The organism is Zobellella sp. An-6 (assembly GCF_052487945.1).
On the sequence record NZ_CP199259.1, the window covers coordinates 659790 to 717460 of the forward strand.

General features: G+C 63.5%; 49 protein-coding genes (2 of these 49 cut by a window edge). 30 read left to right on the forward strand and 19 right to left on the reverse strand.

From position 1 onward, the window contains the following. Together ACT7DK_RS02990 and ACT7DK_RS02995 are read left to right on the forward strand one after the other, a co-directional pair. Positions 1-687 carry the 3' portion of an aldehyde dehydrogenase family protein gene (locus ACT7DK_RS02990; protein ID WP_445396179.1) on the forward strand. 633 nt of this gene lie to the left of the window's left edge, so only the last 687 of its 1320 coding nucleotides appear in the window; its start codon lies off the left edge, out of view; it ends in the stop codon at positions 685-687. 191 nt (positions 688-878) lie between these two features. After that, on the forward strand, positions 879-1286 hold the full coding sequence (locus ACT7DK_RS02995; RefSeq protein WP_445396181.1) for a DUF3461 family protein: 408 nt from the start codon (positions 879-881) through the stop codon (positions 1284-1286). An 85-nt stretch (positions 1287-1371) separates the two neighbouring features. Here ACT7DK_RS02995 and coaE read toward each other — a convergent pair whose 3' ends face one another. The 7 genes from coaE to ACT7DK_RS03030 form a co-directional block, all read right to left on the reverse strand. After that, positions 1372-1977, reverse strand: coding sequence for a dephospho-CoA kinase (coaE, locus tag ACT7DK_RS03000; RefSeq protein WP_445396183.1), 606 nt, complete (start codon positions 1975-1977; stop codon positions 1372-1374). After that, positions 1974-2828, reverse strand: coding sequence for a prepilin peptidase (locus ACT7DK_RS03005; RefSeq protein WP_445396185.1), 855 nt, complete (start codon positions 2826-2828; stop codon positions 1974-1976). Before ACT7DK_RS03005 ends, coaE begins: the two co-directional genes overlap by 4 nt. A 104-nt stretch (positions 2829-2932) precedes the next feature. Beyond that, complete coding sequence (locus ACT7DK_RS03010; protein WP_445396187.1) at positions 2933-4159, reverse strand: type II secretion system F family protein; 1227 nt, start codon at positions 4157-4159, stop codon at positions 2933-2935. Between the two features lie 57 nt (positions 4160-4216). After that, a complete protein-coding gene (gene pilB / locus ACT7DK_RS03015) occupies positions 4217-5947 on the reverse strand; it encodes a type IV-A pilus assembly ATPase PilB (RefSeq protein ID WP_445396189.1) in 1731 nt (576 codons plus the stop codon). Positions 5948-5954: 7 nt separating this feature from the next. Next, positions 5955-6476, reverse strand: coding sequence for a pilin (locus ACT7DK_RS03020; RefSeq protein ID WP_445396191.1), 522 nt, complete (start codon positions 6474-6476; stop codon positions 5955-5957). A 342-nt stretch (positions 6477-6818) separates the two neighbouring features. Beyond that, positions 6819-7661: a carboxylating nicotinate-nucleotide diphosphorylase gene (gene nadC / locus ACT7DK_RS03025; protein ID WP_445402257.1), complete on the reverse strand. Its 843-nt coding sequence runs from the start codon at positions 7659-7661 to the stop codon at positions 6819-6821. A 58-nt stretch (positions 7662-7719) separates the two neighbouring features. After that, the gene (locus ACT7DK_RS03030) at positions 7720-8229 is read right to left on the reverse strand and encodes a retropepsin-like aspartic protease family protein (RefSeq protein ID WP_445396193.1); all 510 of its coding nucleotides are present in this window, start codon (positions 8227-8229) and stop codon (positions 7720-7722) included. A gap of 84 nt (positions 8230-8313) precedes the next feature. Here ACT7DK_RS03030 and ampD point away from each other — a divergent pair, with 84 nt between their 5' ends. The 6 genes from ampD to ACT7DK_RS03060 all read left to right on the forward strand — a co-directional run bounded on the left by ampD (position 8314) and on the right by ACT7DK_RS03060 (position 18392). Beyond that, entirely contained in the window at positions 8314-8859 is a 546-nt protein-coding gene (ampD, locus tag ACT7DK_RS03035; RefSeq protein WP_445396195.1) for a 1,6-anhydro-N-acetylmuramyl-L-alanine amidase AmpD, read from the forward strand. A gap of 325 nt (positions 8860-9184) precedes the next feature. Further along, positions 9185-9946: a pyruvate dehydrogenase complex transcriptional repressor PdhR gene (gene pdhR / locus ACT7DK_RS03040; RefSeq protein ID WP_445396197.1), complete on the forward strand. Its 762-nt coding sequence runs from the start codon at positions 9185-9187 to the stop codon at positions 9944-9946. 61 nt (positions 9947-10007) lie between these two features. Then, on the forward strand, positions 10008-12668 hold the full coding sequence (gene aceE / locus ACT7DK_RS03045; RefSeq protein ID WP_445396199.1) for a pyruvate dehydrogenase (acetyl-transferring), homodimeric type: 2661 nt from the start codon (positions 10008-10010) through the stop codon (positions 12666-12668). Positions 12669-12678: 10 nt separating this feature from the next. After that, positions 12679-14577 (forward strand): pyruvate dehydrogenase complex dihydrolipoyllysine-residue acetyltransferase, encoded by a 1899-nt coding sequence (gene aceF / locus ACT7DK_RS03050; protein WP_445396201.1) that lies wholly within the window; start codon positions 12679-12681, stop codon positions 14575-14577. A 152-nt stretch (positions 14578-14729) separates the two neighbouring features. Further along, on the forward strand, positions 14730-16157 hold the full coding sequence (lpdA, locus tag ACT7DK_RS03055; RefSeq protein ID WP_445396203.1) for a dihydrolipoyl dehydrogenase: 1428 nt from the start codon (positions 14730-14732) through the stop codon (positions 16155-16157). 360 nt (positions 16158-16517) lie between these two features. Continuing rightward, complete coding sequence (locus tag ACT7DK_RS03060; protein ID WP_445396205.1) at positions 16518-18392, forward strand: methyl-accepting chemotaxis protein; 1875 nt, start codon at positions 16518-16520, stop codon at positions 18390-18392. A 56-nt stretch (positions 18393-18448) separates the two neighbouring features. On the opposite strand, the gene ACT7DK_RS03065 is transcribed toward ACT7DK_RS03060, so the two are convergent. Beyond that, positions 18449-18628 carry a hypothetical protein gene (locus tag ACT7DK_RS03065; protein ID WP_445396207.1) on the reverse strand — a complete coding sequence of 60 codons (180 nt, stop codon included), beginning with the start codon at positions 18626-18628 and terminating at the stop codon, positions 18449-18451. Positions 18629-18796: 168 nt separating this feature from the next. On the opposite strand from ACT7DK_RS03065, the gene ACT7DK_RS03070 reads away from it, so the two are divergent. From ACT7DK_RS03070 to ACT7DK_RS03085, 4 genes are all read left to right on the forward strand, one after another. Continuing rightward, on the forward strand, positions 18797-21076 hold the full coding sequence (locus ACT7DK_RS03070) for a patatin-like phospholipase family protein (protein ID WP_445396209.1): 2280 nt from the start codon (positions 18797-18799) through the stop codon (positions 21074-21076). 211 nt (positions 21077-21287) lie between these two features. Next, entirely contained in the window at positions 21288-23885 is a 2598-nt protein-coding gene (acnB, locus tag ACT7DK_RS03075) for a bifunctional aconitate hydratase 2/2-methylisocitrate dehydratase (protein ID WP_445396211.1), read from the forward strand. Between the two features lie 223 nt (positions 23886-24108). Next, positions 24109-25149, forward strand: a complete 1041-nt coding sequence (locus ACT7DK_RS03080) for a sterol desaturase family protein (protein ID WP_445396213.1) — start codon at positions 24109-24111, stop codon at positions 25147-25149. Between the two features lie 23 nt (positions 25150-25172). Further along, positions 25173-25529, forward strand: a complete 357-nt coding sequence (locus ACT7DK_RS03085; protein WP_445396215.1) for a YacL family protein — start codon at positions 25173-25175, stop codon at positions 25527-25529. Between the two features lie 141 nt (positions 25530-25670). On the opposite strand, the gene arfB is transcribed toward ACT7DK_RS03085, so the two are convergent. Then, positions 25671-26087, reverse strand: coding sequence for an alternative ribosome rescue aminoacyl-tRNA hydrolase ArfB (gene arfB, locus ACT7DK_RS03090; protein WP_445396217.1), 417 nt, complete (start codon positions 26085-26087; stop codon positions 25671-25673). 177 nt (positions 26088-26264) lie between these two features. Here arfB and ACT7DK_RS03095 point away from each other — a divergent pair, with 177 nt between their 5' ends. The 6 genes from ACT7DK_RS03095 to ACT7DK_RS03120 all read left to right on the forward strand — a co-directional run bounded on the left by ACT7DK_RS03095 (position 26265) and on the right by ACT7DK_RS03120 (position 32822). Beyond that, on the forward strand, positions 26265-26603 hold the full coding sequence (locus ACT7DK_RS03095; protein WP_094040211.1) for a P-II family nitrogen regulator: 339 nt from the start codon (positions 26265-26267) through the stop codon (positions 26601-26603). A gap of 15 nt (positions 26604-26618) precedes the next feature. Continuing rightward, positions 26619-27845, forward strand: coding sequence for an ammonium transporter (locus ACT7DK_RS03100; RefSeq protein ID WP_445402259.1), 1227 nt, complete (start codon positions 26619-26621; stop codon positions 27843-27845). Positions 27846-28072: 227 nt separating this feature from the next. Beyond that, the gene (locus ACT7DK_RS03105; RefSeq protein WP_445396220.1) at positions 28073-29086 is read left to right on the forward strand and encodes a Fe(3+) ABC transporter substrate-binding protein; all 1014 of its coding nucleotides are present in this window, start codon (positions 28073-28075) and stop codon (positions 29084-29086) included. A gap of 35 nt (positions 29087-29121) precedes the next feature. Continuing rightward, on the forward strand, positions 29122-30744 hold the full coding sequence (locus tag ACT7DK_RS03110) for an ABC transporter permease (RefSeq protein ID WP_445396222.1): 1623 nt from the start codon (positions 29122-29124) through the stop codon (positions 30742-30744). After that, a complete protein-coding gene (locus ACT7DK_RS03115) occupies positions 30744-31805 on the forward strand; it encodes an ABC transporter ATP-binding protein (protein WP_445396224.1) in 1062 nt (353 codons plus the stop codon). The genes ACT7DK_RS03110 and ACT7DK_RS03115 overlap by 1 nt, the downstream gene beginning before the upstream one ends. 105 nt (positions 31806-31910) lie before the next feature. Then, positions 31911-32822: a Dyp-type peroxidase gene (locus ACT7DK_RS03120; protein ID WP_445396226.1), complete on the forward strand. Its 912-nt coding sequence runs from the start codon at positions 31911-31913 to the stop codon at positions 32820-32822. Between the two features lie 152 nt (positions 32823-32974). Here ACT7DK_RS03120 and argR read toward each other — a convergent pair whose 3' ends face one another. Continuing rightward, positions 32975-33475, reverse strand: a complete 501-nt coding sequence (gene argR / locus ACT7DK_RS03125) for a transcriptional regulator ArgR (protein ID WP_445396228.1) — start codon at positions 33473-33475, stop codon at positions 32975-32977. Positions 33476-33608: 133 nt separating this feature from the next. On the opposite strand from argR, the gene ACT7DK_RS03130 reads away from it, so the two are divergent. The 7 genes from ACT7DK_RS03130 (at position 33609) to gntR (ending at position 40516) form a co-directional block, all read left to right on the forward strand. Beyond that, positions 33609-34346 (forward strand): ATP-binding cassette domain-containing protein, encoded by a 738-nt coding sequence (locus ACT7DK_RS03130; RefSeq protein ID WP_445396230.1) that lies wholly within the window; start codon positions 33609-33611, stop codon positions 34344-34346. Positions 34347-34366: 20 nt separating this feature from the next. Beyond that, positions 34367-35107, forward strand: coding sequence for a transporter substrate-binding domain-containing protein (locus ACT7DK_RS03135; protein WP_445396232.1), 741 nt, complete (start codon positions 34367-34369; stop codon positions 35105-35107). Between the two features lies 1 nt (position 35108). After that, complete coding sequence (artQ, locus tag ACT7DK_RS03140; protein ID WP_445396234.1) at positions 35109-35756, forward strand: arginine ABC transporter permease ArtQ; 648 nt, start codon at positions 35109-35111, stop codon at positions 35754-35756. Further along, positions 35749-36426 (forward strand): arginine ABC transporter permease ArtM, encoded by a 678-nt coding sequence (gene artM / locus ACT7DK_RS03145; protein WP_445396236.1) that lies wholly within the window; start codon positions 35749-35751, stop codon positions 36424-36426. The genes artQ and artM overlap by 8 nt, the downstream gene beginning before the upstream one ends. A 124-nt stretch (positions 36427-36550) precedes the next feature. Then, entirely contained in the window at positions 36551-37489 is a 939-nt protein-coding gene (gene mdh / locus ACT7DK_RS03150; RefSeq protein ID WP_445396238.1) for a malate dehydrogenase, read from the forward strand. A 290-nt stretch (positions 37490-37779) separates the two neighbouring features. Continuing rightward, positions 37780-39399 (forward strand): glucose-6-phosphate isomerase, encoded by a 1620-nt coding sequence (gene pgi / locus ACT7DK_RS03155; protein ID WP_445396240.1) that lies wholly within the window; start codon positions 37780-37782, stop codon positions 39397-39399. A gap of 118 nt (positions 39400-39517) precedes the next feature. Beyond that, positions 39518-40516 carry a gluconate operon transcriptional repressor GntR gene (gene gntR, locus ACT7DK_RS03160; protein WP_445396242.1) on the forward strand — a complete coding sequence of 333 codons (999 nt, stop codon included), beginning with the start codon at positions 39518-39520 and terminating at the stop codon, positions 40514-40516. 9 nt (positions 40517-40525) lie between these two features. Here gntR and lpxL read toward each other — a convergent pair whose 3' ends face one another. Beyond that, complete coding sequence (lpxL, locus tag ACT7DK_RS03165; protein WP_445396244.1) at positions 40526-41449, reverse strand: LpxL/LpxP family Kdo(2)-lipid IV(A) lauroyl/palmitoleoyl acyltransferase; 924 nt, start codon at positions 41447-41449, stop codon at positions 40526-40528. Between the two features lie 139 nt (positions 41450-41588). On the opposite strand from lpxL, the gene hldE reads away from it, so the two are divergent. Continuing rightward, positions 41589-43013 carry a bifunctional D-glycero-beta-D-manno-heptose-7-phosphate kinase/D-glycero-beta-D-manno-heptose 1-phosphate adenylyltransferase HldE gene (hldE, locus tag ACT7DK_RS03170; protein WP_445396246.1) on the forward strand — a complete coding sequence of 475 codons (1425 nt, stop codon included), beginning with the start codon at positions 41589-41591 and terminating at the stop codon, positions 43011-43013. A gap of 180 nt (positions 43014-43193) precedes the next feature. Here hldE and nirD read toward each other — a convergent pair whose 3' ends face one another. The 6 genes from nirD to tolC form a co-directional block, all read right to left on the reverse strand. Continuing rightward, the gene (nirD, locus tag ACT7DK_RS03175) at positions 43194-43514 is read right to left on the reverse strand and encodes a nitrite reductase small subunit NirD (protein WP_106731147.1); all 321 of its coding nucleotides are present in this window, start codon (positions 43512-43514) and stop codon (positions 43194-43196) included. After that, a complete protein-coding gene (gene nirB, locus ACT7DK_RS03180; protein ID WP_445396248.1) occupies positions 43511-46024 on the reverse strand; it encodes a nitrite reductase large subunit NirB in 2514 nt (837 codons plus the stop codon). Before nirB ends, nirD begins: the two co-directional genes overlap by 4 nt. 372 nt (positions 46025-46396) lie before the next feature. After that, complete coding sequence (gene cobA, locus ACT7DK_RS03185) at positions 46397-47158, reverse strand: uroporphyrinogen-III C-methyltransferase (RefSeq protein WP_445396250.1); 762 nt, start codon at positions 47156-47158, stop codon at positions 46397-46399. 195 nt (positions 47159-47353) lie between these two features. Continuing rightward, positions 47354-48160, reverse strand: coding sequence for a hypothetical protein (locus tag ACT7DK_RS03190; protein ID WP_445396252.1), 807 nt, complete (start codon positions 48158-48160; stop codon positions 47354-47356). 284 nt (positions 48161-48444) lie between these two features. Further along, complete coding sequence (locus tag ACT7DK_RS03195; RefSeq protein WP_445396254.1) at positions 48445-51057, reverse strand: nitrate reductase; 2613 nt, start codon at positions 51055-51057, stop codon at positions 48445-48447. A 197-nt stretch (positions 51058-51254) separates the two neighbouring features. Then, the gene (gene tolC / locus ACT7DK_RS03200; RefSeq protein WP_445396256.1) at positions 51255-52559 is read right to left on the reverse strand and encodes an outer membrane channel protein TolC; all 1305 of its coding nucleotides are present in this window, start codon (positions 52557-52559) and stop codon (positions 51255-51257) included. 214 nt (positions 52560-52773) lie between these two features. Here tolC and nudF point away from each other — a divergent pair, with 214 nt between their 5' ends. The 4 genes from nudF to ACT7DK_RS03220 are packed head-to-tail and all read left to right on the forward strand — an operon-like array spanning position 52774 to position 56045. Continuing rightward, positions 52774-53394, forward strand: coding sequence for an ADP-ribose diphosphatase (gene nudF / locus ACT7DK_RS03205; RefSeq protein ID WP_445396258.1), 621 nt, complete (start codon positions 52774-52776; stop codon positions 53392-53394). Between the two features lie 21 nt (positions 53395-53415). Beyond that, the gene (locus ACT7DK_RS03210; RefSeq protein WP_445396260.1) at positions 53416-53859 is read left to right on the forward strand and encodes a DUF1249 domain-containing protein; all 444 of its coding nucleotides are present in this window, start codon (positions 53416-53418) and stop codon (positions 53857-53859) included. A gap of 56 nt (positions 53860-53915) precedes the next feature. After that, positions 53916-54701 carry a 3',5'-cyclic-AMP phosphodiesterase gene (gene cpdA / locus ACT7DK_RS03215; RefSeq protein WP_445396262.1) on the forward strand — a complete coding sequence of 262 codons (786 nt, stop codon included), beginning with the start codon at positions 53916-53918 and terminating at the stop codon, positions 54699-54701. 60 nt (positions 54702-54761) lie between these two features. Beyond that, positions 54762-56045, forward strand: coding sequence for a nitrate- and nitrite sensing domain-containing protein (locus ACT7DK_RS03220; protein ID WP_445396264.1), 1284 nt, complete (start codon positions 54762-54764; stop codon positions 56043-56045). 1 nt (position 56046) lies between these two features. Here the strand turns inward: ACT7DK_RS03220 and ACT7DK_RS03225 are convergent, their stop codons facing one another. Together ACT7DK_RS03225 and ntrB are read right to left on the reverse strand one after the other, a co-directional pair. After that, positions 56047-56892, reverse strand: a complete 846-nt coding sequence (locus ACT7DK_RS03225) for an ABC transporter ATP-binding protein (RefSeq protein ID WP_445396266.1) — start codon at positions 56890-56892, stop codon at positions 56047-56049. Positions 56893-56903: 11 nt separating this feature from the next. Further along, positions 56904-57671, reverse strand: the 3' portion of a protein-coding gene (gene ntrB, locus ACT7DK_RS03230; RefSeq protein ID WP_445396268.1) for a nitrate ABC transporter permease. 90 nt of this gene lie beyond the right edge of the window; the window shows 768 of its 858 coding nt (coding positions 91-858); the start codon falls outside the window, past its right edge; the stop codon is at positions 56904-56906.

The window sequence follows — 57671 nt, forward strand, 5'->3', positions numbered from 1 at the left end:
GGGCAACAACTGAAGAAGGTGGAGCTGGAGTTGGACGAGCCCGAGTTGCACCTGGTGCTGGATGATGCGGATCTGGAGCTGGCGGTGGACGCGGTGCTGCAGGCACGGCTGTGCAATGCCGGTCAACAGGGGCTGGGGGCGCGGGGTCTGGTGGTGACGCCGGCCATCGCCGACGACTTCGTGGCCCTGCTGGCGGCGCGCCTGGCCGAGTGGCGGCCCGGTCATCCGGAAGAGCTGGACAGCCGGCTGGCGCCCCTGGCCTGCGGGTGGCAGCGGGAGGCACTGCACCGGCAACTGGCGGCGGCGGTGGACGGGGGCGCCCGCCTGGTGGCGGGCGGCGAACTGCCGGACAGCGAAGGGTGGTACTACCCGGCCTCGCTGCTGGACGGGGTGACCCCGGCCATGGCGGTATTCCGCCGTCCGTCGCCCGGCCCCCTGGCCGCGGTGGTGCGGGTGCGGAATGAGGAGGACATCGCTTCCCTGTGCCGGGCGCTGGGACCGGACGGCTCGGCCCGGATCTGGACCCGGGAACTGGCCCGGGGCGAGCAGCTGGCGCGCCGGCTGCCCTTCGATCGCTGCCTGGTGAACCCGGGTCCGGGGCGTGCCTATCCGCCGGGGACGGCGATGGAGGAGCATTTCAACATCAAGGCGTTCTGCCGGATGAAGTCGCTCAGGATCTCGGTATAACCCCTGGATCCAGCCGGTGGCCGGATCTGGCCCTGTCCGGTGGTGGCGGCGGCCGGCTATACTGCACCCACGCATTGCCTGGTTTGCCCGGAGTGGTAGCTCGACGGTCAGGGAACCGACGCCCTAGTGCAATCGCCGGCCTTCCGGGCCGGCCCCGGTTACCGCAGCATGAGAGTTTTGGGCGCATACAGATGACAGCACAGTACCCCACCCTGGAACAGATGGGCATCACCTCCTTCGACAACATCAGCACATACAGCCTGCGCCGCGAGGTCCGGGCCGACGTGCTCAAGGTTTATTACCACCGGCCAACCGGCTCCCTGTTGTCACGCAGCAAGAAATTCACCTTTGCCCGCCCCAAGTCCGGGGTGCCGGTCGAGTTCCAGAAAACCGCCCAGTGGCACGAGCTGGAGGATACCAGCCCGGTACTACGCCAGGCGCTGGTGGAATTGCACCGGTTGCTGAAACCCGCAGAGCCGGCCGAAGAGGACGGCACCCGGGACAGCCAGCAACAACTGCTCGCGGATCTGGAACATATGGAGCGGGTCATGAAGGCCAAGCTGGAAGAGCTGCGCCGGCAGATAGCCGCCCTGAAGTGAGCGGCCCGGGTTCCGCGGCCAGAACCTTGACCGGGTGGTGCCGGGGCAACCATGGCCGTCGGCCCCGGGGTATCCGCCGAGGTCCTTATCCTTGCATGGCCAGGGCCAGGTACTTTTGATGCAGGGCGGTGACCGCCGCCTTGATGCCGGCCAGGTCGGGGTCGTTGTTGTCCACCACGTCGTCGGCGGCGGCCAGGCGCTGTTCCCGGCTGGCCTGGGCGGCCATGATGGCGCGGATCTGTTGTTCGTCGGACCGGTCGCGTTTCATGGTCCGGGCCAGCTGTTGCTCGGGGCTGACGTCCACCACCAGCACCCGGTCGGTCAGGGTGGTGAGCCGGTTTTCCACCAGCAGCGGCACCACCAGCAGGCAGTAGGGAGAACGGGCGGCGGTGCAGGCGGCGATCATGCGTTCCCGGATCAGGGGATGCAACAGGGCGTTGAGCCAGTCTTTCTGCGCGGGGGCGGCGAAGACCCGCTCACGCAGGGCGCGGCGGTCGAGGCGGCCGCCGCCATCGATGACGTCAGGCCCGAAGTGCTCGGCAATGGCCGCCAGGGCCGGCTCTCCGGGTTCGACCACCTCTCGGGCGATGAGATCCGCGTCTATCACCTCCACCCCCAGCTCGGCAAAGAGATTGGCTACCGTGCTCTTACCGCTGCCGATACCGCCGGTCAGTCCTACCACATAGCTCACAGCACCACCTCCCAGTAAATCGTCATCAGCTGTTGTCCCCACAGCAAATAGAGCCAGCCGCCCAATGCCAGTGCCGGTCCGAAGGGAAGTACCCTGTCTTCGCCCAGGCGGCGCAGCGCCATCAGGCTGAGCCCCAGGACGGCGCCGGTAAAGGAAGCGAGCAGCAGTACCGGCAGCAGGCTCTGCCAGCCGAACCAGGCGCCGATGGCCGCCAGCAGCTTGAAATCGCCATAGCCCATGCCTTCCTTGCCGGTGGCGAGCCGGAACAGCCAGTACAGGCTCCACAATATGCCGTAGCCGAAGGCCGCCCCCAGCACGGCGCTGCTCAGGGGGATGAACAGGGCGTTGATATTGAACAGCAGCCCCAGCCACAGCAGCGGCAGGGTCAGGTTGTCGGGCAGCAGCAGGTGATCCATGTCTATCAGGGTCATGCACAGCAGGGTCCAGCTGAACAGCAGGGCCGCCAGCAGTTGCGGGCTGGCGCCGAAGCGCCACAGCGCCAATCCGGCCAGGACCGCCGAAGCCAGTTCCACCAGCGGATAGCGTTTGGCGATGGGCGCGCGGCAATAGCGGCAACGGCCCCTGAGCCAGAGCCAACTGAGTAGGGGAATATTGTCGAGCGCCCCCAACTGGTGGTGGCAGTGGGGGCAGCGGGAGCGGGGCCGGCACAGGTTGAAGGGGGCCTCTTCCGCTACCGGCTGGCCCTGGAGTTCGGCACATTCCCGCCGCCATTCCCGCTTCAGCATCAATGGCAGACGGTGGATCACCACGTTGAGGAAACTGCCGAGCAGCAGGCCCAGCAGCAGGAGCAGGGGATACAGCAAAACGGGATTGTCGAGCAGTTGTACCATCGTTATTCCTAAGGGGATTGAGCTTGATGCCGGAAGCCGTGCATTCATCATTTTGCCCAGCTTCCAGCTTCCAGCTTCCAGCTTCCAGCTTCCAGCTTCCAGCTTTAGCGGATAACAGTACCCAAATTAAAGATGGGAAGATACATGGCAATGACCAGGCCGCCAACCAGTATCCCCAGTACCACCATGAGGATGGGTTCGATCAGGCTGGCAAGGCCGTCCACGGCGTCGTCGACTTCCCGCTCGTAGATGGCGGCCACCTTGTTCATCATGTCGTCGATGGCGCCCGACTCCTCGCCTATCATCACCATTTGTACCACCATGTCGGGGAACAGCCGGGTGGCGCGCATGGCCAGGTTCATCTGCACGCCGGCGACCACCTCGTTGCGCATCTGCATGATGGCCCTGCGATAGACCTCGTTGCCGGCGGCGCCGGCCGAGGAGAGCAGGCCTTCCACCAGGGGAAGACCTGCGGAAAAGGTGGTGGCGAGGGTGCGGGAGAAGCGGGCCAGGGCCGCCTTGTGCAGGATGGCGCCCACCACCGGGATATGAAGAATAATGCGGTCGGTGGCGGCGCGGACCTTCCGGGACAGGCGCCAGGCGCGCACGTAGATAAGCACCGAGGCGGCCAGGCCGGCCAGCAGGTAGAGCCAGGTATCCTGCAGCCAGCGCGACAGCTTGATCACCAGTTGGGTAAAGGCCGGCAGGGGGGCGCCGAAACCGGCAAAGATATCCTCGAACTGGGGGATCACGAACAGCAGCAGTATGGCGGTGACCACCATGGCTACCAGTATCACCATCGCCGGGTAGAACATGGCTTTTTTGATCTTGGATTTGAGTGCCTCGGCTTTTTCCCGGTAGCCGGCTATTTGGTCAAAAATATGCGCCAGCGCCCCTGTTTGTTCACCCGAGTGCACGAGATCACAGTAGAGCTCGCCAAACTGGCGGGGGAACTTTCTCAGGGCAGCGGAGAGGAGGGTGCCGCTCTCCACATCGGCCGCAAGCTGTCCCGCCAGCTCGCGGATGTGATGCTTGTCGTAGGAGCGGGAAATGATTTGCAGGCTTTTCACCAGAGGGACGCCGGCTCCCAGCATGGTCGCGAGCTGACGGGTGATCACGGCAATATCCATCGGCTTGATGGCATCTCGGTGGCGAGCAAACATACCCGGGTCCCGGCGGCGTATGCTGGTGGCGCTGATCCCCTGGCGTAGCAATTCGCGCCTTACCGCCTGGCTATTCACCGCCTGGAGCAGGCCGGAGATCTTCTGTCCGCGTCGGTTTATCCCCGTCCAGCGGTAGGGGGAAAGCCTGCTACTCTTTGCCGTCGTCATGGCGCCTCCTTCCCTTTCGGGTGTCGCTCCTAATCCCCGGGCGTGGTGGTGGGATGGTTATCGTCGGCAGGGGCCGCGGCCGCGGGGGGCGCTGCTGACGCGATGTACCTCGGCCAGGCTGATGATGCCGAGCCGGGCCTTTTCCAGGGCGGCGCGGTGCAGGCTGATCATGCCGTCTTCTTCCGCTGCCTTGGCCAGGGCCAGGGAGTTGGCCCCTGCCATGATCAGGTTTGCCAGCCGCTCGCTCATCGGCAGTACCTCGTAAATGCCGGTGCGGCCCTTATAACCAGCATTGCAGTGGGAGCAGCCAACCGCCTTGTACAGGGTCATCCCCCGGGCCAACTGTCCGCTACTGAAGCCGAGCGCCGGCAGTTGGGCTTCCGGCACCTGTTCCGGAACCTTGCAGTGCGGACACAGCCGTCGTGCCAGCCGCTGAGCGACGATGAGGATGACCGAGGAGGCGATATTGTAGGGAGCGAGGCCCATGTGGCCGAGCCGGGTCAGGGTTTCGGCGGCGGAGTTGGTGTGCAGGGTGGACAGCACCAGGTGGCCGGTTTGTGCCGCCTTGGTCGCGATTTCGGCGGTCTCCTGGTCGCGTATTTCTCCCACCATGATGATGTCCGGATCCTGGCGCAGGAAGGCGCGCAGCGCCTGGGCGAAGGTCAGCCCGGCCCTGGGATTGATCTGCACCTGATTGATGCCGGGCAGGTTGATTTCTATCGGATCCTCTGCGGTGGAGATATTGGTGGTGACCTCGTTCAGGATGCTCAAGCCCGTGTAGAGCGACACCGTCTTGCCCGAGCCGGTGGGGCCGGTGACCAGTATCATGCCCTGGGGTTGGTGCAGGGCCTCCAGGTATTGCTGCTTTTGCCGTTCGTCATAGCCGAGCTGATCGATATTGAGTTTGGCATCGGAGCCGTTCAGGATACGGAGAACGATTTTCTCCCCCCATTGGGTGGGCAGGCTGTTCACCCTTATGTCTACCGCTGCGCTCTGAGCCCGCCTGAGCTTGATGCGACCATCTTGGGGCAGCCTGCGCTCGGCAATGTCCAGATTGGCCATCACCTTGAGCCGGGCGGCAAAGCGGGCTGCCAGCTTGACCGGTGGCGAAGCGATTTCATGCAGTATGCCGTCGATGCGAAAGCGGATCCGGTAAAAGTGCTCGTATGGCTCGAAGTGCAGGTCGGAGGCCTCCCTGTGTACCGCGTCCAGAATGATCTTGTCGATATAGCGTACTACAGGGGTATCATCTTCCAGGTTACTGGATGCCTGATGCCGCTCCCCGGCGGGCTCGTCCAGTTCCAGTCCGGCGATGTCCGACTCCTCGATATGTTCCAATTCGGGGACATCGATGCCGCCGCTCTGTTGCAACCGGGCCAGCAGCTGTTGCAATTGCTCCTCTTCAACCAGCCGGGCATCGGTTGCCAGGTTGAATCGAAAGCCGAAATCTTCCAGCGCCGCCATGTTGGTCGGATCGGACATGGCCAGGTAGAGCACCCTGTCTTTAACCTCGACGGGAATGGCATGGTGGCGCTCGATCAAATCCATGCTCAGGTATTGTGGCGGTATTTGCGCCAGTTCGATCGCGTTCAGATCCACCAGGGGCAGGCCATACTGACGCTCGCAAAAACGTGCTAACTCGCGACTGGAAAGCAGCCGTTGTTCCACCAGCAAGGTGCTGAGTGGCCTGTTTTCTTGTCGGGCAAGCCCCTGGAGCCGTGCCAGGTCGCCGGGCGACAGCAACGAGTGGGTGATCAGGTTTGTGAGCAATCCATTTGGGATGGCCATGTCTGACTCAACACATGCTCGCAGCCAGGCAGGAGCCGGTGTCTCTGGTCCAGGTGACTTGCTTGTTCGCCAGTACGGTTCCCACCATGACGAAAGTCGGGTGGGTCGGGTTCAGGTTGGCAAAGTCATCGCCGCTGGTGAGTGTGATGGCGACGGCCCGGGCATCGAGGGCTGCTACCCCGACAGGATTGGTCTCATCGAACATATTCGGGTTCAGCAGGGTATCCACGGTGCCATCCGCGGTGATACCGGCAAGAATGGCGTTGCGTGTCGCCGTGACGCAGCCTGCGTTGGGCTCGCCATCGGTAATGTCTATGTTGGCACCCGTCGCCGGCGCGGTTTGGATACAGACTTCGAACGCTGTCTTACCTGGGCCACTGGCGGCAATGACCTCGCTATATTGAGCCCTCAGGGTATAGGTTTGATAAGCCGGTAAGGCCACCGTTGCCAAGATGGCCACTATCGCCACCACAATCATTAATTCGATCAGGGTGAAACCGCCCTGGCGGTGAAGGAAAGGGGTTTTCATTTCATCATCCTTGATTTGAAAGCCCTCGAAGGGGGGCGGAGAAACCACCTAAAGATTTATAGCCAAGGCGTGGGGGTTTTGCACTGTTAGCGGGTGGTAAACAGGCCCCGCCACCAGGCAGCGCCACTGTATCGAGCGGGCTCCCGACCCGGGCGGGAAGGGGGGAATGTCGGCGCGGCCAGGCGTGGAGAGGTGGCACCCGGCGGCGATGTTAATCGCGGGAGCCCGCCGGAGAAACGACACCGGGTTGAACGGGAGGTGATGAGAGAGCAGATCCCGAGTCGCTGATGAGGGATTGCCCTGAAGAGCCGGCGGCCGGCTCAGGCCGCCCGAGTACCCTGTTCAGCTTTCGACCCGCATGGACAGATCCAGGGCGTGGATATGCTTGGTCAGGGCGCCCACCGAGATATAGTCCACGCCGGTGGCGGCGAAGTCGGCGATGGTGTCCAGGGTGACGTTGCCGGAGACTTCCAGTTTGGCACGGCCGGCGGTGGTACCGACGGCGGCGCGCATGTCGGCCACACTGAAGTTGTCCAGCATGACGATATCGGCGCCGGCCGTCAGGGCCTGCTCCAGCTCGGTCAGGGATTCCACTTCCACTTCCACCGGTTTTTCCGGCTGCAGCCGGCGGGCTTCTGCGATGGCCGGGGCGATACCGCCGCAGGCGAAGATATGGTTTTCCTTGATCAGGTAGGCGTCATAGAGGCCCATGCGGTGGTTGTGGCCGCCCCCGCAGGTCACCGCGTACTTGAGGGCATGGCGCAGGCCGGGAAGGGTCTTGCGGGTGTCCAGCAGGCGGCAGCGGGTGCCGGCGAGGCGGTCCACGTAGCGGCGGGTGACGGTGGCCACGCCCGACAGCGTCTGGATAAAGTTCAGTGCGGTGCGCTCGCCGGTCATCAGGGCCCGGGCCGGACCGGTGAGGGTCAGCAGGCGCTGGCCGGCCTTGACCGCGTCGCCGTCCGCCACCTGCCAGTTCAGCCGTACTTCGCCGCCCAGTTGCTGGAAGGTTTCATCGGCAAAGGCCCGGCCGCAGAAAATGCCGTCTTCCCGGGTGATCAGGTGGGCGGTGACCTGCTGTCCCTCGGGCAGCAGCTGGGCGGTGATGTCCTGCCTGGGGTCCAGGGTGCCCCCCAGATCCTCGGTGAGCGCCGCGGTAACATTGAAACGGATTTCTTGAGCCAGCATGGTGTTTTGCATCAGAGCCTTACCTTAAGTTCACGTGGTGTGGCGGAGGCTGCCCGCGTCAGGGCGCCAGATATTTTATGGTTAACTGGGAGCCCCGCTGGATCAGTTCGAACTGGCGCAGGGCGTTCATGCCGAGCAGCACTTCACTGTTCCGGCCGGGCATGACAACGGCGTCCAGATCGTACAGGGTGAGCGGCCCCATCGACAATGTTTTAATGTGGGTGCGGTAGCCGGTCACCTGGCCGGCGGCGGTATTCAACAGCAGTGGCCGCCCCAGGGGCAGGGCCAGGCGGTCGGCCACCGGCCTGGACAGGGCCACCTGGGTGGCGCCGGTATCCAGCAGGAAGACCACCGGTTCGCCGTTGATGGTGCCGCTCAGCAGGTAGTGGCCCTGGCGGTTCTGCTCCAGCACTATGGTGTGGTTGTCGAGCAGTTGTACCTGCTGGTTGGGGTTGTAGTCCTGCTCCAGTTTTTGCTGGAAGAACCAGGTCATCAGTACCAGGACCAGCACCCAGGCCAGCAGCCACATGATGCGTCCGGTTTTACGCGGGCCGTCGTTGTCGCTCATGCGTTCACTCCTCGCAAGCCTGCTGGTCGCACCGGGACGATAAACTGTTAGTATACCCCCGGTGATGTTTGCTTTGGGATCCCTATGCCTTATCAGTTAACGGCCCAGGGCTGGCTCACGCCGGCCCGGCATTGTTCCTCCCCCCACTGGGATGAGCGCCCCGAGGGCGAGGTTTCGCTGCTGGTGGTGCACTGCATCAGCCTACCGCCCGGCCAGTTTGGCGGCCCTTATATCGATGATCTCTTTATGGGACGCTTGGATCCCTCCCGGGATCCCTATTTTGCCGGTATTCATCAGTTGCGGGTGTCGGCCCATTGCCTGATCCGGCGGGACGGCGAACTGGTACAGTATGTACCCTTCGACAAGCGGGCCTGGCACGCGGGCCTGTCCTGCTTCGAGGGCAGGGACAGGTGCAATGATTTTTCGGTGGGCATCGAGCTGGAGGGAACCGATACCGGCACCTATACCGATGCCCAGTATCAAGTGCTGGCCGAACTGAGCCGCCTGCTGATGGCAAGTTACCCGGCCATTACCTCCGGGCGCCTCACCGGACACAGCGACATCGCCCCCGGGCGCAAGACGGATCCCGGCCCTGGTTTCGACTGGGCCAGGTTCAGGGCCATGCTCTAATCGTCAGTCCTGTCACGGCTTCCGGCCCGCTCCGGTGGGGCGGGTGCGCTTTCGTCGACCCGGGACTCGGGTGCCGATAATGCGCCGCAGTATCTGTTTTTACCTCAAAATGCCTATACGTAGGCGCTCGCCTTCTTTGGTCTTACCAATTGTTTCACCTTGTGTTCCCGAGATTTTGGGCTAGCCTAAAGGACCCGCCGCCCTTTTTCGGTATTTTCCGACTTTTTTGTATGCAATCCCGATCAAATAGTTGGACATTTATCCTCCGCTCTGATACCTTTTTTTAACAGTGTTAATTGGTCTTACCAATTTTAAGCCGGACCGAATGTCATATCAGCGCATCAAACAGCCGAAACTCGCCGACACCATCGCCGCCAAACTGGAGCAGATGATAGTGGAAGGCAGCCTGCAACCCGGTCAGCGACTGCCGCCGGAGCGGGAGCTGGCGGAGCAGTTCGCGGTATCTCGACCCTCGGTGCGGGAGGCCATCCAGCAATTGGAAGCCCGGGGGCTGGTATCGCGCCGCCAGGGCGGCGGCACCTATGTGCAGAATGCCCTGAGCAAGGGCCTGGCCGATCCGCTGTTCCAACTGCTGGCCGAGCACCCCGAGTCACAATACGACCTGCTGGAGTTCCGCCACACCATGGAAGGCATTTCCGCCTACTATGCGGCTCTGCGCGGTACAGAAGCGGATTTCGACGCCATCCGCGAGGCCCAGCAGGCCATCGTGAAGGCACAGGAAAAGGGCGATCTGCCGGCCGAGGCCAAGGCCGCCGCCGAGTTCTATCTGGCGGTGGCGGCGGCGGCGCACAACGTGGTGCTGCTGCACCTGTTGCGCGCCATACAACCGATGCTGGAGTCCAGCATCCTGCGCAATATCAAGATTCTTAACCGGCGCGCCGGCATGGTGGAAAAGATCCGCGTTCATCGCGCCAATCTGATCCAGACCATCCTCGCTCGCGAGCCGGAGCAGGCCCGGGATGCTTGTCATGAGCACCTGGCCTTTATCGAAGAAACCCTGCTCGACATCCAGCGCGAGGAAAGCCGCATCCAGCGGTCCCTGCGCCGGACCCGTCAGCAGGAATAACAACGCCTTCGGCAACGACGAAACCCATGGGCAGGAGCCCCAAACGAGATAGGAAACAGCCATGTCTGATATCCTGAAAAATGATGTGGATTCAGTAGAGACTCTTGAGTGGCTCGACGCCCTCGAGTCTTTGATCCGTCAAGAAGGACCTGAGCGCGCGCAGTACATCTACGAGCGTCTCACCACCAAGGCCATCCAGTCCGGTGTGGCCGTGGCCAGAAATGCCCACTCAGACTACGTCAACAGCATCTCCACCGACGAAGAGCCTGAATACCCGGGCAACTGGGATCTGGAGCGGCGGATCCGCGCCATCATCCGTTGGAACTCCGTCATGATAGTACTGCGCGGCTCCAAGAAAGACCTGGATCTGGGCGGCCACATGTCTTCCTTCGCCTCCAGTGCCACCATGTACGAAGTGGCGTTCAACCACTTCTTCCGTGCCCGCAACGAGAAGGACGGCGGCGACCTGGTGTTCTTCCAGGGCCATATCTCCCCCGGTATCTACGCCCGCGCCTTCGCCGAAGGACGCCTGACCGAAGCCCAGCTCGACATGTTCCGCCAGGAAGTGGACGGCAAGGGCATTCCGTCCTATCCGCACCCCAAGCTGATGCCGGACTTCTGGCAGTTCCCCACCGTGTCTATGGGCCTGGGCCCGATCAATGCCATCTACCAGGCGCGCTTCCTCAAGTACCTGACCGACCGTGGCCTGAAGGACTGTTCCGAACAGCGCGTGTACGCCTACCTGGGCGACGGCGAGATGGACGAGCCGGAATCCAAGGGGGCCATCACCATCGCCGCTCGCGAGAAGCTGGACAACCTGTGCTTCATCATCAACTGTAACCTGCAGCGCCTGGACGGCCCCGTGGTGGGCAACGGCAAGATCATCAACGAACTGGACGGCCTGTTCACCGGCGCCGGCTGGAACGTGGTCAAGGTGATCTGGGGCCGCCGCTGGGACGATCTGATCGCCAAGGACAAGACCGGCAAGCTGATCCAACTGATGAACGAAACCCTGGACGGCGACTACCAGACCCTCAAGTCCAAGGACGGCGCCTATGTGCGCGAGCACTTCTTCGGCAAGTACCCGGAGACCCGCGAGCTGGTGAAGGACATGACCGACGAGGAAATCTTCGCCCTCAACCGGGGTGGTCACGATCCGGCCAAGATGTTCGCCGCCTACAAGAACGCCGCCGACACCAAGGGCAAGCCGACCGTCATCCTGGCCAAGACCATCAAGGGCTACGGCATGGGCGAGTCCGCCGAGGGCAAGAACATTGCCCACCAGGTGAAGAAGATGGACATGACCTCGCTCAAGCACATGCGTGACCGCTTCAATATCGAAGTGAGCGACGAAGAGCTGCCCAAGCTGCCCTACCTCAAGATCGAGGAAGGCAGCCGCGAGCACGAGTACCTGCACACCCGCCGCCAGGCGCTGAAGGGCTATGTGCCGACTCGCCTGCCGCAGACCACCGTCAAGCTGGACATCCCGGCCCTGAGCGAGTTCGCGCCCCTGCTGGAAGAGCAGAAGCGGGAAATTTCCACCACCATGGCGTTCGTGCGTTCACTCAATATCATGCTGAAGGACAAGTCCATCGGCGAGCGCATCGTGCCCATCCTGGCCGACGAGGCCCGTACCTTCGGTATGGAAGGCCTGTTCCGCCAGATCGGTATCTACAACCCCTACGGCCAGCAGTACGTGCCCCAGGACCGGGAGCAGGTGGCTTACTACAAGGAAGACAAGAAGGGTCAGATCCTGCAGGAAGGCATCAACGAGCTGGGCGCCATGTCCTCCTGGCTGGCGGCCGCCACTTCCTACAGCACCAACGACTGCCCCATGATCCCCTTCTACATCTACTACTCGATGTTCGGGTTCCAGCGGGTCGGCGACCTGTGCTGGGCGGCGGGCGACCAGCAGGCGCGCGGTTTCCTGATCGGCGGTACCTCCGGCCGGACCACCCTCAACGGCGAGGGGCTGCAGCACGAGGACGGTCACAGCCACATCCAGGCGGGCACCATCCCCAACTGCATCACCTACGATCCGACCTACGCCTATGAAGTGGCGGTGATCGTGCAGGACGGCCTGCGCCGCATGTACGGCGACAACCCGGAAAACGTCTACTACTACATCACCACCCTGAACGAGAACTATCAGCAGCCGGCCATGCCCGAGGGGGTGGAGGACGGTATCCGCAAGGGTATCTACAAGCTCGAAACCGTCGACGGCAGCAAGGGCAAGGTGCAGCTGATGGGCTCCGGCTCCATCCTGGTGGGCGTGCGCGAAGCGGCGCGGATCCTGGCCGAGGAATACGGCATCGGCTCCGACGTGTACAGCGTACCTTCGTTCAACGAAGTGACCCGCGACGGTCAGGACGCCGAGCGTTGGAACATGCTGCACCCCACTGCCGAGCCGCGCGTGCCCTATATCGCCCAGGTGATGGGCAAGGCGCCGGCCATCGCCGCCACCGACTACATGAAGAACTACGCCGAACAGGTCCGTGCCTTCATGCCGTCCGTCAGCTACAAGGTGCTGGGTACCGACGGTTTCGGCCGTTCCGACAGCCGCGAGAACCTGCGTCGTCACTTCGAGGTGAACAAGCACTACGTGGTGGTGGCCGCGCTCAACGAACTGGCCAAGCTGGGCGAACTGGACAAGCAGGTGGTCGCCGACGCCATCGCCAAATACGGCATCGACGCCGACAAGATCAACCCGCTGTACGCATAAGGGGTAACACATGTCTAAAGATATTCTGGTGCCGGATATCGGCGCGGACGAGGTTGAAGTCACCGAGATCCTGGTGGCCGTGGGCGATAAGGTGAGTGAAGAGCAGTCACTGCTGACCGTGGAAGGCGACAAGGCCTCCATGGAAGTACCGGCCCCCGCCGCCGGCGTGGTGAAGGAAATCAAGATAGCGGTGGGCGACAAGGTCGCCACCGGTTCGCTGATCATGGTGTTCGACGCAGAGGGCGCCTCCGTCGCTGCCCCGGTGACACAAGCCAAGGTCGAAGCCGCTCCGGCCGCCGCCGGCGTGGCCCTGAAAGAAGTGCAGGTGCCGGACATCGGCGGTGACGAGGTGGAAGTCACCGACATCGCCGTCAAGGTTGGCGACAGCGTGGGCGAAGAGCAGACCCTGCTCACCGTGGAAGGCGACAAGGCCTCGATGGAAGTGCCCGCGCCCTTCGCCGGCAAGGTGGCCGAGATCAAGATCGCCGTGGGTGACAAGGTCAGCACCGGTTCTCTGATCATGGTCTTCGAGGTCGCCGGTGGCGCCGCCCCGGCCGCCGCGCAGTCCCAGTCCCAGTCTCAGACTCAGGCGGAAGCGCCCGCCGCGGCCCCGGCCGTGACCGGCTCCGCCGCCAAGGACGTCAACGTGCCCGATATCGGCGGTGACGAAGTGGAAGTCACCGAGGTGATGGTGGTGGTGGGTGACAAGGTGGCCGCCGATCAATCCATCCTCACCGTGGAAGGCGACAAGGCCTCGATGGAGGTGCCCGCGCCCTTCGCCGGCGTGGTCAAGGAAATCAAGGTCGCCGCCGGCGACAAGGTATCCACCGGCTCCCTGGTGATGGTGTTCGAAGTGGAAGGCGCCGCCCCGGCTGCCGCGCCTGCCGTCGCTCCCAAGGCCGAAGCCGCACCTGCCGCTGCCGCACCGAAAGCCGCCGCGCCTGCTGCCGCTCCCGCCAAGGGCGATTTCGTCGAGAACAACGCCTATGTGCACGCCACCCCGGTGGTGCGCCGCCTGGCCCGGGAATTCGGCGTGGATCTGTCCAAGGTCAGCCCGACCGGCCCGAAACAGCGCATCCTGAAGGAAGACGTGCAGAACTACGTCAAGGCCATCATCAAGCAGGTCGCCAGCCAGCCCGCGGGTGTGGCGGTGGCCGGCAACGGCCTGGAAGTGCTGGCCTGGCCCAAGGTCGACTTCGCCAAGTTCGGTGAAATCGAGGAAGTGGCGCTGACCCGCATCCAGAAGATCTCCGGCCCCAACCTGCATCGCAACTGGGTCAAGATCCCCCACGTCACCCAGTTCGACGAGGCGGACATCACCGATCTGGAAGCCTTCCGCAAGGAAGAGAACGCCATCGCCGACAAGCAGAAGCTGGGTTACAAGATCTCCCCGCTGATCTTCATCATGAAGGCCGCCGCCAAGGCACTGGAAGCCTTCCCCAAGTTCTGCTCTTCCCTGTCGGAAGACGGCCAGAGCCTGGTGATGAAGAAGTACGTGCACATCGGCGTGGCGGTGGATACCCCCAACGGCCTGGTGGTGCCGGTGGTACGCGATGTCAACAAGAAAGGCATTCGCGAGCTGGCCCTGGAGCTGGGTGAAATCTCCAAGAAGGCCCGGGCCGGCAAGCTGACCGCCGCCGACATGCAGGGCGGCTGCTTCACCATCTCGTCGCTGGGTGGTATCGGCGGCACCCAGTTCACCCCCATCGTGAATGCGCCGGAAGTGGCCATCCTGGGCGTGTCCAAGTCCGACTTCAAGCCGGTGTGGAACGGCAAGGAATTCGTGCCCAGGCTGATGCAGCCGCTGGCGCTGTCCTACGACCACAGGGTGATCGACGGTGCCGACGGTGCCCGCTTCATCACCATGCTGAGTGGGGTGCTGAGCGACCTTCGCCGCTTGGCCCTTTAATGTGACAAGGCAGGCATTCGCCTGCCTTTTTACTTTCTTTTTACAGGCAGAACAGTAAACTTTGGCCCGTTTATTTAGTAGTGGTCGTAATGAGTCTGGTCGAACCAGCAGCCGCTGCTTGAACGGGGCAAAAAATCATAATAGAGGTCACCATGAGTCAAGAAGTCAAAGCTCAGGTCGTGGTACTGGGCGCGGGTCCTGCCGGCTATTCCGCCGCCTTCCGTGCCGCCGATCTGGGTTTGGAAACCGTACTGGTCGAGCGTTATTCCACCCTGGGCGGCGTTTGTCTGAACGTCGGCTGTATTCCTTCCAAGGCATTGCTGCATATCGCCAAGGTCATCGAAGAATCCAAGATGATGGCCAGCCACGGCGTGACCTTTGGCGAGCCCCAAATCGATCTGGACAAGATCCGCGGCCACAAGGAAAAAGTCATCGGCCAGCTGACCCAGGGTCTGGGCGGCATGGCCAAGATGCGTAAGGTCAAGGTCGTCAACGGTTTTGCCAAGTTCACCGGCGCCAACACCCTGGTGGTGGAAGGCGAGGGCGGCAACACCACCGTGACCTTTGACAACGCCATCATCGCGGCCGGCTCCCGTCCGATCAAGCTGCCCTTCATCCCCCACGAAGATCCGCGTATCTGGGACAGCACCGACGCGCTGGAGCTGAAGGAAGTCCCCGGGAAGCTGCTGGTCATGGGCGGCGGCATCATCGGCCTGGAAATGGGTACCGTCTACCACGCCCTGGGCTCCAAGATCGACGTGGTCGAGATGTTCGACCAGGTGATCCCGGCCGCCGACAAGGACCTGATCAAGATCTTCACCAAGCAGATCAAGGACAAGTTCAACCTGATGCTGGAAACCAAGGTCACCAAGGTGGAAGCCAAGGACGACGGCATCCACGTGACCATGGAAGACAAGAAGGGCGAAAGCAAGACCATCGCCTATGACGCCGTGCTGGTGGCCATCGGCCGTACCCCCAACGGCAAACTGCTGGACGCGGAGAAGGCCGGCGTCAACGTGGACGAGCGCGGCTTCATCAATGTCGACAAGCAGCTGCGCACCAATGTGCCGCACATCTACGCCATCGGCGACATCGTGGGCCAGCCGATGCTGGCGCACAAGGGCGTGCACGAAGGCCATGTGGCCGCCGAAGTCATCGCCGGCATGAAGCACTACTTCGACCCGAAAGTGATTCCGTCCATCGCCTACACCGAGCCGGAAGTGGCCTGGGTGGGCGTGACCGAGAAGGAAGCCAAGGAAAAAGGCCTGAACTACGAAGTGGCCAGCTTTCCCTGGGCCGCCTCCGGCCGGGCCATCGCCTCCGACTCGTCCTATGGCATGACCAAGATGATCTTCGACAAGGACACCCATCGTGTCCTGGGTGGCGCCACCGTGGGCACCAACGCCGGTGAACTGTTGGGCGAGATCTGTCTGGCCATCGAAATGGGTGCCGACGCCGAAGACATCGCCCTGACCATCCACGCCCACCCGACCCTGCACGAGTCCGTGGGCATGGCGGCCGAGATGTTCGAAGGCTCCATCACCGACCTGCCGAACCCCAAGGCCAAGAAGAAGAAATAAGCCTTCTTCCGCCTTCGGTTCGCCTCAGCGCCCGGCTTGACGCCGGGCGTTTTTGATCGCGCCGCTGTTCTGTTTGCTCCCTTCCCCGAGTTTGTCCCCGGTGTGGCGCCGCTGCCAGGGAGGGGCGGTTCGAGCCGATGCTCCCTCCCCCGAACACGGGAATGCCAGACTGGCACTCGCACTCGCACTCGCACTCGCACTGGCATTTGGTGAGGTGGCATTATCGGCTTCCGGCTTCCGACCCCATTTGTGTCAAAGATCACCTTTTGCGACGAAAGACTTCACATCTTTGTCAATTAGCCGATATGGTTAGCAGTCACAACAACAAGAACGATGTCCGACCAAGTAAAGGAATACGAGATGCTCTCTAAATTAGGCCACTTGAGCGTCAGGGTGAAACTGACCCTGGGCTTCGCACTGGTGCTGCTGGCGACCCTCACCACCGCCGCCATCAGCTTCTACACCCTTTCTTCCGTCCTCGAGCGAGCCCATAAGCTGGAGGAGGCGGGGGCCATCGACCTGTTGTTCAGCAAGGCCCGCCAGTTCGAGAAAAACTACCTGCTGCAGGACGATCCCGAACAGCTGAACCTGGCCAAAGAGACGGTGCTGCAGGCCCGGGCCCAGACAGAGGCGCTCAAGGATGCCCTGCTGGAGCCCGAGGATCAGGCGCTGATCAATCAGATCCTCGAGGGTACCCTGGCCTACGAGGAGGAGCTGACCCAAATGGCTACACTGAACGAAGACGCCCAGCGCCAGATCTTCGATCTGAACGGCCTCGGTTTTTCCGCCCAGCAACGGGCCGAATACCTCAGCGCCAGCGACTCCAGCGCCATGAGCTGGCTGGTGCGGCTGGTGGGTATCCGCCTGACCCAGAAGGACTTCGCCCTGAGCCGGGACGAGATCGATGCCATGCAGCTCTCTTCCCGCCTGCGCGGCCTGCTGGTGACCCTGGAGAACCGTCTCAACATGCGTGCAGACGAGGACGTGAAAGAGCTGCATGAACTGCTCAAGCAGTTCCAGCAGCAGCAGGAACGCTTTATCGAGGCCATCAACGGCCTGGTGGCGGTGGAAGAGCGCATCGGTGCCCTGGCGGGGACCATCGCCGAGGGCACCACCGCCCTGCTGGCCAATCAGCAGGCGGCCATGGCCCGGGAGAGCAACTGGTCGCGCCTCATCATACTGGCGGTGACGGCGGCCGCGCTGGTGATGGGGGTGCTGTTCGCCTGGCTGATCACCCTCGGCATCATCAATCCGCTCAAGCTGCTGGTGTCCCAGGCCAACCGTATCGCCGAAGGGGATCTGAGCCAGGATATCCGCCACCATCGCAAGGATGAACTGGGCCGGCTGATGGATCGCATGCAGACCATGACCCTCAACCTGCGCCAACTGGTGGGCGAGCTCAACAACAGCGCCTCCCATATCGCCACCTCGGCGGAAGAGCTGTCGGCGGTATCGGAGCAGACCCGCACCGGGGTCAACCAGCAGCGGATGGAGCTGGAGCAGGTGTCCACCGCCATGAACCAGATGGCCGCGACCGTGCAGGAGGTGGCACGCCATGCGGAAACCGCCTTCGGCTCGGCCCGAACCGCCGACTCCGACGCCAGCGCCGGGGATCAGAAGGTGACCCTGACCATCGCCCATATCAACGAACTGGCCGAAGAGGTGCGTCGTTCCCTGGCCACCATCAACCAGCTGGAAAGCGAGAGCCTGAATATCGGCAGTATCCTCGATGTGATCAAGGGGGTGGCCGAGCAGACCAACCTGCTGGCGCTGAACGCCGCCATCGAGGCGGCCCGGGCCGGCGAGCACGGTCGCGGCTTTGCGGTGGTGGCCGACGAGGTGCGTGCCCTGGCGAGCCGTACCCAGCAGGCCACTTCCCAGATCGAAACCCTGATCCAGGGCCTGCAGAGCAAGGCCCAGGAGTCGGTGACCATGATGGGCAAGAGTGCGTCCATGGCTGAGGAAACCGTGACCATCGCCAACGAGGCCGGTGACTCCATCCACGCCATTACCCGCTCGGTGTCCGATATCCAGCAGATGAACAGCCAGATCGCCACCGCCTCGGAGCAGCAAAGTTCGGTGGCGGAGGAGATCAACCGTTCGGTGTTCAGCATTCGCGAGGTGTCGGAGCATTCGGCGGCGGCCACGGAACAGACCGCGTCCAGCAGTTCGGAGCTGGCTCGTCTGGGTAACGAGCTGCAGCAACTGGTCGGCCGCTTCCGCCTGCCGGCCTGATGCTGTGTTAGGGGGAGGGGTTACCCGCTTCACCCCACCCCTTACTCCTCGGCGTCTTAGCAGCGTCCCTTCATCGCCTGTCCGGGCGGGCAGAAGCCGCCGCCCCTGTGGTGGTCGCCGTCGCTGATGCGGATGCTGGCGTCCCGGGTACGGATTTCGGCATCCCGAACCCCCAGGCTGGTGGAGCAGGCGCTGAGCCCGACCATCAGCAACACCGCTATGCACAGATTTTTCATGTTTTGCTCCCTTTGATTCGGTGCGCCATTCTACCCTGGCCACCGCCCGGAGACGGTAACCTTCCGGTTACGCCCTGACGTCGTTCGTCGCAGCACCGGTCGGCGTCCGCCCGTTGCTCGGCGGGGAGGGCGGCTTCTCGCTTCCCGGCGTCCGGTTTAGCTCCTACAATGCGGATATTCTTGTCCGTCGGGCCTCCCCTCATGATCCGCCATCTCCTGCTGTCGATATTGTTAGTGGCCGCCAGCCTGCCGGCCCTGGCCGAGCGCCCCAGGGTCGCCCTGGTGCTCAGCGGCGGTGGTGCCAAGGGCGCCGCCCATGTGGGGGTGATCAGGGTGCTGGAAGCCAACCGTATTCCGGTGGACATCGTCACCGGCACCAGTATGGGCGCCTATGTGGCGGGCATGTACGCCCTGGGGCTGGATGCGGAGGAGCTGGAGCGGCAGGTACTGGGACTGGACTGGAACCAGGGCTACCAGGACAAGGTGGGGCGGGATGAGCTCTCGCTGCGGCGCAAGCGGCAGAACGACGAATACCTGCTGCGCACCGATATCGGCATCGACCCGGAGTGGCGTTTGAGCCTGCCCGGCGGCTTCTTCCAGGGGCAGGCCATGGGGGCCCTGTTGCGCCAGAGCACCCTGAACCTGCCGGGGCTGAAGAGTTTCGACGACCTGCCCATTCCCTTTCGTGCGGTGGCCACCGACATGGAAACCGTCACCCCGGTGGTGCTGAGTGATGGTCACCTGGCGACCGCTATGCAGGCCTCGATGTCGGTGCCCGGGGTGCTGCAGCCGGTGGAGGTCGGCAACCGGCTGCTGGCCGACGGCGGCGTGGTCAACAACATGCCGGTGGACGTGGCCCGGGAGTTGGGGGCGGATATCGTGATCGCGGTGGATATCGGCGATGCCATGCTGCCCCGGGACCGGCTCGACAGTGCCCTGGCAATGATAGGCCAGCTCACCAACTACCTGACCCGTTCGAGCACCGAGCGGCAGCTGGCGCTGATGACCGATCAGGATGTCCTGATCTCCCCCAATATCGGCGGTATCGGGGTGGGGGATTTCAATCTGATGCGGGATGCCATCGCCCGCGGCGAGGCGGCGGCCACCGTCATGCTGCCCCAACTGCAGGCCCTGGCCCTGAGCGAAGAGGATTACCTGGCTTACCAGAGCCACAAGCTGGACCGCCGGGCCCAGCTGCAGCGCTCGGACGCCGTCTACCTGGATCGCATCCTGGTGGAGAACGACTCCGGCCTGAGCGAGGCGGTGATCCGCGACGTGCTGGGGGTGGTGCCGGGCCAGTTTCACCAGACCCGGGATCTGGAGGAGGGCGTGCGCCGCCTCTATGCCCTGGATGCCTTCGAGCGGGTCAGCTACCGCATCGAAGAGCGGGAGGGGGAGCAGGTGTTGACGGTGCAGACCAGCGAAAAAGGCTGGGGGCCCGGCTTCGTCGATTTCAAGTTCGCCCTGGAGGACGATTTTTCCAGCCGCTCCAACTACGAGATTGGCGCCCAGTTCCGCCGCACCAATATCAACATGCTGGGAGGGGAGTGGCTGGCGGAGGCGACCTTCGGCAGCAACAAGCAGCTGGCCTCCGAGTTCTATACCCCGCTCGATACCGACTACGACTTCTTCTGGAAGGTGCGGGGCGAATATGAAAAGCGCCGGCGTACCTTTTTCTTCGACGCCTCGGATCCCCAGGCCGAGCTGTTCCGGCCGCTGACCACCCTGGACTTCGACTACGCCACCTGGAGCCTGCTGAGTGAACTGGGCTACAACCTCCATCCCTGGAGCGAACTGGCCCTGGGCTTCCAGGGCCTGGTCGGTGACATCGAAGCGCGCAATATCGACGAACGGCTGGATATCGACTCGCTCGGGCCCTATGTGCGCTTCAGCCACGATACCCTGGACAACGTTTTCTTCCCCACCCGGGGCCAGGCGTGGGAGCTTCGCCTCGGTTACTATCGCAACAGCCTGGATCTCAATGGCGGCAAGGAGAGCGCGACCGGCCTGGATTACGATCTGGAGTGGCTGCGGCCCTATGCCTACGGTCGCCACACCCTGATCGGCAAGCTGGCCTTCGGCGGCTCCAGCGCCGAGCAGCCTGTGCCCACCTTCGCCCGCAGCCTGGGCGGCCTGTTCAACCTGTCCGGCTACCAGAGCGACCAGCTCAGCGGCCGTTACAGCGGCTTCGGTGGCCTGCTCTACCATTACCGCTGGTTCGACAACGACTTCGGCGCCTTCCGCTCGCCGGTATACCTGGGCGGCTCCCTGGAGCGGGGGGGGGTATGGAACTCGGGGGCGGAAGTCGGCTGGGACTCCTCGCTGACTGCCGGTAGTGTTTTTATCGGTGTGGATACCAACTGGGGGCCGTTATATCTGGCTTATGGCCATGGCGAAGGGGATAAAAACAGTTTTTATCTCTATTTTGGTAATCTGTTCAGTTTTTGATGTTAATGGCTTGTTGGTGACAGGTATCGGGTTGGACGTGCAAAAACATATAAAAAACATGGGGTTAATTCATCATTCGACCAAAGGGTAGGGGGGCCGGATTTTAATTTGCGGTTAAAACTTATATACTGCTGCGGCGTCCGGACGGGACGCCAGCCCCCAACAAGGATTTCCCGCCCACGGTGGCGAATGATAATAAGAGGATACAGTCGTGCTTGAAGCCTATCGTAAACACGTCGAAGAACGTGCCGCAGAGGGAGTGGTCGCCAAGCCACTCGATGCAGAGCAAGTTGCCGCCCTGGTTGAATTACTCAAGAACCCACCCGCCGGCGAAGAATCCTTCCTTTATGAACTCCTTTCCACCCGCATCCCCCCCGGTGTCGACGAAGCCGCCTATGTCAAGGCCGGTTTCCTCGCCGCCGTGGCCAAGGGTGACGTGAGCTCGCCGGTGGTCTCGCCCGAGCAGGCCACCGAGCTGCTGGGCACCATGCAGGGCGGCTACAACATCCAGCCGCTGATCGAGCTGCTCGATGTCGCCGCCCTGGCGCCCATTGCCGCCAAGGCCCTGTCCCACACCCTGCTGATGTTCGACGCCTTCCACGACGTGGCCGACAAGGCCAAGGCCGGCAACGCCCACGCCAAGCAGGTGCTGCAGTCCTGGGCCGACGCCGAGTGGTTCCTGGGCCGTCCCGCCCTGGCCGACAAGATCACCCTGACCGTGTTCAAGGTGCCCGGTGAAACCAACACCGACGACCTGTCCCCGGCCCAGGACGCCTGGTCCCGTCCCGACATCCCGCTGCATGCCCTGGCCATGCTGAAGAACGCCCGTCCCGGCATCGCCCCCGACGAAGACGGCGTGGTCGGCCCGATCACCGCCATCGATGCGCTCAAGGAAAAAGGCTTCCCCCTGGCCTACGTGGGCGACGTGGTCGGCACCGGCTCCAGCCGCAAGTCCGCCACCAACTCCGTGCTCTGGCACATGGGCGACGACATCCCCTTCGTGCCCAACAAGCGCGCCGGCGGCGTGTGCATCGGCGGCAAGATCGCCCCCATCTTCTTCAACACCATGGAAGATGCCGGCGCCCTGCCCATCGAGTGCGACGTGACCAAGCTCAATACCGGCGACGTCATCGACATCTACCCCTATGAGGGCAAGGTCTGCCGCCACGGCAGCGACGAGGTGCTGGCCGAGTTCAGACTCAAGACCGAGGTGCTGCTCGACGAAGTGCGCGCCGGCGGCCGCATCCCGCTGATCATCGGCCGCGGCCTGACCGACAAGGCCCGCGCCGAACTGGGCCTGGGCCACTCCGAGGTGTTCAAGCGCCCGGCCGACGTGGCCGACTCCGGCAAGGGCTACACCCTGGCCCAGAAGATGGTGGGCAAGGCCTGCGGCGTGGCGGGCGTGCGTCCCGGCCAGTACTGCGAGCCCAGGATGACGACCGTGGGCTCCCAGGACACCACCGGCCCCATGACCCGGGACGAGCTGAAAGACCTGGCCTGTCTGGGCTTCTCCGCCGACCTGACCATGCAGTCCTTCTGCCACACCGCCGCCTATCCCAAGCCGGTGGACGTGGTGACCCACCACACCCTGCCCGACTTCATCATGAACCGGGGCGGCGTGTCCCTGCGCCCGGGCGACGGCGTCATCCACTCCTGGCTGAACCGCATGCTGCTGCCCGACACCGTCGGCACCGGCGGTGACTCCCACACCCGTTTCCCCATCGGTATCTCCTTCCCGGCGGGCTCCGGCCTGGTGGCCTTCGCCGCCGCCACCGGCGTGATGCCGCTGGACATGCCCGAGTCGGTGCTGGTGCGCTTCAAGGGCGAGATGCAGCCCGGCATCACCCTGCGCGACCTGGTGCACGCCATTCCCTACTACGGCATCAAGCACGGCCTGCTGACCGTGGCCAAGGAAGGCAAGATCAACGAATTCTCCGGCCGGGTGCTGGAAATCGAAGGGCTGCCCCAACTGAAGGTGGAGCAGGCGTTCGAGCTGGCCGATGCCACCGCCGAGCGCTCCGCCGCCGGCTGTACCATCAAGCTGGACCAGGAGCCGATCGCCGAGTACCTGAACTCCAACATCGTGATGCTGAAGTGGATGATCGCCGAAGGCTATGGCGACCGGCGCACCCTGGAGCGGCGCATCAAGGGCATGGAGGAGTGGCTGGCCAACCCGGAGCTGATGGCTGCGGACGCCGACGCCGAATACGCCCACGTGCTGGAAATCGACATGAGCGAGATCAAGGAGCCCATCCTGTGCGCGCCCAACGATCCGGATGACGCCCGCCTGCTGTCCGAGGTGCAGGGCGAGCAGATTGAAGAGGTGTTCATCGGCTCCTGCATGACCAACATCGGCCACTTCCGTGCCGCCGGCAAGCTGCTGGACAAGTACAAGGGCCAGCTGCCGACCCGGCTGTGGGTGGCGCCGCCGACCAAGATGGACAAGGACCAGCTGACCGCCGAGGGCTACTACGGCATCTTCGGCCGGGTCGGTGCCCGCATCGAGATCCCGGGCTGCTCCCTGTGCATGGGCAACCAGGCGCGGGTGGCGGACAACAGCACGGTGGTGTCCACCTCCACCCGCAACTTCCCCAACCGCCTGGGCAAGGGCGCCAACGTCTACCTGGCGTCGGCCGAGCTGGCGGCGGTGGCGGCGATCCACGGCAAGCTGCCGACGGTGGCGGAGTACCTGGAGTACGCCAAGGAGCTGAACGCCACGGCGGCGGACACCTACCGTTACCTGAACTTCGACGAGCTGGACAGCTACCTGGAGAAGGCCGATACCGTGATCTTCCAACAGGCCATCTGAGCGCCAGTTAGAATACCTTGAAGAAAAAGCCAGCCTCCGGGCTGGCTTTTTGCGTTTTAATGATGTCCGTTCGTGCCGGACCGCCGGTCCCCTTGCTGCATCCTGGGGGCATGACAACGGGGTACATCGTGGTGAAAGCAGAATGGAATTGAGAGTAAGTTTTTTTTAGAATACGTCGGATGCGACGCCACGAGGGTGTTCGCTTGATGGACGATATCGTTGTATGGAACAGTTTTCGGCCCTGGCCGACGCCCTCTATGGCCTGCTCTGGCTACCACTCTGGCACAAGTTCACCGGCCTGTTCGATCTGAATGGGCGCATGGGGCTTTTCTTCTTTGCTATCTCCACGCTGGTGGCCTACGGGCTGTACCGCCGGCAGCGGTGCCTGGGTTATACCCAGGCGAACGGCTTCTGGCACTATCTGGGGGGCAGCGAGGTGTGGTGGCACCCCTCTGCCCGCCTCGACTATCAGTATTATTTTGTTCGCGCCCTGCTGCACCTGGCCCTGGTGTTGCCGGTGCTGGCCTGGCTGGATCCCTACCTGTTGCGTTCCGCCGACGTCCGGGGGCTGCTGGACGAGTTGTGGGGAGCCAGGCCCTGGGCGGGGGACAGCACCGGCCTGATGCTGGGCTATGGACTGGGCGCCTTTCTGGTAGCCGACTGCGTGCATTACTGGGTGCACAGGGCCTTTCACTGCCGCTGGCTGTGGGAGTTTCACAAGGTGCACCATTCCGCCACCGTCATGGTGCCCTTTACCGCCAGTCGAGTGCACATCGTGGAGAAGCTGGCCGAGAAACTGTGCAAGGGGACCGCCCTGGCGCTGTTTGCGGGACTGTTCTTCTACCTGAGCGGAGGCAAGGTCGGCAAATACACCCTGTTTGGTGCCAGCTACCTGGTGCTGATCTTCAATTCGCTGGCGGCCAATCTCCGACACACGCATGTCTGGCTGTCCTTTGGTCCGCGGATCGAACATCTGATCAACAGCCCGGCCCAGCATCAGATCCACCACAGCCGTGATCCACGCCATTTCAACCATAACTTCGGCACCAATCTGTCGGTCTGGGACTGGCTGTTCGGCACCCTGTACGTGACGACGGCCCGGCCCGAGCCGTTGCAGTTCGGTGTCGGCCCCAGGGACAACGAGCGCTATCAGCGGATGAGCACTCTGATCCTGCGTCCCTTCTGGGTGACCGGCCTCAAGCTGTGGCGCGCCCTGCAAGGACCGATCCCGGCTGTTCGGTCCGCGCGCCGGCGGGTAGAATAGCGTTCTTTTTACTGGGGGCAGCGATGGATTTTGAGTTTTTCCGGGATCTGACCGGGGTGTGCCGGGCGCGTTTTTCCATGGGCCATGAGGCCTTCGGACAGTGGCTGACCGATGAGGTGACGCCGGCGGAGGCGAGCGCTCTGCTGGCGCAGATCCGGCGGCTCGAGGCGCGCCAGGACGAGGAGTTCAGGAGAGTTTACGCCGAGTTCACGTTGTTGCTGAGCCGGGACGATGCCGAGCTCGCGGCCCATAGCCTGGCGTTCGAGGGCGACCAACTGGAAGAAGGCATGGCCTATTACGACGACGAGCTGTTTGCCGGCTGCGGCCTGGACGATCTGGCCCGGGTGCTGGAGCAATGGCGGGCGTTTATTCAAGCTTGACGCGGTAGGCTGGACGGATAAAGCTGCCCGATGTTGGCTGTGGATTTGGTCTCGATCGGATCTTTTTCTGCCTGCCCAGGCCACAGGCACAACATATAAACCTCAGCCGGCTCGGGCAGCTTCCCGCATCAGGCTTCCCGCTTACAGCTTGATCTTCCCCCGGCCGCTCTTGATTTTACCCCTGTGGGTCTTGCTGTCCATCCGGCGGGCCCTGGCGGCCTTGCCCGGTTTGGTGGCCCGGCGCACCTTGATGGGGCGGCCGGCCTGCTGCAGCAGGGCCACCAGGGCGGCCTTGGCGGTTTCCTTGTTCATCAACTGGCTGCGATCGGATTCGCAGCGGATCAGTATCCAGCCGGACGGCAGTATTCGGCTGTCCTTCATCTCGCCCAGGGCCGTCTTGTAACTGTCGGGCAAACTTGGACTATTGGCGTAGTCGAAGCGCAGCTGCACCGCCGAGTCGGTCTTGTTGACGTGCTGGCCGCCGGGGCCGCCGGCCCTCATGGTCAGGAATTCCAGTTCCCGCTCGGGGATATGCACCCGGGCCGATATTTCCAACATGCCTTTCTCCGACGCACCATTTTGGTGCCTTCCTGTTCAAGTCTGCACCAAGATAACATTCCGTCCTTGGTTGGGGCCAGCCTGCATATTCTAACTATATGAAAAATAAATAATAAAAAAGTTGGCACAGAGATTGTTTATAGCCAAGGGTCACAGGCTTAAAACACGGAGCTAGCCATGAAGATGATCTGCGCCATTATCAAACCGTTCAAACTCGACGACGTGCGTTCGGCCCTGGCCGAGGTGGGCATCGACGGCATGACGGTGTCGGAAGTGAAGGGATTTGGCCGCCAGAAAGGGCACACCGAACTCTATCGGGGCGCCGAGTATACCGTGGATTTCCTGCCCAAGATCAAGCTGGAAATCGCGACCCAGTCCGATCAGGTGGAGCGGGTAATCGAGGCCATCTCGGAAACCGCCTACACCGGCAAGATCGGCGACGGCAAGATTTTTGTATTTGACCTGCTGCAAACCGTGCGGATCCGCACCGGTGAGCGCGACGTAGAAGCGATTTAAGCGAGGGAACGCATGATGGATGCATTGACCGAAATGAAGTTTGCCCTGGACACCTTTTATTTCCTGATGTCCGGTGTGCTGGTGATGTGGATGGCGGCGGGCTTTGCCATGCTGGAAGCGGGCCTGGTCCGCGCCAAGAACACCACCGAAATCCTGACCAAGAACATTCTGCTGTTCGCCATCGCCTGTACCATGTACCTGTTGGTCGGCTACCACATCATGTACGTGGACAACGCCGAAGGCGGCTGGCTGCCGAGCCTGGGCGGTCTGATCGGCGCTCAGGCTGATGATGCCGACCACGCCCTGGAATCCGACTTCTTCTTCCAGGTGGTGTTTGTGGCCACCGCCATGTCCATCGTCTCCGGTGCCGTGGCCGAGCGCATGAAGCTGTGGGCCTTCCTCGCCTTCTGTGTGGTGCTGACCGGTTTTATCTACCCGCTGGAAGGTTACTGGACCTGGGGCGGCGGCTTCCTGTCCGCGTGGGGCTTCACCGATTTCGCCGGTTCCGGCATAGTGCACATGGCCGGTGCCGCCGCCGCCCTGGCAGGGGTGCTGCTGCTGGGTGCCCGTAAAGGCAAGTACGGCAAGAACGGTGAAATCCACCCGATCCCCGGCTCCAACATGCCGCTGGCGACCCTGGGCACCTTTATCCTGTGGATGGGTTGGTTCGGTTTCAACGGCGGTTCCCAGCTGCTGGTGTCCGATATGGAAAACTCCACCGCCGTGGCCAAGATTTTCGTCAACACCAACGCCGCCGCCGCCGCCGGTGCCATCGGCGCCCTCTTCGTCACCAAGATGACCTGGGGCAAGGCGGATCTGACCATGATCCTCAACGGCGCCCTGGCCGGTCTGGTGGCCATTACCGCCGATCCGCTGTCGCCTGGCCACCTGTGGGCCGCCTGTATCGGTTTGCTGGCCGGCGTGCTGGTGGTCTATGCCATCGTGAGCCTGGACAAGCTGCGTATCGATGATCCCGTCGGTGCCATCTCCGTGCACGGTGTGTGTGGCATCTTCGGCCTGCTGTTGGTGCCGGTGGCCAATGAGGGCGCCACCCTGTGGGCCCAGCTGGCCGGCATAGTGGTCATCGGTGCCTGGGTCTTCTGCGCCAGCCTGCTGGTATGGTATGTGCTGAAGCAGGTGATGGGTATCCGCGTGACCGAAGAGGAAGAAATGTCCGGCATGGACATGATCGACTGCGGTATCGATGCCTACCCCGAGTTCGTTACCGTGAAGCAGAACTGAATTCCATGACTTGACGAGGCTGCCGAGCCTGGTTTTGGGAGACCCGTTGGGTCTCCCTTTTTTTGTTATGCCGCCTTGATCTGGCGCAAGGAAAAACCGGGAGGATGGCGAACCTTATTGCAGATAACAATTTTTATTATTTAGATGCGGCTTAGCTGTTGATTCCCATGCGAACCCGGTTATACTCCTAAACGTTAATTATTCTCACTCAACCAAAGGGAATCTGGATGATGTCTAACAAGTTGTTCCTGTCTGCCGCCGCCCTGCTTGTGTCCAGCGTTGCCGCTCAGGCCTTCGCCGAAGAAGTCAACGTTTACTCCAATCGTCAGGACTTCCTGATCAAGCCCATCGTCGACGAGTTCACCAAGGAAACCGGCATCCAGGTCAACCTGGTCAACATCCCCGACGGCATGGGCGAGCGTCTGGAGCGGGAGGGTCGCCTGTCACCGGCGGATCTGGTGCTGACCGTGGACATCAGCCGCCTGATGGACGTGGTGGACAAGGATCTGACCCAGCCGGTGCAGAGCGAAGTGCTGGAGCAGAATATCCCGGCCCAGTACCGGGATCCGGATGGCAAGTGGTTCGCCCTGACCAGCCGTGCCCGTGTGATCTACAGCTCCGCCGAGCGCGTGGGCAAGACCGACATCACCTATGAAGAGCTGGCCGATCCCAAGTACAAGGGCAAGGTTTGTACCCGCAGCGGCAAGCACGCCTACAACGTGGCCCTGACCGCTTCCATGATTGCCGAGCACGGCACCGAATACACCAAGCAATGGCTGGAAGGCCTCAAGGCCAATCTGGCACAGAAACCCCAGGGCGGCGACCGGGATCAGGTCAAGGCCATCCGTGACGGTGTGTGCGACTACGCCCTGGGCAACAGCTACTACTACGGCGCCATGCTTAACGACGACAGCCAGCGTGACTGGGCCGAAGCGGCCGTGGTCAATTTCCCCAACCAGGGAGACAGGGGCACTCACGTGAACATTTCCGCCGTGGCCCTGACCAAGCACGCCAAGAACAAGGAAGCCGCGGTCAAGCTGATGGAATACCTGGCCGGTGATCAGGCCCAGCATCTGTACGCCTCCGCCAATCACGAGTATCCGGTCAAGCCGGGCGTGGAGCCGTCCGAACTGGTTAAGAGCTGGGGGGATTTCAAGGCGGATGAGCTGCCGCTGACCGAAGTCGCAAAACATGCAAAAGAAGCCATCCAACTGATGGACGAAGTCCAATACGATCTGTAAAAAGACGGGGGCCCGTTCCCCCGTTTGAGTGGTAGATGAAAAGACTTGGTTGGACGGTCGGCAGCTGGGGCATCGCCCTGTTGCTGACCTTGCCTATTTTGGCGTTAATCGTGGAAGCACTGTTGCCCGCGGAGGATATTTTCCGGCACCTGTGGCGCACCGTGCTGCCCGTCTATATCAACAATACCTTCTGGCTGGTGCTGCTGGTGTTGGGCTTCAGCCTGCTCTGCGGGGTGCCTGCCGCCTGGCTGATGGCCATGTGTGAGCTCCCCGGCAAGCGCTGGCTGCAGTGGGCGCTTATCCTGCCCCTGGCCATGCCATCCTATATCGTGGCCTTCGTCTATACCGATTTGCTCGATTTTTCCGGCCCGGTGCAACAGAGCCTGCGTGCCTGGTTCGGCTGGCAGTCCGCCGCCGACTATTATTTTCCGCCCATTCGCACCCTGGGCGGCGCCGCTCTGGTATTGGGCCTGGTGCTCTACCCTTATGTCTACCTGCTGGCCCGTACCGCTTTTCTGGAGCAATCCACCAGCCTGATCCAGTCCAGCCGGTTGCTGGGCTGCACCCCCTGGCAAAGTTTCAAACGGATCAGTCTGCCCCTGGCACGCCCCTCCATCGCCGTGGGGTTGTCGCTGGTGGCGATGGAAACCCTGGCCGATTTCGGTACCGTACACTTCTTTGCGATCAATACCCTGACCACGGCGGTATACGATACCTGGCTGGGCTACGGCAGTCTCAATGCCGCCGCCAAGATAGCCGCTATGATGTTGCTGGTGGTGATGTTGCTGTTGAGCCTGGAACGCATCAGTCGGAAGCGCCAGCAGGTGTTCCAGAAAAACATGGGCCATGAGCAGGAAACCGGCTATCGGCTGACCGGGGTGGCCCGCCTGGCGGCTCTGCTGTTCTGTTGGGGGCTGGTGCTGCTCGGTTTTCTGTTGCCCTTCCTGATCCTTTGCTACCATGCGGTGCAATATTTTGAGCAGGCCTGGAACGCCCGTTTCTTCGAGTACAGCCTCAACAGCCTGCTGCTGTCGACCCTGGTGGCGGCTATTGCGCTGATGATGGCGCTGCTGCTGGGCATGACCCACCGTCTGAAAGGCAAGGCCTATACGGTGCTGCCCATGCGACTGGCATCCATGGGCTATGCCTTGCCTGGTACGGTGCTGGCGATAGGGGTACTGGTGCCGCTGACCACCCTCGACTTTGCCATCAACGACCTCGCTCTGTGGTTGGGGCTGACCGAACCCGGCCTGATGCTGACCGGCACCATGACTGCCATCGCCTTCGGCTACCTGGTACGCTTCGGCGCCATGGCGGTGGGGGCGGTGGAAAGCAGCATCAACAAGGTGTCGCCGTCCCTCGATATGGTGACCCAGACCATGGGCTACGGCCCCGGCACCATGATCCTGAAGGTGCACATGCCGCTTATTCGCAAGGGGATGCTGGCGGGCGCCCTGCTGGTGTTTATCGAGTGCATGAAGGAACTGCCGGCGGCACTCCTGCTCAGGCCCTTCAATTTCCAGACCCTGGCGACCTACGTATATCAGTTCGTGTCCGATGAGCAGCTTGAACGGGGCGCCTTGCCGGCCATCGTGATAGTGCTGGTTGGCCTGATCCCGCTGATTTTCTTGAACCGATCATTGGAGCAGCATCACTGATGGCGGCATTGGAAGTAAACGGCATTCGCTGTAGCTACAACGGTAAGCCCGTACTGGATAACCTCTGCCTGTCGGTGGCCGAGAATGAAATCATGTGCCTGCTGGGAGCCAGCGGTTGTGGCAAGACCACCCTGTTGAAGGCGGTGGCCGGGCTGCTGCCGGTGACCCGGGGGGAGATTTATATCCATGGCCGGCAGATGAACGGTGCGGGCGTGGCAGTGGTACCGGAGCGGCGCAACATCGGCATGATTTTCCAGGACTATGCCCTGTTCCCGCACCTGAACGTGGCCCAGAACGTGGCCTTCGGCCTGCAGAGCAAGGAGAAGAACAAGGCGCGTATCCAGAGCCGGGTAGAAGAGGCCCTGGAGCTGGTCAACCTGGCGGAGCTGGGTAGCCGTTATCCACACCAGCTCTCCGGCGGTCAGCAACAACGGGTGGCCATCGCCCGTGCGCTTATCTGCCAGCCCGGCCTGATGCTGCTGGACGAGCCCTTTTCCAATATCGACACCCAGGTGCGGATGCGGCTGATTGGCGAGATCCGCTCCCTGCTCAAGGGGCAGGGGATCAGCGCCATCTTCGTCACCCACAGCAAGGAAGAGGCCTTTGCCTTTTCCGACAAGCTGGCCCTGTTCCGGGCCGGCCATATCGAGCAGGTGGGGCGGCCCCAGACCTTGTACCAGCACCCCCAGAATCGTTTCGTGGCCGATTTTCTGGGGCAGGCCAACTATGTGCCCGCCACCGTACTCGACAGCCGCACCCTGATGACCGCCATAGGCGTCATCGCCAGCCAGGCGGTGCTCAACGCCGAGCCCGGCACCCGCGGGCAGCTGCTGCTGCGGCCCCGCCAGATCCAGCTATCCCCCACCGAGCAGGGTAACGGCCGGGTGCTGGAGCAACAGTTTCTCGGTGCCCATACCCGCTGCCTGGTGGAATGTGCAGGATTGCAGCTGGATGTGAGCATCAACGAACCCCTGCCGGCGGTGAGCCAGGTCAACGTGAGCGTGGAGTCCCATGCCTTGACCTTTTTCCCCGATACCCGGGGCCAGCGCGCCGTAGCCTGACGAGGCTCGGGACAGGGGGACCGAGTCTCGGCCCGCTAAGCGCTTGCCTGTCGCCATATGGCTCGCGTTATACTGGGTCATCATGAATGACCGAGAGAGCAGGCGATGACAGCACAAGCCGGCATTTGCGCCGAACCCAACCTCCATGCTTATTACCTGATGTTCGACATCCTGCCCGGTTGTCAGGCGGCGGTGCGTGCCGCCCTGGCCGAGGTGCCGACCCTGTGGCGTGAACTGGCCCAGGCATATCCGGACGCCGCCTTTTCCGGCCTGGTGGCGGTGGGCGAGCGGGCCTGGGACGGGCTCTATCCCCGGGCCCGGCCGAGCGAGCTGGCGCCCTTCCCGGCCCAGCAGGAAGGCAAGCGGATCGCACCCGAAACCCCCTTCGATCTCTTCTTTCAATTGCGCGCCGATCGGCTGGACGTAGCCCATATCGCCGTGCAGCGGCTGATGGCCCTGCTGGCCGACAAGGCGGTGCTCAAGTACGAGCGCCAGGGGTTCCGCTATCTGGATAGCCGTGACTTTACCGGCTTCGTGGACGGTACCGAGAATCCCCAAGGGGAGCACAGGGCCGAGGTGGCGTTGGTGGCGGAAGGCCCCTTTGCTGGGGGCAGCTATGTTCATGTGCAGCACTACAGGCATAACCTGGCCAAGTGGCAGCGGCTGTCGGTGACGTCCCAGGAAGACGTATATGGCCGCACCAAGGTCGAAAACATCGAGTACGACTCGGACAAGAAGCCGCCCACCGCCCACACCAGGCGCACCAACCTGAAGGACGAGGCGGGCAACAGCATGGAGATACTGCGCCAGAGCATGCCCTGGGGCACGGCCGCGGAGCAGGGATTAGTGTTCATCTCCTGCTGCAATACCCCGCGACACTTCACCCTCATGCTGGACAGCATGTTCCGGGCCGACCCGGCCGGCCACTTCGATCACCTGACGCTGTTCACCCAGACCGAGACCGGCTCGGCGTTTTTCGCCCCGTCGGAAGAGTGGCTGGAAAGGCAAGGGGAATAACCGGCGCCGGAGGCGGTAAGCTATAAGCTTTAAGCCGATCGAGCCGTTGGTTGATGCAGTGAAGGAATCAACCAAATAAAAAGGCTGCTGACCCTTGGCAAGGAGTCCGCAGCCTTTACCATTTACGTCCAGCGTCCAGTTCGCCGCAGGCGTCAGACGTACTGTTCGAACAGGTCCAGCACACTCTGAAACAGGGTTTCTATGGGGGTGTCCTTGGTGGGGGTGATGAAGATGGTATCGTCGCCGGCGATAGTGCCGAGAATGCCTTCTGCCTTGCCCAGGGAGTCGAGCATGCGGGCGATCAGCTGGGCGGCCCCGGGGCTGGTATGAATGACGATCAGCGCGCTGTTGTGGTCCACGTCCAGCACCAGGTTCTTCAGCTGGCTGCTGCTGGTGGGGACCCCCAGCTCGACCGGCAGACAGTACACCATTTCCATCTTGGCGTTGCGGGTGCGCACGGCCCCGAACTTGCTCAGCATGCGGGAGACCTTGGACTGGTTGATATTGTCGAACCCCAGGTCCTGCAGTGCGCTCACGATTTCCGCTTGGGAGCCGAAGCGTTCTTCCTTGAGCAGGGCCTTGAAGGCCTTGATCAGTTGTTCTTGCTTTTCGTTCATTTTTTGCAATCGACTGAGCGTGGTTGAGTAGGACATATTGTCTATCCGTGGCCGGTTTTTATCAAGGAATAGTCATTTATTTTGCATAAAGATGCAAAATCAGCTTGCATTAACAGTACCGTAAAATAAAATCAGCCGAACACTCTGACAGAGGATGTGAACATAGCGCATGGGCATTGAATTCAGCGGCATTTGCAAGTCCTGGGCTGGTCAGGAAATTTTAAGCCAGGTTTCGCTTAAATGCGATGCCGGAGAGACATTAGTTCTGCTCGGGCCCAGTGGTGCAGGAAAAAGTTCGCTGCTGCGGCTGCTGAACCTGCTGGATATTCCGGATGCCGGTACCCTGACCATCGCCGGTGAACATTTTTCCTTTCCCGATCCGCAACCGGGCAAATTGCAGCAGCGGGCACAACGATTGCGCTGCAAGGTGGGCATGGTGTTCCAGCAGTATCATCTATGGCCGCACCTGACGGTGGAGCAGAACCTGCTGGAGGCCCCCCTCAAGGTGTTGGGCATGAACAGGGCAGAGGCCCAGGACAAGGTGGGCGAGCTGCTGGGCCAGCTCAAGCTGGCCGACAAGCGCCAGGCCTGGCCCGGCGCCCTTTCCGGCGGCCAGCAGCAGCGGGTGGCCATCGCCCGTGCCCTGATGATGAACCCCGAGGTGCTGCTGTTTGACGAGCCGACGGCGGCGTTGGATCCGGAGATCACCAAGGAAGTGGCGGAGATCATCCTGCAATTGGGAAAAACCGGCATTACCCAGGTGATCGTGACCCACGAAGTCGGTTTCGCCCGTCGGGTGGCCACCCGGGTGGCCTACCTCGAACAGGGCCGGCTGGTGGAATACGGCGATGCTTCCCTGCTCGAGCATCCCCAGACCCGGCGTCTGGCGGAATTTCTGACCCATTAATCTCAGATAAGGATATGACCATGAAGAAATCCCTGTTGTCCCTGGCCCTGCTGACCAGCCTGGGCGCGACCGCCGTTCAGGCGGAAGAAGTGAAGTTCGTGACCAACGCCGCCTACCCGCCGTTCGAGTTCGTTGATGAAAACAACGAGATGCAGGGCTTCGACATTGACCTGGCCAAGGCCCTGTGCGACGTGGCGGCCCTGGAATGCAGCTTCCACAACCAGGCCTTCGACAGCCTGATCCCCAGCCTCAAGTTCCGTCGCTACCATGCGGCTATCGCCGCCATGGACGTGACTCCGGAGCGGGCCGAGCAGGTGGATTTCAGCGACATCTACTATGAAAACTCCGCGGTGTTCGTGGCTCCACAAGGCAAGTTCGGCAGTCTGGACGAGCTGCTGAGCCAGACCGTGGGCGTGCAGAACGGCACTTCCCACCAGAAATACATCCAGGACAAGCTGGAAGGCGAAGGGCTCCAGTCCCGTCCCTACCAGAGCGTGCAGGATGCGCTGCTGGACATGACCAACGGCCGGCTGGATGCGGTGTTCGCCGATACCGCCGTGGTGGGCGAGTGGCTGGCCAAGACCGAAGGCTATGAGGTGGTGGGCGAGGCCATTACCGATGACAACTACTTCGGCACCGGCTTCGGCATCGCCGTCACCAAGGGCAACCAGGAACTGCTCGACAAGCTGAACCAGGGCCTGGCCGAACTCAGGGCCAACGGCACCTACGACAGCCTGTACGGCAAGTACTTCCCGCACTGAGATGATGATCCATCTGTTTAATGCCGCCCTGATGACCCTGGGGCTGGCATTGGTATCGCTGGCGGCGGGCCTGCTGTTGGCCATGCTGCTGTGCGGTGCCGAAATGAGCCGCTACCGGCTGCTGCGCTGGCCGGCGTCCGTGCTCACCACTGTGCTGCGCGGCCTGCCCGAGATCCTGGTGGTGTTTTTCATCTATTTCGGCTCCACCCACCTGCTGTTTTTGCTGACCGGGGAATACCTGGAATTCAGCCCCTTCTGGTGCGGGGTAACGGCGCTGTCGTTGCTGTTCGCGGCCTACGCCGCCCAGACCCTGCGCGGGGCGCTGCACGCGGTGTCCCGTGGCCAGCGCCAGGCGGCCCAGGCGCTGGGGCTGCCGCCGCTGTATACCTTCTTTCGCATCGTGCTGCCCCAGACCTGGCGCCACGCGCTGCCGGGGCTGGGCAACCAGTGGCTGATCCTGCTGAAGGACACCGCCCTGGTGTCGCTTATCGGGGTGCATGATCTCATGTACCAGGCCAAGTCGGTGGCGGCCAGTACCTATCAGCCCTTTACCTGGTATGGCATCGCGGCCCTGATCTACCTGGCGATCACCGTGCTCAGCCAGCAGGGACTGAGGCGGCTGCAGGGGAGGGTAACCCGCTATGACTAAGTGGCTCGACTACCTGCCGACCCTGCTGCAGGGGGTGGAGGTGACCCTCACCATCACCTGCTCCGGACTGCTGCTGGGGCTGGCCATCGCCCTGGTCCTGACCTGGATCCTGGATCGCAAGGTGCCGGTGCTGGCGCAACTGGCGGAAGGCTACCTGCTGCTGCTGACCGGCACCCCGCTGCTGGTACAGATCTTCCTGGTCTATTACGGTCCGGCCCAGTTCGACTGGGTGAAGAGCAGCTGGGCCTGGCACTACCTGCGCGAGCCGATGTTCTGCGCCATACTGGCGCTCGGCATGAACGCCGGCGCCTATACCTGCCGGCTGTTCAAAGGCGCGCTGGACGCGGTGCCCAGGGGGGAAACCCTGGCCTGCCAGGCGCTCGGCATGAATGCCTGGCAGACGCTCGGCGTCAAGCTGCGCCACGCCGGCCGGAGGGTGATCCCGGCCTATTCCAACGAGGTGGTGCTGGTGCTCAAGGGCAGCTCCCTGGCCAGCACCATCAGTATCATGGAAATCATGGGCCTGGCCCAGCGTCTCAACGGCCAGACCTACGATACCCTGGTGGTGTTCGGCATGGCCGGGGCCATTTATCTGACCCTGAACGGCATTCTGACCTTCTTGTTCCGTTTGCTGGAGAAACGGGCGCTGCTGTTCCAGGCTCAGGGGTGACTCGCCCTGGCTCACAGAACATAATATTCGGTGGGCCTTGGGCATTGTCTTTCCACGAGGGTTTCGTTATGTTGCTAAGGCCCAAGGAAACGTATAACAACCCTATAATAAACGGAGTTCAGCTATGAAAGTTGCCGTACTCGGAGCCGCCGGTGGTATCGGCCAGGCTCTGGCCCTGCTGTTGAAAAACCACCTGCCCGCCGGTTCTGAATTAAGCCTGTACGATATCGCTCCCGTGACACCCGGCGTTGCCGCCGACCTGAGCCACATCCCCACGCCGGTGAGCATCGTCGGTTTCGGTGGTGAAGATCCCACCCCCGCCCTGGAAGGCGCCGATATCGTGCTGATCTCCGCCGGTGTGGCCCGTAAGCCGGGCATGGACCGTGCCGACCTGTTCAACGTGAACGCCGGCATCGTCAAGAACCTGATCGAAAAATGCGCTGCCGCCTGTCCCCAGGCCTGCATCGGTATCATCACCAACCCGGTGAACACCACGGTGCCGATTGCCGCCGAAGTGCTGAAGAAGGCCGGCGTGTACGACAAGAACAAGCTGTTCGGCATCACCACCCTGGACGTGATCCGCGCCGAGACCTTCGTGGCCGAGGCCAAGGGCCTGGACGTGACCCAGGTCAAGGTGCCGGTGATCGGCGGCCACAGCGGCGTGACCATATTGCCGCTGCTGTCCCAGGTGGAAGGCGTGTCCTTCTCCGACGAGGAAATCGAAAAGCTGACCTACCGCATCCAGAACGCCGGTACCGAAGTGGTGGAAGCCAAGGCCGGTGGCGGTTCCGCCACCCTGTCCATGGGCCAGGCCGCCTGCCGTTTCGCCTTGTCCCTGGTCAAGGCCATGCAGGGTGAAGCCAACGTGGTGGAATGCACCTATGTGGACGGCGGCAGCGAGCACGCCCAGTTCTTCGCCCAGCCGGTGCTGCTCGGCAAGAACGGTGTGGAGAAGGTACTGTCCTACGGCGCGGTCAGCGCCTACGAGCAGGCCGCGATGGACGGCATGCTGGAAACCCTGCGCGGCGACATCGAGAAAGGCGTCGAGTTCGTCAACCAGTAAGGCGACGATGCCGTCTGACACCAAAAGGGAGCTTCGGCTCCCTTTTTGCGTTCAGGGCAACCTGATTTGAACGGCGGCACTATCCCTCTCTCTCTTTTTTTGCGTGTCGAAGCAAGTAATCGACGCAAGGCAATTGCAATCTGGCGCTTTGCTTCTTATTGTAGCTGACTCGATTCAGCCTTCGGGCCGAGCACCGAGCCGTTACCCATGCCGACAGTGCAGCGCCGCCGGTTTGGGTAACCGCTTTTTCTTCTTCTAACTTTATGACTCCACTTTCCGCAGGTAATGCTATGAACTCAGTGAACCCCCTCGATACCCGGGCCTGGCAGCAGCTTGGCGAGTTGGCGCAAACCGAGCGCACCCTTTCCACCCTGTTCGCCCAGGATCCGGAGCGGGCGCGCCGCTACAGCCTGGAGCTGGCACAGTGCCTCAAACTCGACTTCTCCAAGAACCTGATCGACGATAAGGTGCTGGGCGCCCTGCTGGCCCTGGCCGAGGAGACCGGGCTGCGCGACAACATCAAGGCGCTGTTCGCCGGCGAGACCATCAACCGCACCGAAAACCGGGCGGTATTCCATATGGCGCTGCGCAACCGGGCCGACCAACCCATGCCCCTGGCCGACGGCACCGACGTCATGCCCCAGGTGCGGGCGGTGCTGGCGCAGATGAAGGCGTTTTGCGCCTCGGTGCGCGGCGGCGGCTGGACCGGTTTCGACGGCCGGCCCATTCGTGACGTGGTCAACATCGGCATCGGCGGCTCGGATCTCGGCCCCTACATGGTGAGCGAGGCGCTCAAGCCCTACCATGGCGAGCTGCGGCTGCACTTTGTGTCCAACGTGGACGGTGCCCACCTGGCCCAGACCCTGAAAGGGCTGGACCCGGCCACCACCCTGTTCATCGTTGCCTCCAAGACCTTCACCACCCAGGAGACCATGACCAACGCCTTCAGCGCCCGGGAATGGCTGCTGGCGGCGGCCGGGGACCCGTCCGCCACCGCCAAGCACTTCGTGGCCCTGTCCACCAACGCCGCCAAGGTGGCCGAGTTCGGCATCGACACCGCCAACATGTTCGCCTTCTGGGAATGGGTGGGCGGCCGCTTCTCCCTGTGGTCCGCCATCGGCCTGCCGATCGCCCTGGCCATCGGCTTCGAGGGCTTCGAACAACTGCTGTCCGGCGCCTGGGAGATGGATCAGCACTTTAAAACGGCGCCGCTGGAGGCCAACATGCCGGTGCTGCTGGGGCTGCTCGGCATCTGGTATCGCAACTTCCTCAACGCTCCGTCCGAGGCGATATTGCCCTACGATCAGTGTCTGCACCGGCTGCCCGCCTACCTGCAGCAGGCGGTGATGGAGTCCAACGGCAAATCGGTGGATCGCAACGGCCAACCGGTCTCCTACCACACCTCGCCCATCGTCTGGGGCGAGCCGGGCACCAACGGCCAGCATTCCTTCTACCAGTTGCTGCACCAGGGCACCCACCTGATCCCGGCGGACTTCATCATGCCGGCCCAGAGCCATTACCCCCTGGGCGATCACCATGCCAAGCTTGTCGCCAACTGCCTGGCCCAGAGCCGGGCCCTGGCCTTCGGTCAGTCCGAGCAGGAACTGCGCGAGCAGGGCGAGCAGCCGGAGCTGATCCCCTTCAAGGTGCACAAGGGCAACTCGCCCTCCAACACCCTGCTGTTGCCCAAGGTAACGCCCCACACCCTGGGGGCGCTGATCGCCCTCTACGAACACAAGATCTTTGTGCAGGGCGCGATCTGGAATATCTTCAGCTTCGACCAGTGGGGCGTGGAGCTCGGCAAAAAGCAGGCCAGCGTGCTGCTGCCCTGCATCACCGGCGACGGCGACACCAGCAGCCTGGATGCCTCCACTCGCAGCCTGCTGGCCCAGCTGAAAGACTGGGCCTGAGGTTAGCTGGAGGCTTGAAGCCGGAAGCGGGAAGAATAGACGGCTTCTAGCTTCTAGCTTCCTTCTCCGCGCAAAGCCTGTTATGTTACCTGTAACATAACAGGCTTTTTGCATTTCCATGACCAAGAAGAAAAGACCCACACTGCAGGACGTGGCCGATCGGGTCGGGCTGACCAAGATGACGGTCAGCCGCTACCTCAAGGATCCGTCCCAGGTGTCTTCCGCCGCCGGCGAGAAGATAGCCCAGGCCCTGGACGAGCTCGGCTATATCCGCAACCGGGCCCCGGACATCCTTTCCAACGCCAAGAGCCACGCCATCGGCGTGCTGCTGCCCTCGCTGACCAACCAGGTGTTCGCCGAGGTGCTGCGCGGCATCGAGCAGGTGACCGAGGCAGCCGGCTACCAGACCATGCTGGCCCACTACGGCTACAGCGCCAAGGTGGAGGAAGAACGCATCGCCTCGCTGCTGTCCTACAACGTGGACGGCCTTATCCTGTCCGAGAGCTACCATACCGCCCGCACCCTCAAGATGATCCAGACCGCCGGGGTGCCGGTGGTGGAGATCATGGATGTGTGCTCTTCCTGCATCGAGCAGGCGGTAGGCATCGACAACATCGCCGCCGCCAGGGCCATGGTAGAGGCGATGATAGCACGCGGCTATCGCCATATCGTCTACTTCGGCGCCCGCCAGGACGTGCGCACCCTGCAGCGCCAGCAGGGCTACGCCGCCGCCATGCAGCTGCACGGCCTGATGCCGCGTTCGCTGCTGACCGAACGTTCCTCTTCCTATTCCCTGGGGGCGGATCTGCTGGCTGAGGCACTGGACAAATACCCGGAGCTGGACGGCATCTTCTGTACCAACGACGACCTGGCGGTGGGCGCCATCTTCGAATGCCAGCGCCGGGGCATAGCGGTGCCGGGGCGGATCGGCGTGGCCGGCTTCCACGGCCATGATATCGGGCAGGCGATAGTGCCGAAACTGGCCAGTGTGATCACCCCGCGCAAGGCCATGGGGCAGGTCGCCGCCGAGCGGCTGCTGGCCCGGCTGCGCGGCGAGCCCATCGGTGAGCGCACCCTGGATCTGGGTTTCGAACTGAAGCTGGGGGAGAGTCTGTAGCGACGGGCTTCAGTACCGGTAAGCCACGCCTTGCGGGGTGGTCTTGAAACGCCGGTGCAGCCACATGTACTGCTCCGGCGCTTGGCGGATGGCGGCCTCGAGCACCCGGTTGCCGGTGATGGCGTCCGCCTCGTCGTCGCCGGTGGGAAAGCCGGCCAGGGGCGGCTGGACGATCAGCCGGTAGCCGTCTCTCTCCCGCAGGGTGAAGCAGGGCAGGGTGACGCTGTTCTTCACCCGCGCCAGGGTGGCGGTGCCGGTGATGGTGGCGGCCTGCTCCACCGCGAAAAAGGGCACGAACACGCTGGCGTGGCTGCCGTAGTCGTGATCCGGCGCATACCAGAGCGCATCGCCGGCCCGCAGCGCCTTGAGCATGCCCTTGATGTCGAGCCGATCCACCAGGTACTTGTTGGAGCGGCAGCGGCCGTGCACCTGGGCATATTCCAGCACCGGGTTGGTGTTGGGCCGGTAGACGCCCACGCCCGGCCGGTACAGGCCGAACTGGCGGGCGTTGAGCTCGAGCGTCAGGAAGTGGGCCGACAGCAACAGCATGCCCTGGCTTTTGGCCGCGGCGGCATCCACCTGCTCGGTGCCCTCCATGCGGGTGAGGGCCCGCATGCGCCAGTCCGGCCAGAACCAGGCCATGCCGGTTTCGAACAGGGCGCAGCCCACGCTCTCGAAGTTGCCCCTGAGCAGGTGCTCGCGCTCGGCCAGGGTCAGCTCCGGCAGGGCCAGCTCCAGGTTGCGCCGGGCCACCTTGACCCGGGACTTCAATACTTTCATCGACAGCCGGCCCAGCCCGCGGCCCAGGGCCATCTGGGCGCGCCAGGGCAGCAGGGTGACCAGCAGCCACAGCAGGCAAAGGCCGAGCCAGTTCAGGGCATAGCGCGGGTGCAGCAGCGCCGCGTGAAAGGGAGGAAGCCGGGAGTCTTGCATCAGGGAGTCGCCATCGTCGTCGAATGGCCGAATTCTAAATAACAATGGCGGTAATGGCCACCCAAGGCCGGCCGACGGGTGCGATCGGCCGTGGCTGTGATAAGATTTCGCCTTTCCATATCGACAGGGGTCGGAACCTATGAAGATCAAGTTGCCGGAATTCGATAACGCCAGGGTGCTGGTGGTCGGGGATGTGATGCTGGACCGCTACTGGTCCGGCCCCACCGGGCGCATCTCCCCCGAGGCTCCGGTGCCTGTGGTCAAGGTCGAGCACATTGAAGAACGCCCCGGCGGCGCCGCCAACGTGGCCCTGAACGCCGCCGCCCTGGGCGCCGGCGCCCGGCTGCTGGGCCTGACCGGCGACGACGAGGCGGCCAGCTCCCTGCAGGACAAGATGAAGGGGGTGGGGGTGGAGTGCGACTTCGTGCGCCTCAAGAGCCACCCCACCATCACCAAACTCAGGGTGATGAGCCGCAACCAGCAGCTGCTGCGGCTGGACTTCGAGGAAGGCTTCGCGGCCGGGGACGCCGCTCCCCTCACCGACAAGACCCGGGCCGCCCTGGCCGAGGCCGGGGTGCTGGTGCTGTCCGACTACGCCAAGGGGGCCCTGGCCCAGGTGCAGCAGCTTATCCACGCCGCCAACCAGGCCGGGGTGCCGGTGCTGGTGGATCCCAAGGGCTCGGACTTCGAGAAGTACCGGGGCGCCACCCTGCTCACCCCCAACATGAGCGAGTTCGAGGCGGTGGTGGGCAAGGTGAAGGACGAGCAGGAGCTGGTGGCCCGCGGCCTGGAGCTGGTGGCACGGTTCGAGTTCAAGGCCCTGCTGGTGACCCGCTCCGAGCACGGCATGACCCTGATCCGCCCGGGCGAGGACGAACTGCACCTGCCGGCCCAGGCCCACGAGGTGTACGACGTTACCGGTGCCGGCGACACCGTCATCGCCACCTTGGCCTCGGCCCTGGCCGCCGGCCTGCCGCTGGACGAAGCCTGCGCCCTGGCCAACGTGGCCGCCGGCATAGTGGTCGGCAAGCTGGGGACCTCCACCGTCTCCGCCATCGAGCTGGCCAACGTGCTCTACGGCGGTCCCGAGTCGGGCATGGGGGTGGTCACCGAGCAGCAGCTCAAGTACGTGGTGGACGCCGCCCGCCGCCGGGGCGAAAAAATCGTGATGACCAACGGCTGCTTCGACATCCTCCACGCCGGCCATGTGTCCTACCTCAACAACGCCCGCAAGCTGGGCGACCGGCTGATCGTGGCGGTGAACACCGACGCCTCGGTACGCGCCCTCAAGGGAGAGGGCCGGCCGGTGAACTCGGTGGACAGGCGCATGGCGGTGCTGGCCGGCCTGGGCGCGGTGGACTGGGTGGTGCCCTTCAGTGAGGACACCCCGCGCCGGCTGATCGCCGAGGTGCTGCCCGACATCCTGGTCAAGGGCGGCGACTATAAGCCCGAGGATATCGCCGGCTTCGAGGAAGTGACCGCCAACGGCGGCGAGGTGAAGGTGCTCAACTTCGAGGACGGCTGCTCCACCACCGCCATCATCCAGGCCATCCGCACCCGCTGACTGATAACATATCGGTGAGGTCGGCCCTTTGGTCGGCTCATGCCAGTAAAACGGACGACGTTGTCGTCAAACAAAAACGGGGCCGCATTGGCCCCGTTTGATTATTTAAGGTGGAAGCGAGGCGGGTTTCCGGCTCCCCTATTCCCGTTGGCCCAACCCGCTTCCGTATCCCGTCAGGGATTACTGCTCAAGCCACAGCTGACCGTCCTTGGCGATCAGGGGCCAGACCTTGACCTTGACGTCCTCCTGCTCCAGGCAGCGGCCGTCTTTCAATGAATAATGATGCTTGTACAGGGGCGAGGCCACGCAGGGCTCGCCCTTGATGTCGCCGACGATGCCCCGGGCCAGCACCTGGGCCTTGCCCATGGGATCCCAGTTGTCGAGGGCGACGTAACCGAGCCCGGGCAGGTTGAACAGGGCCAGCTGCCGGCCCTCCACCAGAGCGGCCATGCCGCTGTACTCGGGAATGTCGCTCTGCTGGCAAAGACGAACAAGACTCATGATACCTCCTTGATTTCAATCAGTTCTACCGGGCGGATCTGGCCGCGCTTGCGTTCGAATACGATGCTGTCGTCGGCCTCGTCGGTATTGACGAAGCTCTTGAAGCGCTTGAGTTTTTCCGGATCCTGCAGGGTGGCTTTCCACTCGCACTCGTAGGTGCCGATCACATGCGCCATGCGTCCTTCCAGCTCCTCGGCCAAGCCTAAGGAGTCGTCGATGATGACCTCGCGCAGGTAGTCCAGGCCGCCTTCCAGGTTTTCCATCCACACCGAGGTGCGCTGCAGCTTGTCGGCGGTGGCCACGTAGAACATCAGCAGCCGGTCGATGTAGCGGATCAGGGTGTCGGTATCCAGATCGGTGGCGAACAGGTCGGCGTGGCGCGGGCGCATGCCGCCGTTGCCGGCGAAGTACAGGTTCCAGCCCTTCTCGGTGGCGATCACGCCCACGTCCTTGCCCTGGGCCTCGGCGCACTCACGGGTGCAGCCGGATACCGCGAACTTCAGTTTGTGGGGCGAGCGCAGGCCCTTGTAGCGGTGCTCCAGGGCCACCGCCAGATCCAGGGAGTCCTGCACCCCGTAGCGGCACCAGGTGGAGCCGACACAGGACTTGACGGTGCGCAGCGACTTGCCGTAGGCGTGGCCGGTTTCGAAGCCGGCGTCGATCAGTTCCTCCCAGATCAGCGGCAACTGCTCCAGGCGGGCGCCGAACAGGTCGATGCGCTGGCCGCCGGTGACCTTGGTGTAGAGGTCGTAGCGCTTGGCCACCTGGCCCAGCACGATCAGCTGCTCCGGGGTGATCTCGCCGCCCGGGACCCGGGGCACCACCGAGTAGGTGCCGTTCTTCTGCATGTTGGCGAGGAAGGTGTCGTTGGTGTCCTGCAGCGGCTGGTGCTTGGGCGCCAGTACGTGCTCGTTCCACAGGGAGGCGAAGATGGACGCCGCCGCCGGCTTGCAGACGTCGCAGCCGAGGCCGGTGCCGTGCTGGTGCAGCAGCTCGTCGAAGCTCTTGATCTGGCCCACCTTGATCAGGTGGAACAGCTCCTGGCGGCTGTAGGCGAAGTGCTCGCACAGGCTCTTGTCGGCGCTGATGCCCTGATCTTCCAGCGCCTGGTTGACCACCTGGGTGAGCAGGCCGGAACAGCCGCCGCAGCCGGTGCCGGCCTTGGTGCAGGCCTTGACCGCCGCCACGTCGCAGGCGCCGCCCTGCACCGCCTCGATGATGGCGCCCTTGCTCACGTTGTGGCAGGAGCAGACGGTGGCGGTGGCCGGCAGGGCCGCCTTGGGCGCGCCGCCGGCGGCGTCTTCCGGCACCAGCAGGGCCAGCGGGTGATCCGGCAGCGGCATGTCGTTGAGATAGGTCTGCAGCAGGGTGTCGTAGTCGCCGGTGTCGCCCACCAGCACGGCGCCCAGCAGGCGATCGCCGGCTTCGTTCAGCACCAGTTTCTTGTACAGATCCTTGCTGCGATCCAGCAGCAGCACTTCCTGGCTGCCCGGGGTCTGGCCGTGGGCGTCGCCGATGGCGCCGACTTCCACGCCCAGCAGCTTGAGCTTGGTGCTCATGTCGGCGCCCTGGAAGGCGCCTTCACCGCCGAGCAGGTTGGCGGCTACGGTGCGGGCCATCTGGTAGCCGGGGGCGACCAGGCCGAACAGCTTGCCTTGCCACAGGGCGCATTCGCCGATGGCGTAGATGTCCGGATCCGAGGTCTGGCACTGATCGTTGATGCAGATGCCGCCCCGCTCACCCAGGGTGAGGCCGGCGGCCTTGCCCAGGGCATCCTGGGGGCGGATACCGGCGCTGAACACCAGCACGTCGGTTTCCAGTATGCCGCCGTCGTCGAACTTGAGGCGGTGGGTGGCGCTTTCGCCGTCGATGATATGGTGGGTGGCTTTCTGGGTGTGCACATGCAGCCCCAGGCGCTCGATCTTCTCCCTGAGCAGGGTGCCGCCCTGGGGGTCCAGCTGCACCGGCATCAGCCGGGGGGCGAATTCCACCACATGGGTCTCCAGGCCGAGCAGGCGCAGGGCGTTGGCGGCTTCCAGGCCGAGCAGGCCGCCGCCGATGACCACGCCGGTCTTGGCGTTCTGGCAGGCGGCCTTGATGTCGGCCAGATCTTCCAGGGTGCGGTAGACGAAACATTTCTTGCGATCACGGCCCGGAATGGGCGGCACGAAGGGAGTGGAACCGGTGGCCAGTACCAGGCGGTCGTATTCCAGTACCTCGCCGAGGGCGGTGGTCAGGGTCTTGGCCTGGCGGTCGATGGCGGTGACCGCCTCGTTCAGGCGCAACTCCAGGCCGCTTTCCCGGTACCAGTCGGGGGCGGCCATCAGCAGCTCTTCCGGCTCCTTGCCGCCGAACACCTCGGACAGATGCACCCGGTCGTAGGCGGCGTGCTTCTCGGCGCCGAACACGGTCACCTCGTACTGCGCCAATCCGTTCTGGTCGACCAGCTGTTGCAGCAGGTGATGACCTACCATGCCGTTACCGATGACAATCAGTTTCTGTTTCATCATTGCTATCCTTAAGCCACCCTGGACTTGCTTGCGGGTTGATACTGTTGGCGACCTTCTTGGTGCGGGCCCCATTAGTTGTGCGACGAGCGCTTAAACCATAGGTATCAAAATGCGTGCCAAACTTTATCTGTTTGATATTAAAGGGTTTTTATGGGTGAGGGGGATAATGGCATGCTCCCTGGCGGGGCAGGCTTCACCAGGATGATGCAACAGAAATGAACGGATTGATGCTGGATACTACTTTAGGGGTATTTGCGGAAGAAGGCAAGCGGCTTTTCAGCGATGCCCCGGCATCAATCGTGCCCGGGGCCAGATAAAACCGCGGCCGCTTCACCACAGGGATGAAGCGGCCGCGGTCTGGCGGGAAGCGGCTCAGGCCACGGCCAGGGAGTCCAGGGTGGCGGTCAGTTCGGCCCGCAGCCGGACCACTTCGCCGATCATCATCAGCACCGGTCCCCGGGGCGTCAGCTGTTCGGCGGTGTGGATCAGCCGGCCCAGTTCGGTGGTGGTGATCCGCTGCCCTGCGGTGGTGCCGGATTCAATCAATGCCACCGGCAGCGAGGCGGGGCAGCCTTCGGCCAGCAGCTGCTGCTGGATCACGGTGGCCTGCTCCAGCCCCATGTAGAACACCAGGGTCTGGCCGGCCTGGGCCAGGGCGGACCAGCCCCGGAACTCTCCGCCCTGCTGCAGGTGGCCGGTAACCAGGGTGACGGCGCGGGACATCCCCCTGTGGGTCAGCGGGATCAGGCTGGCCGCGGCGCAGCCCAGGGCGGCGGTGATGCCCGGCACCACGCTGAAGGGGATGCCGTGCTGCTTGAGGTAGAGCGCCTCTTCGCCGCCGCGACCGAAGATGAAAGGGTCGCCGCCCTTCAGCCGTACCACCCGGTTGCCGGCCTTGGCCAGCCGCACCAGCACGGCGCAGATGTCTTCCTGGCGGGCGCTGGCCTTGCCGCAGCGCTTGCCCATTTCGATGCGTTTTACGCCGGCCGGGATCAGCGCCAGTATGTCGGGGCTGACCAGGCTGTCGTAGACCACCACCTGGGCCTGCTCGATGGCGCGCAGGGCCTTGAGGGTGAGCAGCTCGGGATCGCCGGGGCCGGCGCCGACCAGGGTGACATTCATGCTTTGGCTCATTGCTTCTCTCCTTAATACCGCGAGGCGGCGCCACGGGGCTGTGATTCTGTTCCCGCCGGACAAGACGGTGCTGTACAGAATTAAGCAAAAGCGGTGCCATTTTGAATTGCGGGATAAATCAGCGCCTTGCGTCCGGCTGGATGGTGGCCTTGCACCATGACAAGGCGTTGGCCTCAGGCTGGTGCAAATGTTGCACTAAGAGCGGGGGGCCGCCTGGCCCAGCCCGAGCAGCAGGCGATCCAGCAGCACCGCGGTCAGAAGGGCGCAGCCCATGCCCAGCAGGGCCCGGGCCTGGGCATCCTGGCCGTCCCGGTCCAGCTCGGACAGGATGAAATGACCCAGCCCCTGGGACTGGAGCGCCATTTCGGCCAGGAGCAATACCGACCAGGCCAGGGCCAGGGGCAGGCGCAAGCCCTGGAGCACGGCCGGGGCCAGCCTGCCGGCGTTGGCCTGATCCCGTACGGCCCTGGCCACGTTACGCAGGATTGGCGCCAGGCAGGCCAGCAGGAGGCAGCCCAGCAGCGTGATGGTGCCGCCGGGCAAGGGGCTCAGCACCAGGGCGGCCAGCACCAGGGGGGCCGGCAGCAGCCAGGACAACGACATTCCCGAGCCGGTGCCGATCCCAGGTCGACCTTTCCCCAGCAGCAGGCCGGCGGGCACCGCCAGCAGGGCGGCCAGGGCGAAGCCGGCCAGGACCCGCTGCAGGCTGAGCAGGAGTTGATCGAAGAAGGTGGGGGTGCGCTCGAAGGCGGGGGGCCGGAGCGGGGAGGAGATATCCTCATCCTGCTGCAGCCGGTGTCGGAGCACGCCCTGGTAAAAGGCGCGTTCCCTGTCTTGCTCGGCACCGTGCTCCCTCAGCAGTTGTATCAGTTGTTCGCCCAGCTGCAGCGGGCCGGGGGGATGGGACGGCAGGCTGGCCAGCCATTGCCATAGCACCAGGACGAGCAGGGCTCCGAGCAGGCGCCAGCGGGAGGCGAGGCGGGTGAGGGGGATGATTTTCATGTTCAGTTCTCCTGGAGAGGACGGGAGTCGCCGGGCTTGGCCATTGGGGATTCAAAAAACGCGCCACATGTTAATTTTTGATAGTTAATGATTTTTTTATTGGTTCCGGTCCGAAGTGATGGTTTTCGGGGCAGGCGTTCACCAGTTTGGGGCAAGGCGGCGGCGATAAAAAAAACTCCCTTGCGAACAAGGGAGTCAGCCAAATGGCAGAGTTTGGAGGAAACGGCTCGGGCCGGGCCCGAGATAACGAGAACATCGGTACGGGAAGCCGGGCCAGGGCCCGATCAGATTTTCTCTCCCTGAAGCCGGGTCTGGCACACCGCCAGTATCTGTTTCAGTTCCGGCACGCAGGAGCCGCAGCGGGTGCCGCACTTGAGCAACTGCTGCAATTGCGGCAGTTCGGTGATCTCGTGCTGCTCGACGGCGCGGCGGATCTGCGCCTCGCTCACGCTCCAGCAGCTGCATACCAGCTTGCTGTTGCCGGCCAGGGCCTGGCTCAGTTGGCCGAGCAACAGGCTGGGCTGCAGGGCGGTGCCGAGCAGGGCTGCCAGCGGATCCGGGTTGATGTGCCAGGGCGACAGGCCCAGCAGCAGCAGGCCGGCGATCTTGCCCTGCTCCAGGTTGACCAGCAGCCGTCCCTGGGGCAGGGGCCAGTCCAGCCAGCTGCCTTCGGCGGTCAGCCGGGTCCTGGCCTCCTCGGCATCGGATCGGCTGTCGATCAGGCTCCAGCACTCGCCCTGGGCCAGCGGACGCCGGCTCCACCATTGCGGCAGCCAGGCCGGCGCCTCGGTGGCAATCCAGCTGGCCTGCCACCGGTGCTCCACGGCGCTCACCTGCACCGGGTTCTGCTTGAACGCGGGCTGGCCGGAGAGGGCGCAGCCGCGGGCCTCGACCAGATCGTTGACCCGGCCGCCGGCGCTGAATTCCTCGCTCCAGTGCATGGGCACGAACACCTGGCCGGGGGCCATGCCGTCGTCGGCCACCGGCCGCACCAGGGTGGCGCCGTGCTCGTTGCGCAGTTCGATCAGCTCGGCCTTGTTCAGCCCGTGGCGGGCCAGGGTGTCCGGGTGGAGCTGGGCCTGGGGCTCGGTGGCCGCCGCCATCAGCCGGGCCACGTGGCCGGTGCGGCTCATGGTGTGCCACTGATCGCGCAACCGGCCGGTGTTGAGCAGCAGCTCGGCACCCTCGCCGGCGGGGGCGAGCGGTGCGCTCAACTGCAGCCGGGCCTTGCCGTCGGCGGTGGGGAAGCGGCCCTCGGTGAACAGCCGGGCCGGGCCGCCGTCTTTGCCGGCCAGGGGCCAGCTGCGCGGGGTCAGGGTGTTGAATTCGTCGTCGCTCAGAGTGCTGAGCGCGGAGATGTCGAACAGCCGCTCGCCGCCGTTCTCGAAGCCGGTGAGGGCGGCGTGCTCGCGGAACACGTCGGCGGCGGAGGCGAAGCCGAAGGCCTGCTCGAAGCCCATGGCCCGGGCCACCTGGCACAGGGCCCACCAGTCCGGCCGGGCGGCGCCGGGGGCCGGCTTGAAGGGGCGCTGGCGGGAGATGATGCGCGCGGAGTTGGTGACGGTGCCGTCCTTCTCGCCCCAGCCGGCGGCGGGCAGCAGCACCTGGGCCAGTTTGGCGGTGTCGGTGTTGGGGCTGATGTCGGAGACGATCAGCAGCTCGCACTTGGCCAGGGCGCGCCGGGCGCGGGCGCTGTCGGGCAGCGACACCGCCGGGTTGGAGCCCATCACCCACAGCGCCTTGATCTCGCCGCGCTCGATGGCATCGATCATCTCCATCGCCTTGTGGCCGGGGGCCTGGGCCAGGCGGTCGGAACCCCAGAAGCGGGCTACCTTGTCCCGGTTGGCCGGGGCGAAGTCCATGTGGGCCGCCAGCTGGTTGGCCAGGCCGCCCACTTCCCGCCCGCCCATGGCGTTGGGCTGGCCGGTGAGGGAGAAGGGCGCGGCGCCGGGCTTGCCGATGCGGCCGGTGAGCAGGTGGCAGTTGATGATGGCGCCGGCGTTGAAGGTGCCCTGCAACGACTGGTTGATGCCCATGCAGAACAGGGTCAGGGTCTTGGGGTTGTCCAGGAACAACTGATAGAAGCGGTTGAGCTGGGCGACGGACAGGCCGGTGGTTTCGGCCACCCGCTCGGGAGCGTATTCGGGGCCGGACAGCTGTCGGTACAGCTCGTCAGCGCCTGAGACATGTTGCTCCACGAAGTGGCGATCCAGGCGGTCGCTGTCGAGGATACGGCGGGCCAGGCCGTTGAACAGCATCAGGTCGGTGCCGGGGGTGACGGCCAGGTGCAGATCCGCCTGTTGGCTGGTGGCGGTGGCGCGGGGGTCGATCACCACCCACCGCTGCTTCGGGTTGGCGGCCTTGGCGGCTTCCAGCCGGCGGAACAGCACCGGATGGGTCCATGCGGTGTTGGCGCCGACGATCACCACCAGTTCGGCGTCGTCGATATCGTCGTAGCTGGCCGGCACCGCGTCCTCGCCGAAGGCGCGCTGGTGGGCGGCCACGGCGGAGGACATGCACAGCCGGGAGTTGGTGTCGATATTGGCGGAGCCGATAAAGCCCTTCATCAGCTTGTTGGCCACGTAGTAGTCTTCGGTCAGCATCTGGCCCGAGCCGTAGAAGGCCACCGCCCCGGGGCCGTGGCGCTCGATGATGTCGCCCAGGCGATGGGCGATATGCTCGACGGCCTGGGGCCAGTCCACCTGCTCGTCGTTCACCCGCGGATAGAGCAGGCGGTTCGGCAGGGTCTGGCTTTCGCCCAGGGCCATGCCTTTGACGCACAGCGCACCGAGGTTGGCGGGATGCTGGGCATCGCCGCTGGGAATGCCCTGGCTGTCGACCTTAACGCCGCAGCCAACGCCGCAATAGGGGCAGGTGGTATGGATCGAAGCTGTCATAGTGGCCTTGTAAATAATCAGTGACTCTGTCAGTCATGAAGCAAGGCCTGTGCCATGATGCCATTTTCTTTGTTATCAATAAATTAACAGAAGGCGGGGGAGGGGGGAATGCACCATCATAAGGCAGGGACCATATGATGGTGCAACGCTTTGGGCAAGGAAGGCGGCCCGGGCCGCCTGGGAAGGTGCTTCCGGGCTCAGCGTTTCAACCCGTTGTTGATGTCCACCAGATCCTGCTCGGTCAGGTTGCCGGCGGCCAGCTTCAGCCGCAGCTGGCTCAGGATGTAGTTGTAGCGGGCCTCGGACAGCTGGCGCTTGGCTTCGTACAGCTGGCGGGTGGCGTTGAGTACGTCCACTATGGTGCGGGTGCCCACTTCGTAACCGGCTTCGGTGGCGCTGAGCGCGCTTTCTGCCGACACCACGAACTGCTCGAAGGCTCTAATGGAGCCGATGGCGCCGGTGACGTCGTTGTAGGAGGAGTACAGCTGGCTCTGCACCGAGCGGAAGCTGCGCTCCAGTTGTTCGCTGGCCGCCACGTAGTTGTGCTGCGACTGCTTGATCTGGGAGCTGACGGCGCCGCCGGAATAGACCGGCAGGTTGAAGCTCAGGCCTATGCTGCCTTCGTTCAGGGTGCCGTCATTATTCTGGTTCGGATTCTTGAAGTCGCTGTAGCTGCTGGTCAGGCCGGCGTTCAGATCCAGGGTCGGCAGACGCCCCGACTGGGCCAGGCCGATCTGCTCGTTGGCGATGTCCTTGCTGATGCGCTGGCTGTGCAGCTCCAGGTTCTGCTCCAGGGCGATCTCCAGCCAGGCATCGGCGGCGGCACCGGGCTGCACCGGGCTGAAGGCGTCGGTATCGAGTTCGTTGAGGCGCGCATAGCTGATGCCGGTGAGTTCGCGCAGTCCTTCCTTGGCGTTGTTGACCGCGTTTTCCGCGCTGATTTCCTCGGCCAGGGCCTGGTCGTACTGGGCCTGGGCTTCGTGCACGTCGGTCATGGCACTCAGCCCCACTTCGAAACGCTGCCGGGTCTGATCCAGCTGGCGGCTGACCGCCTCTTTGTTGGCCTGGACAAAGCTGAGGTTGTCTTGCGCGGCCAGCACGTCGAAATAGGCCTGGGTGGCCCTGAGGATCAGGTTCTGCTGTACCTGTTTATAGACGACTTCGCTTTGGGCGGCGGCTTTTTCGGTGATGTCCAGGCCGATCCAGCTGGCCCGGCGATAGAGCGCCTGGCCCAGGGTGGCACCCAGGTTAGCGGTGGAGCGGGTACTGCGGTCGTCGTGATTGCTCTGCACCTGGCTGGCGCCGGCACCGAGATTCACCTGGGGCAATAAAGGAGCCCGGGACTCGTTGATTTGTTCGAAGGCGGCATCGCGGCGTGCCTTGGCTTCGCGCACCTGGGGATCGTTCTGGGTCGCCTGCCGGTAGATATCCAGCAAGTCCTCGGCGTGAACCGGGCCCGCCGTGCAAAGTAGCACCAGGGTCGACAACAGCGTTTTCTTCATTATGTAGCCTTTAATAACGGATGGACCAATTATCGCCGTGCTGGGGGCAGGCATCTTGTTTTCGTCGTTCAGTATAACGGTAGCGTGACCGTTTTTCGTTGCAGTAATATGGGGATAGTGTGAGCCCTCATGGGTGGCTCACTTGTGAATGAACGTTCATTCATGATGGCGTTAGTCTAAAATCTGCCGGTTAAATGTCAAGACAGGAGTCGATATGACCACCAAAAACCGTACCGCCTTCGGCCGGGAGGATATGCAGCTATTGGCCGAAGAGGTAGGCTACAACGGCTTTTTTCGGTTGCTGAAGGTGCGCCTGCGGCACCGGCTCTTTGCCGGTGGCTGGGGGCCAACGCTTACCCGTGAGTTGTTCGACCGGGGCCATGCCGCCGCCGTGCTGCCCTATGATCCGGTGCGCGACGAAGTGGTGATGGTGGAACAGTTCCGGGTGGGAGCCATTCACAACCAGCACAGTCCCTGGCTGCTGGAGATAGTGGCAGGCATAGTGGAAGAGGGCGAGTCGGAGGAGGAGGTGGTGCGGCGCGAGGCGCAGGAAGAGGCGGGCCTGACCCTGAAAACCCTGACCCGGGCACTCAGTTACTACTCCAGTCCCGGCGGCTGCAGTGAGCGTATCACCGTCTTTATCGGCGAGGTGGATGCCGCCGAAGCGGCCGAGCATGCCGGCCTGGTTCACGAGGGCGAGGACATCCGGGTGCATCGTCTGCCCCGGGCCCAGGCGATGCGGTGGCTGGCGGAAGGAAAAATAGATAATGCCGCCAGCGTGATCGCACTACAATGGTTGGAACTGCACCGCGCGCATGGGCGCGCCGGTGCCTGAATCGAAGATGAGGAGAAGCTGTTGGTTTCGGTGAGCACTGCCCGCAAACATGTTCCGGATCTGAAGGCGTTGCAGCGTACCTGCGACACCAACTACCTGGCGCTGATGAAGCTGCTGCCCAAGGGGGCTTCGGCGGGTGAGAGCGTGTCGGTCGGCATCAGCGACCAGCTGCTGTTCGTGCTGCGGGTGCTGGAAATCGCCCCCTACACCTGGCATGTGTCCATCGAACAGTGCACTCCCGGGTTGCCCTGTTTCATGCGCATGAAGGTCCGGGTTCGGCTTTATCATGACGTGCGCATGGCCGAAGTGTGTGCCAGTCAGCAGATTTTTGCACTGCAACCGAGTTATGATTACCCTAATAAAAACATGCATCATCCCAATGAAAAAGAACAGGTTAACCTCTTCCTGGCCGAATGGCTGAGATGTTGCCTTTACCACGGATTCAGCACGGTCAAACAGCTTTGAACAGGGCAACGACACAACCAGTACCTACCCGGCTCCACCCTCATCGTACCGATGGCGTGATCGAGCTGCTGCAGATCACCGATACCCATCTTTTTGCCGGTACCGACACCGACCTGCTGGGCATCGCCTCCTGGCACAGCTGCCGGGCGGTGGTCGACGCCATACTGGAAGACGACAGCCCCCGGGATCTGATCCTGGCCACCGGCGATCTGTCCCAGGATCACAGCCCCGAGTCCTACCGGCACTTTAGCCGGTTGATGGCGCGGCTGGCGCCGCCGGTGTTCTGGCTGCCGGGCAACCACGACGATGCCCCGGTGATGCAGGCCGAGCTGGATGCGGCCGGAATCAGCAACGCCAAGCACCTGCTGTGTGGCAACTGGCAGATACTGTTGCTCGACACCCAGCTGCGCGGCGCCGTACACGGCGAGCTGGCGCCGGAGCAGCTCGAGCTGCTGGAGCGGGCGGTCACCGACTACCCCCGCCACCACCTGCTGGTGGCGGTGCACCACCAGGCGGTGCCGGTGGGCTGCGCCTGGCTGGATCAGCACAACCTGCGCAACGCCGACGAGCTCAAGCGGCGGCTGGCACGGCACCGGGCCGCCCGGGTGGTGCTGTTCGGCCACGTCCACCAGGGCTTCGACGAGATACACGACGGGGTACGTTACCTGGCCAGCCCCTCTACCTGCATCCAGTTCAAGCCCCTGTCCGACGATTTTGCCCTCGACAGCACGGCCCCGGGCTGGCGCGCCCTCTCCCTCTATCCCGACGGCCGGCTCAGCACCCAGGTATGGCGGCTGCCGCCGAACGCCTTCGTGCCCGACTTCAGCGCCACCGGTTACTAAGCAACTGGCGTATTTCTTGCTTCCGTTGGGTCAAGCCCTTTAGTCCAACGGAGCAAGACCATGGCAGAGACTTCAGCCTGGCGAGCCGACGCCACCGATTACCTGATCGCCTCCAAGGAATGCGAGATCCAGATCCTGGAGCAGTTACTGCGCATGGGACAACTGGTGGTCTGCATCAGCCACCTGGTGCACGCCCTGCAGCGGGAGCGGGGGGCGTCCAACATGTACCTGGGCTCCCGGGGGGAACGCTTCGGCCCCGAGCTGCAGGCCATCCGGCGCGACAGTGAGCGGCAGCGGGAACAGTTCCATCAGGCCCTGGCGGCGCTCAACCTGCGGCAGAACACGGTGCAGGCCGGCAGCCGGCTGCTCAACCGCATCGGCTACGCGGTGCACATACTGTCGGACATCGACCGGCTGCGGGACGAGGTCGGTCGCCTGGCCATCCCGGCGGAGGCCGCCACCCGGGTCTATACCGAACTGCTGCAGGGGCTGCTGGCGGTGGTGTTCGAGGCCGCCGACGCGGCGGTGGATCCGGATATCGCCCGGCTGCTGGTGGCCATGTTCCATTTCATGCAGGGCAAGGAGCTCACCGGTCAGGAGCGGGCGGCGGGAGCGGCGGCCCTCGCCTCGGGCCAGGGCGGCGGCGATATTTCGTCCCGTATCCAGCACCTGATCGAGGGCGAGGAACGCTGCTTCGAGGTGTTCGCCGGCTTCGTGGATCCGGCCTCCTGGGCGGTATGGCGCCAGTGCCAGCAGGATACCGGCCTGATCGAGGTGGAGCGCCTGCGCCGGCTGCTGTGCACCAGCAATGAGCGTACCGCCTTCGACCCCCGGCTGGGACAGCGCTGGTTCGAAGTGATGAGCGCCCGCATCGACACCATGCAGCAGGTGGAGCTGTGCCTGGCCGCCCGGCTCGAGGTGCTGTGCGCCGGCAAGCTTTCCGCGGCCCGGGACAGCCTGGCCCAGCACTGTTCGGTGGTCGATCTGCTGCCCCGCTTCCAGCAGGGCCAGGACGATGCCTTCGTGGTGTTCTGCGCGGCACAAGGCGGGCTGGCCGGCAGCGACGGCTACCATGGCCTGAGCCCGCAGCTGGGCCGCTCGCTGATCGAGCTGCTGCAGTCCCAGTCCCGCCGGCTGCAGCAGATGCAGGACGAGCTCAACAACGCCCGGACGGCGCTGGAAGAACGCAAGGTGGTGGAGCGGGCCAAGGGGCTGCTGATGGCTCATCGCCAGCTGTCGGAAGAGGAAGCCCACCAGCTGCTGCGCCGCACCTCCATGGAGCAGGGGCGGCGCCAGCTGGATGTGGCCAGGGAGCTGATCGCCCTGGCCGAGGTGTGGACCTGACTCAGGCCTTGGCGGCCCGGGCCGCCGCCGGGGTGGTTTCCCGCCGGGGGCGCAGCGGCTCCAGCTTGCGCTGTTTCTCGTAGAGGAAGCGCAGCACCTCGTGGCGGTAGTGGTTGTAGCGCGGATTGTCGGCCAGGGCGATCCTGTCCCGGGGCCGGGGCAGGTCGATGGTCAGCACCTCGCCGATGGTGGCGGCCGGGCCGTTGGTCATCATCACGATGCGGTCGGAGAGCAGCACCGCCTCGTCCACGTCGTGGGTGATCATCAGTACCGTATTGCGCAGCTCGTGCTGGATGCGCATCACCTCGTCCTGCAGGTGGGCCCGGGTCAGGGCGTCGAGGGCGCCGAAGGGCTCGTCCAGCAGCAGCACCTTGGGCTCCATCGCCAGGGCCCGGGCGATGCCCACCCGCTGTTTCATGCCGCCGGAGATCTCGCTCGGCCGCTTGTGCAGGGCGTGGCTCATGTTCACCAGCGCCAGGTTGTGCAGTATCCAGTCCTGGCGCTCCGCCCTGGTCTTGCTGTGGCGGAAGGTCTTGTCCACCGCCAGGGCCACGTTTTCATAGACGGTCAGCCAGGGCAGCAGGGAGTGGTTCTGGAACACCAGGGCCCGCTCCGGGCCCGGGGTCGTGACCTCGGCCCCGTCCAGGATGACGCCGCCGCCGCTGGCGCCGGTCAGGCCGGCGACGATGTTGAGCACCGTGCTCTTGCCGCAGCCGGAGTGGCCGATGATGGAAATGTATTCCCCCTTGTTCACCCTGAGGTTGACGCCTTGCAGCACGGTGCTGGCACCGCCGGCGGTGGGGTAAACCTTGTCGACGTTTTCGATGGTCAGGTAATGGCTACTCATGATGATGTTCCTCAGGCGGCGCTGGTGCCGCGGCTAATCCATTGGCCGAAGACCGCCACGATGCGGTCGAGAATGAAGCCCACCAGGCCCACATAGATCAGGGCCAGCACGATGTCGCTGATCAGCGAGGCGTTCCAGGCGTCCCAGATAAAGAAACCGATGCCCACGCCGCCGATCAGCATCTCGGCGGCGACGATGGCCAGCCACGACAGGCCGACCCCGATGCGCAGCCCGGAGAAGATATAGGGGGCGGCGGCGGGCAGCATGATGCGGCTGAAGTATTCCAGGCCGTTGAGCCGCAGCACCCGGGCCACGTTGCGGTAGTCTTCGGGGATGTTGCGCACCCCCACCGAGGTGTTGATGATGATGGGCCAGATCGAGGTGATGAAGATCACGAAGATGGCGGACGGGTTGCTGTCCTGGAAGCCGGCCAGGGAGATCGGCAGCCAGGCCAGGGGCGGCACGGTGCGCAGCACCTGGAAGATGGGGTCCAGGCCACGCATGGCCCAGGTGGACTGGCCCACCAGGACTCCCAGGCTCACGCCCGCCACCACCGCCAGGCAGTAGCCGTAGGCCACCCGTTCCAGGCTGGCCAGGATCTGCCAGGCCATGCCCACGTCGTTGCCGCCGTTGTTGTAGAAGGGATCGGTGATCAGCTCCCAGGTATCGCTCAGCACCTGGCTGGGCGGTGGCAGGGCGGCATCGCTGCCGGAGCACAGCAGCTGCCACAGCAGCAGCAGCCCGGCCAGGATCACCAGCGGCGGGACCAGGTGGTTCAG

Coding starts and splice junctions, on each gene's coding strand:
- ACT7DK_RS03220 (WP_445396264.1), top strand. CDS start 54,762: ATGGCAGAGACTTCAGCCTGGCGAGCCGACGCCACCGATTACCTGATC.
- ACT7DK_RS03005 (WP_445396185.1), bottom strand. CDS start 2,828: ATGGTACAACTGCTCGACAATCCCGTTTTGCTGTATCCCCTGCTCCTG.
- artM (WP_445396236.1), top strand. CDS start 35,749: ATGACTAAGTGGCTCGACTACCTGCCGACCCTGCTGCAGGGGGTGGAG.
- nirD (WP_106731147.1), bottom strand. CDS start 43,514: ATGAGTCTTGTTCGTCTTTGCCAGCAGAGCGACATTCCCGAGTACAGC.
- artQ (WP_445396234.1), top strand. CDS start 35,109: ATGATGATCCATCTGTTTAATGCCGCCCTGATGACCCTGGGGCTGGCA.
- ACT7DK_RS03105 (WP_445396220.1), top strand. CDS start 28,073: ATGATGTCTAACAAGTTGTTCCTGTCTGCCGCCGCCCTGCTTGTGTCC.
- ACT7DK_RS03110 (WP_445396222.1), top strand. CDS start 29,122: ATGAAAAGACTTGGTTGGACGGTCGGCAGCTGGGGCATCGCCCTGTTG.
- ACT7DK_RS03115 (WP_445396224.1), top strand. CDS start 30,744: ATGGCGGCATTGGAAGTAAACGGCATTCGCTGTAGCTACAACGGTAAG.
- nudF (WP_445396258.1), top strand. CDS start 52,774: ATGACCACCAAAAACCGTACCGCCTTCGGCCGGGAGGATATGCAGCTA.
- ACT7DK_RS03225 (WP_445396266.1), bottom strand. CDS start 56,892: ATGAGTAGCCATTACCTGACCATCGAAAACGTCGACAAGGTTTACCCC.
- ACT7DK_RS03100 (WP_445402259.1), top strand. CDS start 26,619: ATGGATGCATTGACCGAAATGAAGTTTGCCCTGGACACCTTTTATTTC.
- ACT7DK_RS03065 (WP_445396207.1), bottom strand. CDS start 18,628: ATGAAAAATCTGTGCATAGCGGTGTTGCTGATGGTCGGGCTCAGCGCC.
- ACT7DK_RS03085 (WP_445396215.1), top strand. CDS start 25,173: ATGGATTTTGAGTTTTTCCGGGATCTGACCGGGGTGTGCCGGGCGCGT.
- ACT7DK_RS03135 (WP_445396232.1), top strand. CDS start 34,367: ATGAAGAAATCCCTGTTGTCCCTGGCCCTGCTGACCAGCCTGGGCGCG.
- ACT7DK_RS03070 (WP_445396209.1), top strand. CDS start 18,797: ATGCGGATATTCTTGTCCGTCGGGCCTCCCCTCATGATCCGCCATCTC.
- ACT7DK_RS03095 (WP_094040211.1), top strand. CDS start 26,265: ATGAAGATGATCTGCGCCATTATCAAACCGTTCAAACTCGACGACGTG.
- ACT7DK_RS03195 (WP_445396254.1), bottom strand. CDS start 51,057: ATGACAGCTTCGATCCATACCACCTGCCCCTATTGCGGCGTTGGCTGC.
- ACT7DK_RS03010 (WP_445396187.1), bottom strand. CDS start 4,159: ATGACGACGGCAAAGAGTAGCAGGCTTTCCCCCTACCGCTGGACGGGG.
- hldE (WP_445396246.1), top strand. CDS start 41,589: ATGAAGATCAAGTTGCCGGAATTCGATAACGCCAGGGTGCTGGTGGTC.
- ACT7DK_RS03130 (WP_445396230.1), top strand. CDS start 33,609: ATGGGCATTGAATTCAGCGGCATTTGCAAGTCCTGGGCTGGTCAGGAA.
- lpxL (WP_445396244.1), bottom strand. CDS start 41,449: ATGCAAGACTCCCGGCTTCCTCCCTTTCACGCGGCGCTGCTGCACCCG.
- ACT7DK_RS03060 (WP_445396205.1), top strand. CDS start 16,518: ATGCTCTCTAAATTAGGCCACTTGAGCGTCAGGGTGAAACTGACCCTG.
- ACT7DK_RS03080 (WP_445396213.1), top strand. CDS start 24,109: ATGGAACAGTTTTCGGCCCTGGCCGACGCCCTCTATGGCCTGCTCTGG.
- gntR (WP_445396242.1), top strand. CDS start 39,518: ATGACCAAGAAGAAAAGACCCACACTGCAGGACGTGGCCGATCGGGTC.
- ACT7DK_RS03190 (WP_445396252.1), bottom strand. CDS start 48,160: ATGAAAATCATCCCCCTCACCCGCCTCGCCTCCCGCTGGCGCCTGCTC.
- argR (WP_445396228.1), bottom strand. CDS start 33,475: ATGTCCTACTCAACCACGCTCAGTCGATTGCAAAAAATGAACGAAAAG.
- nadC (WP_445402257.1), bottom strand. CDS start 7,661: ATGCTGGCTCAAGAAATCCGTTTCAATGTTACCGCGGCGCTCACCGAG.
- nirB (WP_445396248.1), bottom strand. CDS start 46,024: ATGATGAAACAGAAACTGATTGTCATCGGTAACGGCATGGTAGGTCAT.
- pdhR (WP_445396197.1), top strand. CDS start 9,185: ATGTCATATCAGCGCATCAAACAGCCGAAACTCGCCGACACCATCGCC.
- ACT7DK_RS02995 (WP_445396181.1), top strand. CDS start 879: ATGACAGCACAGTACCCCACCCTGGAACAGATGGGCATCACCTCCTTC.
- ACT7DK_RS03020 (WP_445396191.1), bottom strand. CDS start 6,476: ATGAAAACCCCTTTCCTTCACCGCCAGGGCGGTTTCACCCTGATCGAA.
- arfB (WP_445396217.1), bottom strand. CDS start 26,087: ATGTTGGAAATATCGGCCCGGGTGCATATCCCCGAGCGGGAACTGGAA.
- pgi (WP_445396240.1), top strand. CDS start 37,780: ATGAACTCAGTGAACCCCCTCGATACCCGGGCCTGGCAGCAGCTTGGC.
- aceE (WP_445396199.1), top strand. CDS start 10,008: ATGTCTGATATCCTGAAAAATGATGTGGATTCAGTAGAGACTCTTGAG.
- pilB (WP_445396189.1), bottom strand. CDS start 5,947: ATGGCCATCCCAAATGGATTGCTCACAAACCTGATCACCCACTCGTTG.
- lpdA (WP_445396203.1), top strand. CDS start 14,730: ATGAGTCAAGAAGTCAAAGCTCAGGTCGTGGTACTGGGCGCGGGTCCT.
- mdh (WP_445396238.1), top strand. CDS start 36,551: ATGAAAGTTGCCGTACTCGGAGCCGCCGGTGGTATCGGCCAGGCTCTG.
- ampD (WP_445396195.1), top strand. CDS start 8,314: ATGCCTTATCAGTTAACGGCCCAGGGCTGGCTCACGCCGGCCCGGCAT.
- cobA (WP_445396250.1), bottom strand. CDS start 47,158: ATGAGCCAAAGCATGAATGTCACCCTGGTCGGCGCCGGCCCCGGCGAT.
- ACT7DK_RS03030 (WP_445396193.1), bottom strand. CDS start 8,229: ATGAGCGACAACGACGGCCCGCGTAAAACCGGACGCATCATGTGGCTG.
- aceF (WP_445396201.1), top strand. CDS start 12,679: ATGTCTAAAGATATTCTGGTGCCGGATATCGGCGCGGACGAGGTTGAA.
- tolC (WP_445396256.1), bottom strand. CDS start 52,559: ATGAAGAAAACGCTGTTGTCGACCCTGGTGCTACTTTGCACGGCGGGC.
- ACT7DK_RS03120 (WP_445396226.1), top strand. CDS start 31,911: ATGACAGCACAAGCCGGCATTTGCGCCGAACCCAACCTCCATGCTTAT.